General features: G+C 74.5%; 51 protein-coding genes and 1 riboswitch (1 of these 52 running past the window's edge). Of the genes, 27 read left to right on the top strand and 24 right to left on the bottom strand.

Annotated features, from left to right (window positions below):
• The 9 genes from ACFY2K_RS34695 to ACFY2K_RS34655 all read right to left on the bottom strand — a co-directional run.
• Positions 1-897, bottom strand: the beginning of a protein-coding gene (locus ACFY2K_RS34695; protein WP_387716605.1) for a DUF1003 domain-containing protein. Its footprint begins 927 nt before the window's first position; the window shows 897 of its 1,824 coding nt (coding positions 1-897); it begins with the start codon at positions 895-897; its stop codon lies off the left edge, out of view.
• 9 nt (positions 898-906) lie between these two features.
• Positions 907-1,206 (bottom strand): hypothetical protein, encoded by a 300-nt coding sequence (locus tag ACFY2K_RS34690; RefSeq protein ID WP_380533047.1) that lies wholly within the window; start codon positions 1,204-1,206, stop codon positions 907-909.
• A gap of 62 nt (positions 1,207-1,268) precedes the next feature.
• Entirely contained in the window at positions 1,269-1,982 is a 714-nt protein-coding gene (locus ACFY2K_RS34685; protein ID WP_380533044.1) for a hypothetical protein, read from the bottom strand.
• 90 nt (positions 1,983-2,072) lie between these two features.
• A complete protein-coding gene (locus ACFY2K_RS34680; RefSeq protein WP_380592904.1) occupies positions 2,073-2,789 on the bottom strand; it encodes a ribonuclease H in 717 nt (238 codons plus the stop codon).
• Between the two features lie 42 nt (positions 2,790-2,831).
• Positions 2,832-4,985: a trehalase family glycosidase gene (locus ACFY2K_RS34675; RefSeq protein WP_380527227.1), complete on the bottom strand. Its 2,154-nt coding sequence runs from the start codon at positions 4,983-4,985 to the stop codon at positions 2,832-2,834.
• Positions 4,982-7,081, bottom strand: coding sequence for a beta-galactosidase (locus ACFY2K_RS34670; RefSeq protein ID WP_387716602.1), 2,100 nt, complete (start codon positions 7,079-7,081; stop codon positions 4,982-4,984). Before ACFY2K_RS34670 ends, ACFY2K_RS34675 begins: the two co-directional genes overlap by 4 nt.
• 7 nt (positions 7,082-7,088) lie before the next feature.
• On the bottom strand, positions 7,089-7,988 hold the full coding sequence (locus tag ACFY2K_RS34665; RefSeq protein WP_380527229.1) for a carbohydrate ABC transporter permease: 900 nt from the start codon (positions 7,986-7,988) through the stop codon (positions 7,089-7,091).
• Positions 7,985-8,911: a carbohydrate ABC transporter permease gene (locus tag ACFY2K_RS34660; protein WP_387716600.1), complete on the bottom strand. Its 927-nt coding sequence runs from the start codon at positions 8,909-8,911 to the stop codon at positions 7,985-7,987. The genes ACFY2K_RS34665 and ACFY2K_RS34660 overlap by 4 nt, the downstream gene beginning before the upstream one ends.
• A gap of 9 nt (positions 8,912-8,920) precedes the next feature.
• Positions 8,921-10,315, bottom strand: a complete 1,395-nt coding sequence (locus ACFY2K_RS34655; protein ID WP_387716598.1) for an ABC transporter substrate-binding protein — start codon at positions 10,313-10,315, stop codon at positions 8,921-8,923.
• Positions 10,316-10,411: 96 nt separating this feature from the next.
• Between ACFY2K_RS34655 and gcvPA the strand changes: the two genes are divergently transcribed.
• The 6 genes from gcvPA to ACFY2K_RS34625 all read left to right on the top strand — a co-directional run bounded on the left by gcvPA (position 10,412) and on the right by ACFY2K_RS34625 (position 16,872).
• Positions 10,412-11,770, top strand: a complete 1,359-nt coding sequence (gcvPA, locus tag ACFY2K_RS34650) for an aminomethyl-transferring glycine dehydrogenase subunit GcvPA (protein WP_380527235.1) — start codon at positions 10,412-10,414, stop codon at positions 11,768-11,770.
• A gap of 14 nt (positions 11,771-11,784) precedes the next feature.
• A complete protein-coding gene (gene gcvPB, locus ACFY2K_RS34645; protein ID WP_380527236.1) occupies positions 11,785-13,413 on the top strand; it encodes an aminomethyl-transferring glycine dehydrogenase subunit GcvPB in 1,629 nt (542 codons plus the stop codon).
• Positions 13,410-14,531 carry an ATP-NAD kinase family protein gene (locus ACFY2K_RS34640; protein WP_387716595.1) on the top strand — a complete coding sequence of 374 codons (1,122 nt, stop codon included), beginning with the start codon at positions 13,410-13,412 and terminating at the stop codon, positions 14,529-14,531. The genes gcvPB and ACFY2K_RS34640 overlap by 4 nt, the downstream gene beginning before the upstream one ends.
• Positions 14,532-14,594: 63 nt before the next feature.
• Positions 14,595-15,341: an SDR family NAD(P)-dependent oxidoreductase gene (locus ACFY2K_RS34635; RefSeq protein ID WP_387716593.1), complete on the top strand. Its 747-nt coding sequence runs from the start codon at positions 14,595-14,597 to the stop codon at positions 15,339-15,341.
• Positions 15,342-15,417: 76 nt separating this feature from the next.
• Complete coding sequence (locus tag ACFY2K_RS34630) at positions 15,418-16,071, top strand: GntR family transcriptional regulator (RefSeq protein ID WP_380527241.1); 654 nt, start codon at positions 15,418-15,420, stop codon at positions 16,069-16,071.
• A 132-nt stretch (positions 16,072-16,203) separates the two neighbouring features.
• Positions 16,204-16,872, top strand: a complete 669-nt coding sequence (locus tag ACFY2K_RS34625) for a DUF4937 domain-containing protein (RefSeq protein ID WP_387716590.1) — start codon at positions 16,204-16,206, stop codon at positions 16,870-16,872.
• On the opposite strand, the gene ACFY2K_RS34620 is transcribed toward ACFY2K_RS34625, so the two are convergent.
• Positions 16,853-18,046: a barstar family protein gene (locus tag ACFY2K_RS34620; protein ID WP_387716588.1), complete on the bottom strand. Its 1,194-nt coding sequence runs from the start codon at positions 18,044-18,046 to the stop codon at positions 16,853-16,855. The two genes, ACFY2K_RS34625 and ACFY2K_RS34620, sit on opposite strands and share 20 nt — an antisense overlap.
• A 134-nt stretch (positions 18,047-18,180) precedes the next feature.
• The gene (locus ACFY2K_RS34615; protein WP_387716586.1) at positions 18,181-19,236 is read right to left on the bottom strand and encodes an NAD(P)-dependent oxidoreductase; all 1,056 of its coding nucleotides are present in this window, start codon (positions 19,234-19,236) and stop codon (positions 18,181-18,183) included.
• A 195-nt stretch (positions 19,237-19,431) separates the two neighbouring features.
• On the opposite strand from ACFY2K_RS34615, the gene ACFY2K_RS34610 reads away from it, so the two are divergent.
• The 5 genes from ACFY2K_RS34610 (at position 19,432) to ACFY2K_RS34590 (ending at position 24,929) form a co-directional block, all read left to right on the top strand.
• Positions 19,432-20,148: a hypothetical protein gene (locus ACFY2K_RS34610; protein WP_380643936.1), complete on the top strand. Its 717-nt coding sequence runs from the start codon at positions 19,432-19,434 to the stop codon at positions 20,146-20,148.
• 16 nt (positions 20,149-20,164) lie between these two features.
• The gene (locus tag ACFY2K_RS34605; protein ID WP_387716584.1) at positions 20,165-20,734 is read left to right on the top strand and encodes a GNAT family N-acetyltransferase; all 570 of its coding nucleotides are present in this window, start codon (positions 20,165-20,167) and stop codon (positions 20,732-20,734) included.
• Between the two features lie 394 nt (positions 20,735-21,128).
• Positions 21,129-22,298 carry a damage-control phosphatase ARMT1 family protein gene (locus ACFY2K_RS34600; protein ID WP_387716582.1) on the top strand — a complete coding sequence of 390 codons (1,170 nt, stop codon included), beginning with the start codon at positions 21,129-21,131 and terminating at the stop codon, positions 22,296-22,298.
• Positions 22,299-22,463: 165 nt separating this feature from the next.
• Entirely contained in the window at positions 22,464-23,846 is a 1,383-nt protein-coding gene (locus ACFY2K_RS34595; RefSeq protein WP_387716580.1) for an amidase family protein, read from the top strand.
• Between the two features lie 195 nt (positions 23,847-24,041).
• Entirely contained in the window at positions 24,042-24,929 is an 888-nt protein-coding gene (locus ACFY2K_RS34590) for a S1 family peptidase (protein ID WP_387716578.1), read from the top strand.
• Positions 24,930-25,038: 109 nt separating this feature from the next.
• On the opposite strand, the gene ACFY2K_RS34585 is transcribed toward ACFY2K_RS34590, so the two are convergent.
• On the bottom strand, positions 25,039-28,248 hold the full coding sequence (locus ACFY2K_RS34585; RefSeq protein WP_387716624.1) for a bifunctional cytochrome P450/NADPH--P450 reductase: 3,210 nt from the start codon (positions 28,246-28,248) through the stop codon (positions 25,039-25,041).
• Between the two features lie 219 nt (positions 28,249-28,467).
• Between ACFY2K_RS34585 and ACFY2K_RS34580 the strand changes: the two genes are divergently transcribed.
• From ACFY2K_RS34580 to ACFY2K_RS34570, 3 genes are all read left to right on the top strand, one after another.
• Positions 28,468-29,151 (top strand): LuxR C-terminal-related transcriptional regulator, encoded by a 684-nt coding sequence (locus tag ACFY2K_RS34580; protein ID WP_380527261.1) that lies wholly within the window; start codon positions 28,468-28,470, stop codon positions 29,149-29,151.
• A 68-nt stretch (positions 29,152-29,219) separates the two neighbouring features.
• Positions 29,220-29,453: a hypothetical protein gene (locus ACFY2K_RS34575; protein ID WP_380527263.1), complete on the top strand. Its 234-nt coding sequence runs from the start codon at positions 29,220-29,222 to the stop codon at positions 29,451-29,453.
• A gap of 276 nt (positions 29,454-29,729) precedes the next feature.
• Positions 29,730-30,233 carry an LURP-one-related/scramblase family protein gene (locus ACFY2K_RS34570; protein WP_380397811.1) on the top strand — a complete coding sequence of 168 codons (504 nt, stop codon included), beginning with the start codon at positions 29,730-29,732 and terminating at the stop codon, positions 30,231-30,233.
• Between the two features lie 31 nt (positions 30,234-30,264).
• Here ACFY2K_RS34570 and ACFY2K_RS34565 read toward each other — a convergent pair whose 3' ends face one another.
• Complete coding sequence (locus ACFY2K_RS34565) at positions 30,265-31,920, bottom strand: histidine decarboxylase (RefSeq protein WP_387716575.1); 1,656 nt, start codon at positions 31,918-31,920, stop codon at positions 30,265-30,267.
• A gap of 184 nt (positions 31,921-32,104) precedes the next feature.
• Here ACFY2K_RS34565 and ACFY2K_RS34560 point away from each other — a divergent pair, with 184 nt between their 5' ends.
• Both ACFY2K_RS34560 and ACFY2K_RS34555 read left to right on the top strand, forming a co-directional pair.
• Positions 32,105-32,596: an Lrp/AsnC family transcriptional regulator gene (locus ACFY2K_RS34560; protein ID WP_380527266.1), complete on the top strand. Its 492-nt coding sequence runs from the start codon at positions 32,105-32,107 to the stop codon at positions 32,594-32,596.
• A 118-nt stretch (positions 32,597-32,714) separates the two neighbouring features.
• Entirely contained in the window at positions 32,715-33,080 is a 366-nt protein-coding gene (locus tag ACFY2K_RS34555; protein WP_380527268.1) for a VOC family protein, read from the top strand.
• A 42-nt stretch (positions 33,081-33,122) separates the two neighbouring features.
• On the opposite strand, the gene ACFY2K_RS34550 is transcribed toward ACFY2K_RS34555, so the two are convergent.
• Positions 33,123-34,409 (bottom strand): MFS transporter, encoded by a 1,287-nt coding sequence (locus ACFY2K_RS34550; protein ID WP_387716572.1) that lies wholly within the window; start codon positions 34,407-34,409, stop codon positions 33,123-33,125.
• A gap of 82 nt (positions 34,410-34,491) precedes the next feature.
• On the bottom strand, positions 34,492-35,217 hold the full coding sequence (locus ACFY2K_RS34545) for a TetR/AcrR family transcriptional regulator (RefSeq protein WP_380527273.1): 726 nt from the start codon (positions 35,215-35,217) through the stop codon (positions 34,492-34,494).
• Positions 35,218-35,312: 95 nt separating this feature from the next.
• On the opposite strand from ACFY2K_RS34545, the gene ACFY2K_RS34540 reads away from it, so the two are divergent.
• On the top strand, positions 35,313-36,437 hold the full coding sequence (locus ACFY2K_RS34540) for an FAD-dependent oxidoreductase (protein ID WP_387716570.1): 1,125 nt from the start codon (positions 35,313-35,315) through the stop codon (positions 36,435-36,437).
• A 93-nt stretch (positions 36,438-36,530) separates the two neighbouring features.
• Here ACFY2K_RS34540 and ACFY2K_RS34535 read toward each other — a convergent pair whose 3' ends face one another.
• The gene (locus tag ACFY2K_RS34535; protein ID WP_387716568.1) at positions 36,531-37,667 is read right to left on the bottom strand and encodes a hypothetical protein; all 1,137 of its coding nucleotides are present in this window, start codon (positions 37,665-37,667) and stop codon (positions 36,531-36,533) included.
• Positions 37,668-37,778: 111 nt separating this feature from the next.
• Complete coding sequence (locus tag ACFY2K_RS34530) at positions 37,779-38,435, bottom strand: TetR/AcrR family transcriptional regulator (RefSeq protein ID WP_380527278.1); 657 nt, start codon at positions 38,433-38,435, stop codon at positions 37,779-37,781.
• A 92-nt stretch (positions 38,436-38,527) separates the two neighbouring features.
• Here ACFY2K_RS34530 and ACFY2K_RS34525 point away from each other — a divergent pair, with 92 nt between their 5' ends.
• From ACFY2K_RS34525 to lanL, 3 genes are all read left to right on the top strand, one after another.
• Entirely contained in the window at positions 38,528-39,163 is a 636-nt protein-coding gene (locus ACFY2K_RS34525) for an NAD(P)-dependent oxidoreductase (protein ID WP_380592861.1), read from the top strand.
• 188 nt (positions 39,164-39,351) lie between these two features.
• Positions 39,352-39,519 (top strand): SflA family class IV lanthipeptide, encoded by a 168-nt coding sequence (locus ACFY2K_RS34520; RefSeq protein WP_380397793.1) that lies wholly within the window; start codon positions 39,352-39,354, stop codon positions 39,517-39,519.
• 2 nt (positions 39,520-39,521) lie between these two features.
• On the top strand, positions 39,522-42,041 hold the full coding sequence (gene lanL / locus ACFY2K_RS34515; RefSeq protein WP_387716565.1) for a class IV lanthionine synthetase LanL: 2,520 nt from the start codon (positions 39,522-39,524) through the stop codon (positions 42,039-42,041).
• Between the two features lie 36 nt (positions 42,042-42,077).
• Here the strand turns inward: lanL and ACFY2K_RS34510 are convergent, their stop codons facing one another.
• Entirely contained in the window at positions 42,078-42,284 is a 207-nt protein-coding gene (locus tag ACFY2K_RS34510; RefSeq protein WP_387716563.1) for a hypothetical protein, read from the bottom strand.
• A gap of 205 nt (positions 42,285-42,489) precedes the next feature.
• On the bottom strand, positions 42,490-43,392 hold the full coding sequence (locus ACFY2K_RS34505; RefSeq protein WP_387716561.1) for a hypothetical protein: 903 nt from the start codon (positions 43,390-43,392) through the stop codon (positions 42,490-42,492).
• A 423-nt stretch (positions 43,393-43,815) separates the two neighbouring features.
• Between ACFY2K_RS34505 and ACFY2K_RS34500 the strand changes: the two genes are divergently transcribed.
• Positions 43,816-44,154 carry a hypothetical protein gene (locus tag ACFY2K_RS34500; RefSeq protein WP_387716559.1) on the top strand — a complete coding sequence of 113 codons (339 nt, stop codon included), beginning with the start codon at positions 43,816-43,818 and terminating at the stop codon, positions 44,152-44,154.
• 66 nt (positions 44,155-44,220) lie between these two features.
• Here ACFY2K_RS34500 and ACFY2K_RS34495 read toward each other — a convergent pair whose 3' ends face one another.
• From ACFY2K_RS34495 to ACFY2K_RS34475, 5 genes are all read right to left on the bottom strand, one after another.
• Positions 44,221-44,925 carry a DUF4232 domain-containing protein gene (locus ACFY2K_RS34495; RefSeq protein WP_387716557.1) on the bottom strand — a complete coding sequence of 235 codons (705 nt, stop codon included), beginning with the start codon at positions 44,923-44,925 and terminating at the stop codon, positions 44,221-44,223.
• Positions 44,926-45,097: 172 nt separating this feature from the next.
• Positions 45,098-46,825: an ABC transporter ATP-binding protein gene (locus ACFY2K_RS34490; protein WP_380532775.1), complete on the bottom strand. Its 1,728-nt coding sequence runs from the start codon at positions 46,823-46,825 to the stop codon at positions 45,098-45,100.
• Between the two features lie 39 nt (positions 46,826-46,864).
• Positions 46,865-47,125 (bottom strand): lasso peptide biosynthesis PqqD family chaperone, encoded by a 261-nt coding sequence (locus ACFY2K_RS34485; protein ID WP_380532772.1) that lies wholly within the window; start codon positions 47,123-47,125, stop codon positions 46,865-46,867.
• Between the two features lie 81 nt (positions 47,126-47,206).
• Complete coding sequence (locus ACFY2K_RS34480) at positions 47,207-47,641, bottom strand: lasso peptide biosynthesis B2 protein (protein WP_380397781.1); 435 nt, start codon at positions 47,639-47,641, stop codon at positions 47,207-47,209.
• Positions 47,638-49,542, bottom strand: coding sequence for an asparagine synthase-related protein (locus ACFY2K_RS34475; protein WP_380644376.1), 1,905 nt, complete (start codon positions 49,540-49,542; stop codon positions 47,638-47,640). The genes ACFY2K_RS34480 and ACFY2K_RS34475 overlap by 4 nt, the downstream gene beginning before the upstream one ends.
• Positions 49,543-49,942: 400 nt before the next feature.
• Between ACFY2K_RS34475 and ACFY2K_RS34470 the strand changes: the two genes are divergently transcribed.
• From ACFY2K_RS34470 to ACFY2K_RS34445, 6 genes are all read left to right on the top strand, one after another.
• Positions 49,943-50,080, top strand: a complete 138-nt coding sequence (locus ACFY2K_RS34470) for a hypothetical protein (RefSeq protein WP_380397777.1) — start codon at positions 49,943-49,945, stop codon at positions 50,078-50,080.
• Positions 50,081-50,706: 626 nt separating this feature from the next.
• Entirely contained in the window at positions 50,707-51,648 is a 942-nt protein-coding gene (locus ACFY2K_RS34465; RefSeq protein WP_380644374.1) for a hypothetical protein, read from the top strand.
• 105 nt (positions 51,649-51,753) lie between these two features.
• Positions 51,754-51,960: riboswitch (cobalamin riboswitch) on the top strand.
• 157 nt (positions 51,961-52,117) lie between these two features.
• Positions 52,118-53,035, top strand: coding sequence for an ABC transporter substrate-binding protein (locus ACFY2K_RS34460; RefSeq protein WP_387716554.1), 918 nt, complete (start codon positions 52,118-52,120; stop codon positions 53,033-53,035).
• A complete protein-coding gene (locus ACFY2K_RS34455) occupies positions 53,032-54,111 on the top strand; it encodes a FecCD family ABC transporter permease (RefSeq protein ID WP_387716552.1) in 1,080 nt (359 codons plus the stop codon). The genes ACFY2K_RS34460 and ACFY2K_RS34455 overlap by 4 nt, the downstream gene beginning before the upstream one ends.
• Positions 54,108-54,926 carry an ABC transporter ATP-binding protein gene (locus ACFY2K_RS34450; RefSeq protein ID WP_380595376.1) on the top strand — a complete coding sequence of 273 codons (819 nt, stop codon included), beginning with the start codon at positions 54,108-54,110 and terminating at the stop codon, positions 54,924-54,926. Before ACFY2K_RS34455 ends, ACFY2K_RS34450 begins: the two co-directional genes overlap by 4 nt.
• On the top strand, positions 54,923-55,696 hold the full coding sequence (locus ACFY2K_RS34445) for a ferredoxin (RefSeq protein ID WP_387716550.1): 774 nt from the start codon (positions 54,923-54,925) through the stop codon (positions 55,694-55,696). The genes ACFY2K_RS34450 and ACFY2K_RS34445 overlap by 4 nt, the downstream gene beginning before the upstream one ends.
• Positions 55,697-55,862: the final 166 nt, after the last annotated feature.

Genomic DNA, 55,862 nt, shown 5'->3' with positions numbered 1-55,862 from the left:
GTCCTCGACCGCCGCCGCCACCCGGCTGCGGTGGATGGCCCGGGCCAGCTGCCGGGTGACCTGGGCGTCGGTGTAGTCGGCCAGGCTCTCGATCACCCTCCCCTGCGCCTCCAGCCGGGCCTTCATCCGGCCGCACTCGTGCAGCACGGCCTCGGCGTCCAGCAGGGTCTGCTCGGCGCGGCGGTCGCCGGCCTTGCCCAGCACGTCCTGCCCGACCATGATCACGATCATGAAGACCAGCTGGGCCAGGGTGGACAGGAAGCTCATGAAGGCGAACGGGTACGGGTCGAAGGTCTGCACCCCGAGCTGGGACAGGCCGATCCACAGCACCTGGGTCACGGCGGCGAGGTAGAACGCCCACATGCTGCCCAGCCGCCCGGTCAGCCAGGCGGCGATCCGCCCGTTGGTCCCGGCGGCCTGGTCCAGGGCCTGCGGCGGCGGCTGCACCCGGTGCCGCTGGATCCACGGGTGCCCGCTGGTCTCCAGCAGGCTCACCCCGCGCCCGAGCGCCCGGTCGTGCCGGTCCAGGTGCGCCTGGAGGTCGGCGACCTTGGCGAAGATCGCCTCGGCGTTCTCGTAGGTCTGCACCGCCCGGCGGTCGGCGGCCTGGCCCAGCACCCGCTGGCCGACCAGGATCGCCAGGCAGAGCACCAGTTGGACGACGTTGTCCAGGAACAGCAGGAAGCCGAAGGGGTAGGGGTCGATCGAGTGCAGCGGCCCCCAGGTCGCCAGCGCCATCCAGCCGGCGACCAGCACCAGGGTCACGTACAGGGCGGGCATCGAGCCCACGGCCCGGGTCAGCGCGGCCGCGATCGCGCCGTTCAGCCCGACCTGCTCGTCCGCCACCGTCACCGGCTGCTGCCGCGGCTGGTCGATCGCCGTACCGGCTTCCGTCACGCCAGCTCCTCACGGTCGAACTCCGGCGCCCGCCGCCGGTGTCGTGCCCATGATGGCAGCGGCCGGGGCGGCCGGAGGCTTTCCGGGGCAGGATCTTAACGCTCCGTCAACACCCTTCCGGTGCAGGCCGTGCAGCTCGACCCGGCCGTGCCGCAGGTGGTTGCGGTGGCCGTCGGCGAACTCCAGCCGCAGGCTGCGGTCCGCGGGGGTGTCCACCACGACGGCGCTCTCCACCGCGCCGTAGGAGGATTCCCGGTACACCCACACCCGGTCGCCGATGTGGAACTCCGGGGTCTCGGAGACGATCACCGCTCTCACCTGCCTTCGCCGACGTGCCCACCCGGCTGTACGGAGCGCGGTGGGTCGGGTACTCAGCGGGCGCGCAGCTGCTTCGGGGCGGTGGGGGTCGGCAGCGCGGTCGGCTGCCCGGCCCCGTCCACCGCGGTGCCGTCGGTGAAGCGGGAGCACTCGGCGCCCGCGCCGACGGTGAGGGTCCGGGCCACCGGGTCGTAGCGGAGCGAGGCGCCCTCGGCGAGGGCGCCCGGGCCGTCCGCGGGCGGTGCCAGGCTCAGGCTGGGGACGGGCGCGGACTCGTCCGCCGAGACGACCGTCCAGCCCTGGGCGGTCAGGGTCCGCCGGGCGTGCCCCAGGGCCTCCGTCCCCTGGGTGGCGCCGACCCCGGCGAGGGTGAAGCGGGCGGCGAGCACGGCCGTGCGGGGCTGGTCGGCGCCGCCGTCGTTCATGCTCTCCAGGAGGTGCTCCAGGCCGCGGGCGTGGCAGACGCCCTGGACCTTGGCGGAGATCCCGTCGTCGCCGACCGGCACCGGGGCCAGCGCCACACCGGGCGGCAGGGCGAGGGCGTCGTAGACGGCCTGGGTCCGGGCGTCCAGGTGCGCGGCGACGGCGGCCGGGTCGGCCACCGGGTACGGCTCCCCCGACCACACCCGCGGGACCTCCTCCGCGACCGTCACGACGCCGCGGTAGCCGACCGTGCCGAGCACCGCCGCTCCCGCGACCGTCGTCACCAGTGCCACCCGCACCGCCCTGCGGCCGCCCCGGCCGTCCGTCCCCGCGCGCTTCGTCATGATCACCATCGTGCCCGCCGGGCCGGGCCGCCGCCTGAGTACCCGTACTCAGACGGCGGGCCGGAGGTGCTCAGACGTGGCCGGAGGTGCTCAGGCGTGGGCGGCGGCGCACTCCGGGTGGCCCCAGCTGCTGCCGACCTTGGTGATCTTGTCGCCCTTGGCGTACGGGCGGCTGCACGGGCAGGTGCCGGGGAAGCGGGCGTTCAGGGTGCGCGAGCCGCCGCCGGTGCGCTTGGCGGCACCGGCGCCGGTGCCGGAGCCACCGGAGGCGGAGGCGGTGCGCGGCTTCGCGGCCCGGGGCGCCTTGACCGCCGCGGCCGGGTCGGGCACCGGCAGGTCGGCGGCCGTCCCGGCGGCGGCCTGCTGGGTGCGGGCGGCGTCGCTGGCCGCCTTGTCGGCGATGGCGTTCAGCGGGTCGCCGTCCACCTGGTGGGCGGGGACGTAGACGAAGGTGACGTCCCGGCCCTCCAGCAACTCGTCGATCCTCTGGATCAGCTCGCGGTTGGCCACCGGCTTGCCCGCCGCCGTCTTCCAGCCGTTGCGCTTCCAGCCCTTGAGCCACTTGGTGACCGAGTCGCGGGTGTAGGTGCTGTCGAGCCGGACCTCCAGCGGCACGGCCGGGTCGGTGGCGGACAGCAGCTGTTGAAGCGCCGTCAGCTCGCCGATGTTGTTGGTGCTGTGCCCGAGCGGCCCCGCCTCCCAACGCTGGGGCGCCCCGGTGGCGTCCGCGACCACGTAGGCCCAGGCCGCCGGGCCGGGGTTGCCCTTGGCTGCTCCGTCACACGCTGCAATGACTCGTTCGACCATGCCCCGATCATGCCTGGTCAGGCGCCCCGGAGCCAAAGCGGGTCAGCTGCGCAGCAGGGGCAGCAGCAGCGCGGCGGACCAGCTGAAATTGGTGGAGTTGCGGCCGCGGCCGGTCAGCGGGTCGTAGTTCTCCCGGACCGGCCCGTCGCCGCTCAGCCCCTCGGCGGCGGTGAGCAGCCGCTCGACGGCCCGGCGGGCGTCCTGGTCCCAGCCGTACCGGCGCAGCCCCTCGATCGCGAAGTAGCTCTGGTCGAGCCAGGCCAGGCCGCGCCAGTAGCCGGCCGGGTCGAAGGACGGCGAGCTGCGGGCGACGGTCGGGAAGGGCATCGGGGTGCCGAACTCCGCCGGGTCGAGCAGCCGGGCCCGCACGGTGCGGGCCTGGGCCGGGTCGGCGGTGCCGGACCAGAGCGGGATCGCGCCCTCGATGCCGCGGCCGCGGGCGGTGAGCCGGGCGCCGGTGGCGAGGTCGGTGTCGTGGAACCAGCCGGTGGCCGGGTCGTACATGGTGGCGCGGATCGCGGCGTCGATCCGCTCGGCCCGGCCGCGCAGCCGCTCCGCCGTGGGGCGGTCGCCGAGTTCGGCGGCGATCAGGGCCAGGTGGCGGTGGTCGGCGGCCAGGTAGGCGTTGAGGTCGACGGAGCGCTGGGTGAGCGACCAGCCGACCGGCTCGCCCTTCGGACCGTGGTTGGCCACGACGGTGGCGGCGTCGAAGCGCGGGGCGTTGTCCATGCCGGACTCCCAGGCCGCTGCCTGGCGGCAGTCCTCGGGCGCGGCGTTGGCCGGGTCGAGGGTGGCGCCGTACTCGCACAGGCCCTCGCCGAGGTGGTCCCGGGTGCGGTACCACCAGTCCTGGTAGGCGGTGAGCTTGGGCAGCAGCTCGCGCAGGAAGGCCCGGTCGCCGGAGCGGCGGTAGACCTCCCAGACGGCCCAGGCGGCCAGCGGGGGCTTGGAGTTGCGTTCGTTCCAGTTGCCGCCGCCGGTGGACGGGTCGTTGTAGAAGACGCAGTCCGGGACCATCCCGGCGTCCTGCGGGCGGTCCGGCGCGCCGGGCCCGGTCTGGTGGTCGAAGACGGCGCGGATCTGGTCGGCGGCGAGGCCGGGGGCGAACAGCGCGGTGCCGACGGCCTGCTTCCAGGTGTCCCAGGCCCAGACCCCGCTGAACCACTTGTCGGACAGCGAGGGGGTGACGGCGTCGTGCCGGATCCGCCCGGCGGGGCTGCGCCAGTTGGTGACCAGCGTCTGCACGCACTTGACGGCGGTGCGGCGGCGGGCGGCCGGGACGCCGTCGGTGGCGCGGGCGAGGTAGCCGGCCCAGCGGGCCCGTCCGGTGGCGGCGGTCCGCTCGGGTGCGCGCAGCGCGGCCTCGGCCTCCCGGACGGCGCGGGCGCGGTCCTCGGCGGTGAAGGTGTAGCTCTCGGTCCAGTCCAGGGTGCGGCTCGCGCCGGGCGGCAGCCGTACCGGGTCGGCGAGTTCGGTGCGGTGGCGGTCGCCGTCCACGGTGACCCGGACGGGCTGGGCGTGGCGGACGGCGAAGCTCTCGGTGCCGTCGGTGAGGTACTCCCAGGTCCGGCGGACCCTGGCGAAGGCCACCTCGACGCCGCGCTCGGCGGCGAGCAGTCGCGGGGCGTCGTGCTGGGGGCCGTCGGCGGGACGCAGCAGGGTGCCCGTCCAGGCGACGGCCAGGGTGCGTGCGGTGCGTCCGGTGTTGGCCAGACGGGCGCGGAGCAGGGCGGTGCGGTTGCCGGCGAAGCGCAGTTCGAGGGTGAGGGCGAGGCCGTCGGCGAGGGCGTAGCGCTGGCGGAGCAGTCCGGGCAGGGCGGTGAGGGTCGGGGCGCCGCCCGCGGCGAGGTCCAGCGGCCTTCCCTGCTCGGCGAGTTGGAGTCGGGTGAGGCCGTCGCTGAGCCACCAGGGGTACTCCTGGGCGAGGTGCAGCGGGCCGGTGAAGCCGCCGAGCGGGTCGGTCGGGCGGGGCAGGGCGTAGGCGTGCCAGGCGCCGAGGTCGGCGAAGACGGTGATCGGGTTGTTGTCGCCGGGGTAGGCCTGGGCGGGTGTGCCGTGCAGGTCGAGGACGTCGGCGTAGCGCTCGGCGTCGAGCCCCTCGTCCGCGTGGGCGGCCGGGGCCGCCGGGGCGGCCAGGGTGCCGGCCGTGGCGAGCGCGGAGGCGGCCAGGAAGTGGCGGCGGGTCAGCGGGTTCACGGGCGCTCCTCGGGGGCGGGCAGGCGGAGGACGGCGGCGCCCAGCGGCGCGAGGGTGAGGGTGGTGCCGGTGGCGGAGCCGGTGTGCAGATCGGTGCCGGTGAGCAGGTCGGTGCCGGTGAGCAGGTCGGTGCCGGTCAGCAGGTCGGTACCGGGCCGGGCGAGCGGCACCCGGGCCTCGGCGGGGCCGTGGTTGAGCAGGAAGAGGTAGGCGGTGCCGTCGGCGGCGCGGCGGCGGGTGGCCTCCACGCCCTCGGGCAGGCCGGGTAGTTCGGGGCCCGCGCCGGACTCCGTCAGCGCCAGGTCGAGCACGGGGCCGGTGTCCGGGCCGAGGTGGCAGCTCAGGTACCAGGCGCTGCCGGTGCCGTGGCGGTGGCGGGTGACGGCGGGCCGGCCGGCGAGTTCGCCGGAGGTGTAGCGGGCGACGGTCTCGGCGCCCTCGGGTTCGATCCACTCGCTCCAGTGCTCGGCGCGCAGCTCGGGGTGCGGTTCGGCGTCCCGGTCCGTCCCGTCCAGCCGTACGGTGGTGGCCTCGCCGTCCGGGATCGGCCAGTGCTCGTCCACGACCAGGCCGAGCAGTGCGCGCAGCGGGCCGGGGTGGCCGCCGGGGTGGATGTGGTCGTGCCGGTCGGTGATGCCGCTGAACGGGCCGCAGACCAGGTGGCCGCCGCCGTGGACGTAGCCGGTGAGGCGTTCGGCGGTGGCGGTGTCGAGCAGGTACAGGTTGGGGGCGAGCAGCAGCCGGTAGCCCTCGTACCCGGCGGTGGGCGGGAGGAAGTCGACGGTGACACCGCGCTCGTACAGCGCCGCGTACCAGGGGCGGAGCAGGTCGGGCCAGCGCATCCGGGCGGAGGGGTGGTCGTCCAGTTCCAGGGCCCACCAGCTGTCCCAGTCGAGCAGCACGCCGACCTGCCCGCGGATCCGGCTGCCCGCGACCTCGCCGAGCCGGCGCAGTTCGGCGCCGAGGGCGACGGTCCGCTGCCAGCCGCGGCCGGCCGTGCCCCGGTGCGGGAGCATCGCGCTGTGGAACTTCTCGGCCCCGGCCACCGAGGCGCGCCACTGGAAGTGCAGCACCCCGTCGGCGCCGCGGGCCAGCGCCTGGAGCGACCAGAGGCGGTAGAGGTCGGGGCGTTTGGGGACGTTCACCGGGCGCCAGCTGACGGCGGAGGGGGCCTGTTCCATCAGCAGCCAGGGCCGGCCGGCCTTGAGGGAGCGCATCAGGTCGTAGTTCATGGCGGCGTTCACGTGGGCGCGCGGGTCGGCCGGGTCGGGGTAGGCGTCGTCGGAGACGAAGTCCTCGTGCCGGCTCCACTCCCAGTAGTCGAGGGCCTTGAGCATCGACATGAAGTTGGTGGTGACCGGCACCCCGGGCGAGACTTCGTCGAGCACGGCCTTCTCGGCGCGGTGCAGGGCGAGCAGGGCGTCCGAGCAGAACCGGCGCCAGTCCAGCAGCTGGGTCGGGTTGACCGGACCGGGCGCGGTGCGCGGCGGCTCGACCTGGTCGAAGGAGTTGTACCGCTGGGACCAGAAGGCGGTGCCCCAGGAGCGGTTCAACTCCTGGACGGTGCCGTGCCGTTGGCGCAGCCAGCGGCGGAAGTCGGCGGCGGACCCGGCGCAGAAGCACTCCTGGACGTGGTCGCCGTACTCGTTGTGGACGTGCCACAGGGCGAGCGCCGGGTGGCCGTGGTAGCGCTCGGCGAGCCTCCGGGTGAGCCGGACGGCGGCCGCGCGGTAGGCCGGGGAGGACGGGCAGTAGTGCTGGCGCGAGCCGAACTCCAGCCGGACGCCGTCGGCGGTGACGGGCAGCAGGTCGGGGTGGGCGCGCACCAGCCAGGCGGGCGGGGAGGCGGTGGCGGTGGCCAGGTCGACGGCGATGCCGTGCCGGTGGACCAGGTCGAGCAGCCGGTCCAGCCAGCCGAAGTCCCAACGGTGGGCGTCGGGTTGGAGCCGGGCCCAGGAGAACACGCCGACGGTGACCAGGTTGACCCCGGCCTCGGCCATCAGCTCGACGTCCTGGGCCCACACCTCCTCGGGCCACTGCTCGGGGTTCCAGTCCCCGCCGTACAGCAGGCCGGGCACGCGGGTGAGTCGGTCCATCGGCGCGTCATCCTTTCAGGGCTCCGCCGAGCAGTCCGGCCACGAACTGCCGCTGGAAGAGCAGGAAGAGCACCATCAGCGGGAGGGTGGCCAGGAAGGAGCCCAGCATCAGGCCGGAGTAGTCGACGTGGGTCAGCCCGGTCAGGGTGTTGAGCGCGACCGGCACGGTGTACCTGTCCTGGGTGTTGAGCATCAGCAGCGGCCAGATGAAGCTGTTCCACTGGCCCATGAAGGTGAAGATGACGAGTGCCCCCAACTGCGGCCGCACGCACGGCAGGACGACCCGGTAGAAGGTACGCAGCTCGCCGGAGCCGTCGATCCGGGCCGACTCCAGCAGTTCGTCGGGGAAGCCCAGGAAGCTCTGGCGCATCAGCAGGATGCCGAAGGAGTTGGCGAGGAAGGGCAGGACGACGGCCTGGTAGCTGTCGATCCAGCCGAGGCTGGCCATCATCTGGAACAGCGGGACCAGCAGCACCTGGAGCGGGATCATCATGGTGGCCAGCACCAGGCCGAGCAGCAGACCGCGGCCGCGGAAGCGGTACTTGGCCAGGCCGTAGCCGCACATCGCGGACAGCAGCGAGCTGAGCAGGGTGTGGACGACGGCGATGCCGAGGCTGTTGAGCAGGACCCGGCCGAAGCCGATGCTCTGCTGGAGGTGCACCAGGTTGTTCAGCAGCTCGCCGCCGGGCAGGAACGGCGGTGGGGAGTGGAAGAGTTCGGAGCTGCTGTGGGTGGCGGCGATCAGCATCCAGGCGAAGGGCAGCAGGCTGGCGACGGCGCCGAGGCCGAGCAGGGCGAGGACGGCGGCGCGGCCCAGGAGTCCGGCCCTCGTCGGTGTTCCGGCCTTCGACGGCGAGCCGGCTCTCATCGACGGCGTTCCGGCCTCCATCGGCGATCTGGCCTTCATCGGCGGCGTTCCCTTCCGTAGAGCCGGAACTGGAGCAGCGAGACCGCCGCGATGATCAGCACGACCACCCAGGCGATGGCCGCCGCGTAGCCGAAGTCGAGCTGCTGGAAGCCGACCTTGTAGAGGTAGACCACCGGGGTGAGGGTCGCGTCGCCGGGGCCGCCGCGGGTCAGCACGTAGTTCTCGTCGAAGAGTTGGAGGGTGCCGATGGTGGAGGTGATGACGCAGAACAGCACCACCGGCCGCAGCTGCGGCAGCACCACCCCGGTGTAGGTGCGCACGGTGCCGGCGCCGTCGAGGGCGGCGGCCTCGTACTGGTCGCGGCCGATCGCCTGGAGTCCGGCCAGCAGGATGACGGCGTTGTAGCCGGTCCACCGCCAGGTGACCGAGCCGATCAGCGAGATCCGCGCCCAGGTGGGCGAGTTGAGCCAGTCGACCGGTCCGGCACCGAGCGCCTGGAGGGCCTGGTTGGCGAGGCCGCCGTCGGTGCGCAGCAGCACCTGGAAGACCACGGCGTAGGCGACCAGGGTGGTGATCGCGGGCAGGAAGAAGACCGCCCGCCAGCCGGAGCGGAAGCGCAGCCAGGACTGGTTGAGCAGGACGGCGAGCACCAGGGCGAGGCCGATCATCACCGGCACCTGGACGGCGAGGATGAGGCCGGTGTTGACCAGGGAGTGCAGGAAGGCCGGGTCGTCCAGCAGCCGGCGGTACTGGTCGAGCCCGACGAAGACGTCAACGCCGTCGTGGCGGGCGGTGAGGCTCTGGTAGAGGCTGGCGCCCAGCGGGTAGGCGAAGAAGAGGGCGAACAGGACGGCGGTGGGGCCGGCGAACAGCCAGGCGGCGGTGCGCGGGGAGCGTCGTCGGCGGGCCGGGGCGGTGCGGGCGGCGGGCTTGCGCAGGACGGCCGGGAGGCTGCTGGTCATCGCGCCCGCCTACGGGGTGACCGTGGCGCGGCCGGTCGCGGTGGCGATCTGGCGGGCGGCGGAGCGCAGCACGGTGCCCGGGTCGGCGCCGTTGTGCAGCACCTGGTTGACGGCGGTGGTGACGATGTCGCCGGCCTTGGAGTCGTCGGCGGTGCGCTCGACGGTGGGGATGGTGCGGGCCAGGTCGGCGAACAGCTTCATGGCGGGCTGGCCGCCGTAGTAGGGGGAGGGCTGCTGGAAGTACGGGTCGTCCAGGGCGGGGAGGAAGGCCGGGAAGAGGCCCTCGTGCTGCATCATCGAGGCCTGGTTGGCCTTGTCGGCGAGCAGGAAGGAGAGGAACGCCCAGGCCGTCTCGGGGTTCCCGCTCTGCGCGGGGATGCACAGGGTGGAGCCGCCGCTGTTGGAGGTGCGGGGGCCGCCGGCGGTGAAGGCGGGCAGCGGGACGACGCCGAACTTGCCGGACAGGTCGGCCATGTCGGCGGTGAGGGTGCCGTCCCACCAGGCGGCGGTGGGGGTGGTGGCGGCCTTGCCGTCGTGGGTGCCGGAGACCAGGCCGTCCCAGCCGTTCTCGAAGTCGACCAGGTCGCGGTCGACCAGCTGCTTCAGCAGGGTGAGCGCCCGTTCGGCGGCGGGGGTGGCGATGGCGACCTTGCCGTCGACGAACCAGGACTGGCCCTGCTGCTGGAGGAGTTGGGCGAACAGGCTGTCCTGTTTGGAGTCCAGGATGAGCAGCTTCCTGCCCGTGGCGTTCTTGAGGGTCGTCCCGGCGGTGAGGTAGTCGTCCCAGGTGGTGAGGGTGGCGGGGTCGATCCCGGCCTGGTGGAAGTGGTCGCGGCGGTAGAAGAGGGCGCACGGTCCGCTGTCCCAGGGCAGCGCGAGGACCCGGCCCTTGGCGTCCGTCACGGTGCGCCATGCGGCCTCGGCGTACTGGGACTTGAGGCCTTCGGCCCGGCTGCTGAGGTCGACCAGGGCGTTCGGGAAGTTGCCGATGTAGCTGGGGATCCGGCTGCCCTCGACGGTGAGGACGTCGGGCAGTCCGCTGCCGGCGCCGAGCCCGACCGTGATCTTGTCGTAGGCGTTGTCGTAGCCGATGTCGACCACCTCGACGGTGCTGCCGGGGTGGGCCTGTTCGAAGGCCTTGCCGAGCCGTTGCATGGCCTTGGCGGCGACGTCCCAGGACCAGATGGTGACCTTCCCGCCGACGGTGGCACCAGGGCTGCCGGTGAGCTTCCGGGCATCCGGGCCGCCCGCCCCGCCGGTGGCGCAGCCGGTGGCTCCGGCCGCCAGCAGGGCGCCGCCCGCGAGTCCGGCGCCGAGGAACCGGCGGCGGCCCAGGGCGGGGCCGGACTCCCGCTGCTCACAGGCGAGTTGGAGGGGTTTTCTGTGCCGGGTTTCTGCGGACATCTTGCCTCCCGACTGGTGAATGCCGAATGCTGTATACAGAACTCAGCATGCACAGTGCCGTCAAGGCCTGTGACTGAAATCGCGGAAGGTGCCAGGATGACCGCACGCGTTCCCCGGACCCACCCGTACGTCCCCAACTCCGCCCCCGAGGTGCGCGCCGCGATGCTCGCGGAGATCGGCGCCCGGGACGTCGAGGAGTTCTACGCCGACATCCCCGCCGAACTCCGGCTCGGCCGCCCGCTGCGGCTGCCGGCACCGTTCGACTCCGAGGCCCGGCTGGTCGCCCACCTGGAGGAGCTGCTCGCCCGCAACACCCCCGTGCCGCCCGGCCGTTCCTTCCTCGGGGCCGGCTGCTACCGGCACCACGTGCCCGCCGTGGTCGACGAGATCGTCAACCGCAGCGAGTTCCTCACCGCCTACGCCGGGGAGCCCTACGAGGACCACGGGCGCTTCCAGGCGCTCTGGGAGTACCAGTCCCTGATGGCCGAACTGCTGGCCGTCGAGGTGGTCAACGTGCCGACGTACGACGGCTTCCAGGCCGCCGCCACGGCCCTGCGGATGGCCGGCCGGGCCACCGGGCGGCGACGGCTGCTGCTGGTCGGCGACATCGACCCGGACCTGCTGTCCCGGATCCACGACTACGTCCGGGGCGTGCACCCGGTCGAGCCGGTGCCCGCCGAACCGAAGGCCGTCCGGGCCGCGCTCGCGACCGGCGACTGCGCCGCCGTGTTCGCGCAGCTGACCGACTTCTCCGGCCGGGTCGACCCCCGGCTCCCCGAGTACGTCGAACTCGCGCACACGGCAGGCGCGTTGGCCGTGGTGCAGGCCAACCCGATCAGCCTCGGCGTACTCGCCCCGCCCGCCGACCTCGGCGCCGACCTCACCTGCGGCGACCTCCAGCCGCTCGGCATCCACCCGAGCTTCGGCGGCGGCAACGCGGGCTTCATCGGCTCGGCCGACGACCAGCGCCTGGTGGCCGAGTACCCGAGCCGGCTGTTCGGCCTCGCCCCGACCGAGGTGCCCGGCGAGTACGGCTTCGGCGACGTCGCGTACGAGCGCACCTCCTTCGCGCTGCGCGAGGAGGGCAAGGAGTGGGTCGGCACCGCCGCCGCCCTGCACGGCATCGCCGCCGGGGCCTACCTCGCCCTGATGGGCCCGCACGGCATGCGCGAGCTCGGGGAGACCGTCCTCGCCAACACCGCCTACGCCCGGCAGCGCCTCGCCGGGGTGCCCGGGGTGGAGCTCGCCGAGCCGGAGGCGGTGCACTTCGCCGACTTCACCGTGCGCTACACCGGCGGGCCCGGCGCCGCCGCCGTCGCCGACGCGCTGCTCGCCCGCGGCCTGCACGGCGGCACCCCGGCCGGACCGCGCGAGGGCCGGTACTGCGTCACCGAGCTGCACACCCAGGCCGACATCGACCACCTCGCCGACGCGCTCGCGGAGATCACGAAGTGACGGGAGATCGTGAAGTGACCGACCATCGGACTGCCACGGCCGCCGAAGCGCGGATCGCCGCCAAACCCCCGCTGCGCCGCTTCCACCAGGCCCGCTGGGACGAGAAGCTGATCTTCGAGCTCGGCACCCCCGGCGAACGCGGCGTGCTCCCCCCGCTGCCCGAACCCGGCGTCACCGCCGCCGTCGGCGACCCGGCCGCCCGGCTGCCCGCCGCGCTGCGCCGCACCACCCCGGCCGCCCTGCCCGAACTCGGCCAGCAGCAGGTGCTCCGGCACTACCTGCGGCTCTCCCAGGAGAACCTGGGCGCCGACCTCAACGTGGACGTCGGCCAGGGCACCTGCACCATGAAGTACAGCCCCAAGGTCAACGACGGCTTCGTCCGCGACCCCCGGATCGCCGCCCTGCACCCCGCCCAGGACGCCTCCACCGTCCAGGGCGTCCTCGAACTCGCCCACCGCCTGGAGCAGTTGCTCAAGGAGATCTCCGGCATGGACCGGGTCAGCCTGCAACCGGGCGCCGGCAGCGCCGCGATCTGGACCAACGTCTCGGTGATCCGCGCCCACCACGCCGCCCGCGGCGAGGCGCAGCAGCGCGACGAGATCATCACCACCGCCTTCTCCCACCCCTCCAACGCCGCCTGCGCCAAGACCGCCGGCTACCGGGTGATCACCCTGCACCCGGACGCCGACGGCTACCCCGACATCGAGGCGCTGCGCGCCGCCGTCGGCCCGCGCACCGCCGCGCTGCTGATCACCAACCCCGAGGACACCGGCATCTACAACCCGCGGATCGCCGAGTTCGTCCGGATCGTGCACGCGGCCGGCGGCCTGTGCGCCTACGACCAGGCCAATGCCAACGGCATCCTGGGCATCACCCGCGCCCGCGAGGCCGGGTTCGACCTGTGCCACTTCAACCTGCACAAGACCTTCTCCACCCCGCACGCCTGCGGCGGACCGGCGGCCGGCGCCTGCGCGGTCACCGCCGAACTGGCGCCCTACCTGCCCTCCCCCACGGTGGAGTTCGACGGCGAGCGCTACCGGCTGGAGACCGACCGGCCGGAGTCGATCGGCAAGATCCGCCCCTACCTCGGCGTCGTCCCCAACCTGGTGCGCGCCTACGCCTGGATCATGTCGCTCGGCGCCGAGGGCCTGCGCACGGTCGCCGAGACCGCCGTGCTCAACAACAACTACCTGCTGCACCGGGTGAAGCGGATCCGCGGCGTCTCCGTCCCGTACGCCGAGGGCCGGCCGCGGGTCGAGCAGGTCCGGTACAGCTGGCAGCGGCTCAACGAGGACACCGGCCTGCACAGCGAGGACCTCGGCCACCGCGCCGCCGACTTCGGCACCCACTACTGGACCAGCCACCACCCGTACGTCGTCCCCGAGCCGATGACCCTGGAGCCCACCGAGTCCTACTCCCGCGCCGACCTGGACGAGTACGCGGCGATCCTGGCCGAGGTCGCCCGGGAGGCCTACGAGGACCCGGAGACGGTCCGGACCGCGCCACACCACTCCACCGTGCACCGGATCCGGCACGAGCCGCTGGACGACCCGGCGGTCTGGTCGGTCAGCTGGCGCGCCTACCGCCGCAAGGTCCTCGGCGAACAGCCTCCGGGCGAGCAACCGCGGGGCGAACAGCCGTGACGGCACCCCCGGTCGGGCTGGTGGTCAACCCGGTCGCCGGACTCGGCGGCCGGGTCGGCCTCAAGGGCAGCGACGGCCCCGAGGTCCAGCGGCACGCGCTGGCGCTCGGGGCCCGCCCGGAGGCGCTGCGCCGAGCGGAGCTGACGGTCCGCCAACTCACGGGCGTCCGCCTGCTCACCGTCGCGGGAGCGATGGGCGAGGACGCCGTCACCGGCCGCCCGGCCCGCGTGGTGCACCGGCCCGGTCCCGCGCCCACCACCGCCGCGGACACCCGGGCGGCCGTCCGCGCCCTGGTCGCGGCCGGCGCCGGGCTGCTGCTGTTCTGCGGCGGCGACGGCACCGCCCGGGACGTCCTGGACGCGCTCGGGCCGGACGCCGACGGGGTGCCCGCACTCGGCATCCCGGCCGGGGTGAAGATGCACTCCGCCGTCTTCGCCGTCCACCCGCACGCCGCCGCCGAGGTGGTCACCGCCTGGGCCCGCGGCGCCGTCCGCCTGGAAGCCGCCGAGGTGGTGGACCGGGATGAGGCGGCGCTGCGGGCGGGCCTGGTCCGCACCCGGCTGTACGGCCGGCTGACCGTCCCGGTGCTGCCCGCCCGCGTCCAGCAGCGCAAGACCGGCAGCGGCCTCCCCGCCCCGTCCACGATCGGCGGGATCGCCGCCGAGGTCGCCGAACGGGTCGGGCCCGGCGGCCTGCTGGTGCTCGGCCCCGGCACCACCACCCACGCCGTCGCCACCGCCCTCGGCGCCCCCGACACCAGCCTCACCGGCGTCGACCTGCTCCGCCTGCACGCCGACGCACCGCCTGCCGTCCTGCGTCGGGACGCCCGCGCCGACCAGCTGTGCGACCTGCCCGGCGCCCCCTGGATCGCCCTCTCCCCCATCGGCGGCCAGGGCTTCCTGCTCGGCCGCGGCAACCGGCAGCTCACCCCCGACCTGCTGCGCGCGGCCGGCCGGGACCGGCTGCTGGTCCTCGCCACCGAGGCCAAACTGGCGGCCCTGGCCGGCCGCCCGCTGCTGCTGGACACCGGTGAACCGGAGCTGGACCACGCCCTCGCCGGGCACGTCCGGGTGATCACCGGCCACCGCTCCGGCGCCGTCTACCGCCTGTCCGCCTGAACCCCGTCCGCCTGGCGCCCGTCCACCCGTCCACCTTTCCCCCCGCCCGCGAAGGAGTTCCCCATGATCGACCTGCACGGCAAGCGCGCCCTCGTCACCGGCGCCGCCTCCGGCATCGGCCTGGCCACCGCCGCCCTGCTCGCCGAACTCGGCGCGGCCGTCGTCCTCGCCGACCTCGACGCCGACCGCGGCGAGCAGGCGGCCAAGGAGACCGGCGGCACCTTCGTCCGCTGCGACGTCTCCCGGCGCGCGGACTGCGAGCGGGCCGTCCACACCGCCGTCGACCACCACGGCGGCGTGGACGTGCTGTTCAACAACGCGGGCATCATCCGCCGGTCCACCGTCACCGAGATCACGGACGAGGACTGGGACCTGGTGATGGCCGTCAACGTCCGCTCGATCATGCTGCTCAGCGGACTCGTCGTCCCGCTGATGGCCGCGAACGGCGGCGGCAGCATCATCAACACCGGCTCCGGCTGGGGCATCAAGGGCGGCGGCCGGGCCGTCTCCTACTGCGCCTCCAAGGGCGCCGTGGTCAACATGACCCGGGCGATGGCCATCGACCACGGCCCGGACAACATCCGGGTCAACTGCGTCTGCCCCGGCGACACCAACACCGGCATGCTCGCCGAGGAGGCCCGCCAGCTCGGCGAGAGCGCCGCCGCGTTCTACGCCGACGCCGCCGACCGCCCGCTCGGCCGGATCGGCCAGCCCGGGGACATCGCCCGCACCGTCGCCTTCCTGGCCAGCGACGCCGCCGCCTTCGTCAGCGGCGCCGTCATCGCCGTGGACGGCGCCGGAACCGCCTGACCGGCCACGCCGTCCGGCCCGGCGGGGGCCGGACGGCGGCCGGTACTCTACGGGACGAACGAGGAAGGGAAGCCCGATGGCGATCGAGCGGCGTCCGCTGCGCGAGCAGGTGAAGGACGAACTGCTGGAACAGCTCGGCCGCGGCCGGTTCACCCCCGGCGAGTCGATCAACGAGGTCCAGCTCGCCGAGGAACTGGGCGTCAGCCGGACCCCCCTGCGCGAGGCGCTGATCAGCCTGGAGCGCGAGGGCATCATCACCAGCGAGCGCGGCAAGGGCTTCCGCTTCGCACCCACCGGCAAGCAGGAGTTCCTCGACCTCACGGCCATCGTGATCGCCCTGGAGTCGCTCGCCCTGCGCACCTCCGACCCGGCCCACCTGTCCGCGATCGCCCCCAGGCTCCTCGCCGAGGCCCGCGCCTTCTCCGCCCCCCAGGCCCCGCACGGCACCATAGAGCGCCACGACGACGCCTGGCACGCCCTGCTGCTCTCCGGCTGCGCCAACACCCGGCTGCGCGACATGATCGACTCGCTGAAACTGACCCTGCACCGCTACGAGCGGGTCGTGGTCGGCGACGACGAGATCCTCCGCCGCGCCGCCGAGGAGCACGAGCGCATCGCCCAGTGCCTCCTCGACGGCGACCTCGACCAGGCCGTCGTCGCCCTGGAGGCCAACTGGACCAGCGGCATGGCCCGCATCCTCGAACGCCTCCCCCCGGTCGGCGCCCGGTGAGGCATCCCCCCCGCCCGCCGCAGAGATCCCGCTCGACCAGCCCGGCGCCACGCCCTACGCCCCTGGCCCGAGCCCGCCCGCGACCTCCGGCCGATCGCCACTCGTCCCACCCGGCGCAGCATGATGGCGCCCATGTGGGGCAAGTGGATCGACTGCCGGGTCCGGCCCGGCGCACGCGCGGACTTCGCCGCCGGACAGCGCCGCTGGTCGGCGATCGCGGACCAGCCCGGGCTGCTCGGGCAACTGGGCGGCTGGGACGGCACCGGCCACCGGGCCCTGCTGTACGCCCTCTGGGCGGACCGGGCCGGGTACGACCGCTTCCTGCGCGAGCGCCACGACGCGATCGCCACCGAGGCCGCCCAGCAGGGCAGTTGGGAATCGATCCGGGTCGCCGCCGGCCCCGTCGTCCAGGCCTTCCCCGGCACGGCCCCCACCCTCCCGGACGCCCTCCGGCACGCCACCGTGCTGCGCGCCGCCGACTGCCGCCTCCACCCGGGCCGCGCCGAGCACTTCCTCGCCGTCCAACGCGACGTCTGGGCCCCCGGCATGGCCGCGGCCGGCGGCCTCCTCGCGGGCACCGTCACCCGCCTCGCCGCCGACCGCTACCTGGTCACCACCCTCTGGACCTCCCTCGAGGCCCACACCGCCTACACCACCCACGCCTTCCCCGCCCTGCGCGCCCGCGCGGACGTCCCCGTCGACGTCGCCACCCTGACCGGCCACGTCGTACCGCTGGAACCCACCTGGCACGTCGGGTGGGCGGGATCGTCCGTCGGCTCCCTCACCGGAGTTCGACGGTGACGCCGTACTCGCGCAGGAGGTTCACGGTCAGCTCGAAGTAGGACAGACCGCCGCAATGGTGCAGGACGTGTCCGGCGGGGGCGTCGCGGGCGATGTCGGCGTGGTGCCAGACGAGGGTGAACGGGGGCACGACGGAGAACCCGCCGGCCAGGCAGTCCGTCATCGCGTCCAGGTCCCTGCCGTAGTTGGCGCCGGGGCCGAGCAGGGCTTCGCCGAGCGCCAGGAGCAAGCCGGCCCGGTCGGTGACGTGCTGTCCGTCCAGGTGGTACGTCCCGCCGGAGAGGCCCTCCGGCCCGTACGGGCCTCCGTGGGTGAGGTCCAGCCACGCGGACCGGCCCTCGGCGTCGAACCGCGCCCACTGGCCGGGCCGCGTGGGAACACCGTCGGACCAGACCTCCCGGACCGCGCGGGCGGCCAGGGTGGGGCGGTCGTCGCCGGGGTCGGTGACGGTGACGTCGATCAGGGCTCCGCCGAGAACGGACGGGCGTGCCTCGACACTATCCAGGTCGAGGCGGTGCCTGGTCATCGTCCGGCCGTGGCGGTCGAGGCACCGGAGCGTGATCGGGTCGCCCTGCTGCGGAAGGGGACGGCGCAGCAGGGCCAGGAGCGGTGCGGCGGGTTCGCAGCCGATCAGGTGCACGGGCCGGGTGGGTCGCCGCGGGCGCGGGGTGAGCAGGCCGTCGATGGAACGGCAACCGCCCGACGGGCTGTCCCCCCGGATCGAGGGGAACCACAGGTCGAACCGCGGACTCGAAGGCAGCCGCCTGCCGCCCCAGAAGTCGTCCTCCCTGACGCCGGTGCCCACGAGGATGTCCACGCACCCGGGATCGCCCGGCGTGGGCCACTGGGCCAGGACGGCCGTGCCCTCCAAGTCCCAGAAGCGGGCCGGCCCGTCGCTCGAGGGGTCCTCAGGCTCGATCGAGAGCATTCCGTCCCCCAGCAGCCGCACCGGTTCGGCGCCGGCCGCCACGGCCTGGACCAGCAGGCTCCCGCGCGGGCAGCCGCACAGCGTCAGGACCTCTCGCGGCAGCGGCAGCGGGTCCGTGAACAGGCCCTCCGCCTCCGCGCACCGCCCCCACAGCACGCCCTCCCCCTCACCGTCGATGTCCTCCCGCACCAGGAGGTACCGGACCGGGAAGTCCCGCTCCCACCCCGCGTGTTCCTCGGACCGCACGCTTCTCCCCCGCTACCCGGCCGTCTCGGCGCGCCAACCCTACGGCTCGCCGACGCCGACGCCCGCCGAATATCGCGCGCCCGGAACAACCCTCCCCGCCGGTCCTGCCGTAACCGGACCGACGACCCCATGGCTCAGCTCACCACCGGCACACCCTCCGGCCGGCCCGCGAGCAGCGCGGCGACGTGGTCGGCGCAGCGCAGTGCGGCCTCCGCCATGGCGCTCCTGGTCATCCCGGCGACGTGCGGGGTGAGCAGGGCGTTGGGCAGCCCGGAGAGCGGTGAGGCGAAGGCGGCGTGCTCGTGGGCGAAGGTGTCCACGGCGGCCGCCGCCAGTGGGTGGGCCGGGTCGCGGAGGGCGTCGGCGAGGGCCTGCTCGTCGACGATGCCGCCGCGGGCGGTGTTGAGCAGGATCGAACCGGGCCGCATGCGGGCCAGTTCGGCGCGGCCGATCAGCCCCCGGGTGTCCGGGGTGAGCGGCACGTGCAGGGAGACCACGTCGCTGGTGGCGAGCAGGGCGTCCAGGCCCGCTACCGACCGCACGGTGGCGAGGGCCGGGTGCCGGGTGAGGGCCTGGACGTTCAGGCCCAGCGCCGTGGCCCGCTCGGCCAGGACCCGTCCGATCCGGCCCAGCCCGACGATGCCCAGGGTCAGCTCCGACAGCCCGACCGCGGGCGCGCCGGGCGAGGTCCAACGGCCCTGCTGTGCGGCCTCGTTGTACGGCACCAGGTTCCTGGTCAGGGCGAGCAGCTGGGCCAGCGCGAACTCGGCGACGGCGTTCGCGTTCGAGCCGGGCGTATGGGTGACCGTGACCCCGAACCGGGCGGCGGCGGCCAGGTCGACGTGGTCCGTGCCCGCCCCCGCCCGTCCGACCACCCGCAGCCGGTGCGCCACCCCGGTCTGCGTCGCCGCCGCGAGGAGCGCGGAGCCCAGCGGCACGCCCGCCCGGGACTTGAGCGCGTGGAAGCCCAGCCCACCGCGCGTCAGCTCGGCGCGCAGCGCCGCCTCGTCGAACAGGTCGACGTCGGTGAACTCCACCCGCCCCGCCCACCGGGCCGTGACCCACGCAGGATCCGCCACCCGCCGCAGGTTCAACGTGACGGCCAGACCGTGCCCGACCAGGCGCTCCAGCTCCCGGTCGAGCAACTCCCCCGGCGCCGCGTCCAGCACCAGCAGCCGCTTCGGCCCCACGGCCACCACCCCCTCACGCCCCTGTCTGCCAGCAGTGTGCGGCCGCCCCCGATCGTGCCAGGTGCCACTGACACCCCCGCGCCTCCCCGAGTTCCACAGCTCTCCCGCCACCGACCTCCACATGCGGCCCGCCCCGGTAAAGAGCTCTCCCCCGGCACCGCCCGCCCACTGTCTGAGCTGGCAGGATCTGCCGCCATGACGCACCACGAGACGCCCGCGCCGGCCGCCGGCCACTCGCACCGGCGGGGTGGCCGGGCCGGCGGTCGCCGGACTCCGCGCGGGAAGAACGACGTGCCGTGGCCCCGGCGGCCGGTGCTGACGGCGTTGTGGATCCCGGCCGCCGCCGCGCTGCTCCCCGTCGGCGGGGCGCTCGGCGCGTTCGGGCCGTGGTTCATCCTGCCCTCGCTGGCCCTGGCCCTGACCGGTGGGGCGGGCCTGGTCTACGCCGTGCTGTCCCTGGGGCAGTCCGCGGTGGTGCGGGGCCCGGCGCTGGCGCTGCTGCTCGCCCCGCTGATCGCCGTCCCGCTGATGAGCCTGAACACCACCCAGGCCACCGTGCTCTCCCTGCGGGGCACCGCGCACCCGGGCACCGTCACGGGCGTCACGGTGCACCACGGCAAGGGCACCAGCTACTCCTGCACCGTGCGCTACGACGACGCCCCGGCGCGCAGCCGGTCCGTGTCCTGCGGGTCGTTCGACGCGGCGGGCGAGCGGGTGAGCGTCACCGAGGATCCGGACGGCCTGGTGGACCCGGAGTTCACCGCGGCCGCCGAGAACCCCCGGTTCGACTTCGCCATGGTGGGCGTCGCCGATCTGTCCCTGCTGCTCATCGCCGGTGTCGCGGCCGGCCTGGGTGCGCTGGTCCACCTGCTGCGGGGGAGCCGAAATCCCGTTGCGCCGGCGGCGGGGTGACGACCATGATCCGTGAATGGAGCTGACGGAGCAGACGGATCTGACGGAGACGGCCGAGCCGGAGATCGACCTGGGCGAGGTGCTGCTGCGCCGTTTCCGCGGCGAGGCGGACTTCCCCGAGCTCTTCCGGGTCATCGAGGAGTCGCTGGAGCACCTGCGGCCCTGGATGCCGTGGGTCGCGGAGCACAGCGAGGCCAAGACCGCCGAGTTCCTGGCCGAGCGGCCGGGGAAGTGGGAGAGCGGCCAGGACTTCACCTACGCGATCCTGCTGGACGGCGCGATCGTCGGCGCCTGCGGGCTCTTCCGGCGCGCGGACACGGCCGACCACGGCCGGGAGATCGGCTACTGGCTGCACCCGTCCGCCACCGGCCGCGGCATCGCCACCCGTACCGCCCGGGCGCTGGCCGACCAGGCCTTCCGGCTCCCCGGCGTGGACTTCGTCGAGATCGTGCACGACCCGGCCAACCTCGCCAGCGGCGCCGTCCCGGCCCGCCTCGGCTTCACCGAGCACGCCCGCCGCCCGGCGAAGGCGATCGCCCCCGCCGAGACCGGCGAGGAGCAGATCTGGCGGCTCCACCGCAGCTGACCGACCCGGCCCTGCGGCCGGCGAGGGCCCGGCGGCCGCAGCCGTGGGGGAATGCGTGCGGACCGCCGGGCGGCGCCGGTCGGACGGGACGATCCGGCCGGGCGCCGTGGGAACGAACGCGACCGGAGACTCACGCCTCCGTGCGGAGCGCCCCATTTCGAACCCCGCAGACCGGCCGCATACCCTCTGCTGCGACCTTGCGCGTTCGTTCCCACGCCCAGGAGAGTCGGCGTCGGCGCGACGGATAACACTTTTCTCCCCGGCCCCTCCGGCGCCCTTGATCGTCTACCCTCGGCTCCGACCCCCGACCCCCGACCCCCGACCGCCGGGCCCCGCACCCCCGCCCCCGTACCCCCGCCCCTCGGCGGCGACGACGAGAAAGCCGAGCCCCACCGTGCCGAACGCCCCCGTGATCCGCAGCGACGCCCCCGGCTCCTTCGCCTGGGGCGTCTTCCACGAGCGCCACCCCGAGCTGGTCCGCCGGGTCCTCGGCGCCCTGCCGTACGGCCCGGACCAGCGGGCGGCCGTGGAGCGGCTGCTCACCGAGAGCACCAGCGGCGTCCTGGAGCCGCCGTCCATGGACGGCCCGGACGCCGCCCGCTGGCTGGCGTGGGGCGAGGGGCTGTGGGGCAGGCCGTGGGGCGAGGCGCCGTTCCTGTGGGCGGAGAGCTGGTTCTACCACCGGCTGCTCGACGCCACCGGGTACTTCGGGCCCGGTGCCTGGCAGGGCGTCGACCCGTTCGCCCCGTTCAAGGACGCCGAACTGGCCGGACCGGCCGTCGACGAGGAACTGGCCGCGCTCGACGGGCTCGACGCCCTGCCGGAGCCGCGCCGGACGGACGCGCTGCTGCGGTCCGCGCTGTGGGGCAACCGCGCCGACCTGAGTTTCCAGCTCACCGCCGAGCCGGGCAGCGGCCCGGCCGACGCCGACCTGCTCGCCGACGACAGCGCGCTGCTGCGGGCCGAGTTGCAGCGGGCCGGCGGCGGGCGGGTCTGCGTCATCGCGGACAACGCGGGCCGGGAACTGCTGCCGGACCTCGTCCTGATCGACCACCTGCTGAGCACCGGCCCGGTCGCCGAGGTCGTCCTCCACGTGAAGCCGCAGCCGTACTTCGTCTCGGACGCGACCACGGCCGACGCCCTCGCCGCGGTCGAGCGCCTGCGCACCGCGCCGTCACCGGCGGCCGGGGCCGTCGGCCGCCGCCTGTGGCGGGCGTTGGAGAGCGGCGCGCTCACGATCCGCACCCACCCGTTCTTCTGCGCCCCGCTCCCGTACCACGACCTGCCGGACGACCTGCGGTCCGAACTCGCGGGCGCCGCGCTGACGATCCTCAAGGGCGACCTCAACTACCGCCGCCTGGTGGGCGACCGCGACTGGCCGCCGACCACCCCGTTCCGCACGGCGGCCGAGCACTTCCCCTCGCCCGTCGCCGCCCTGCGCACCTTGAAGTCGGACGTGGTCGTCGGCCTCGCCCCCACCACCGTCGCCCAGCTCGACGCCGCCGACGCCCCGTGGCGCACCACCGGCCGCCACGCCGTCATCCAGGTCCGCACGCACCGGTAGCCGGGGCTCCCACACCGGCGCGGCACCGGTTCCGGGCCCGGGTCTTCGCCCCGGTACGGTGTGACCGACCGTCACCCGAGCCCGTCAGCACGTCAGCCCGTCCGTACGCCAACACATCAGTACGTCCGTACGTCCGTACGTCAGCACCGAAGGAGCCGACCCCCCATGGCCGAGCAGCACACCACCGCCGGCCGGGGCCGCGCCCACGACCTGGTGTCGGCCGCGCTGGAGCGCGCCGCCGCCGTCGGGCACCTCAACGCCTTCATCACGCTCGACGCCGAGGGGGCGCTCGCGCAGGCCGCCCGCAGCGACGAACGCCGTGCCGCCCGGGTCGGCGGCCCGGCTCCGTGGTCCCTGGTCGTCAAGGACAACACCCACGTCGCCGGCCTGCCCAACACCGCGGGCACCCCGGCGCTCACCGGCTTCGTGCCCGCCGCCGACGCGCCCGTGGTGGCGGCGCTGCGGTCGGCCGGGGCGATCGTGCTGGGCAAGACGAACATGCACGAGCTCTCCCTGGGCGCCACCTCGTGCAACCACACCTTCGGCGCGGTCGGCAACGCCACCGACCCGGCCCTGTTCGCGGGCGGCAGCAGCGGCGGTACGGCCGTCGCGGTGGCGGCGGGCGTGGCGGAGGCCGGGCTCGGCACCGACACCGGCGGGTCGGTCACCATCCCGGCCGCGCTCAACGGCGTCTACGGCCTGCGGCCCAGCGCCGGGCGCTACTCCTCGGCGGGGGTCACCCCGCTGTCCACCACCCGGGACACCCCCGGCCTGATGGCCCGTACCCTGGAGCGCCTCACCACGCTGGACGCCCTGGTCACCGGAGCCCCCGCAAGTCCCCCCGCCACCCCCGCCCCCGCCGACCCGGTGCGCCCGCTGCGGCTCGGCCTGCCGAGGCAGGTGTTCACCGAGGACCTGGAGGACCCGGTCCGTACGGCCTGGGAGCAGGCCGTCGACCGCCTCACCGCCGCGCGGACCGAGTGGGTGCCGGTGGACACGGCGCACCTGGTCGAGTACGACGACCGGATCGGATTCCCGCTGGTCTTCGGCGAGTTCGCCACCGCCCTGGGCCGCTACTTGGCGGAGCACGGCGCGGGGCTCGGCCCGGCCGAACTGATCGCCGCGGTCGGCGACCCGGACATGGCGGCGCTGCTCGGGGCCGCCGCCCTGCCCGGTTCTCCCGGGTACCCGGGAGAGGCCGGTCTGCGCGGTGCGCTCGCCACCCGCCGCACCCTCCAGGAGGCCTACGCCGAGCTGTTCACCGCGCACGGCCTGGACGCGCTGCTGAGCCCGACCGTCCCGGTGTGCGCCCGGCCGCTGCGCCGGTACGAGGACAGCCTCCCGCTCAACGGCCGGGACGCGCCCACCTTCCAGACCCTGATCCGCAACACCTCCCCGGCGGCCACCGCGGGCCTGCCCTCGGTGACGATCCCGCTCCCGGTCAGCGGCTCCGCCCCGGTCGGCGTCCAGCTCATCGGGCCCCGGCTGGCCGACCGTGAGCTGCTCGCCACGGCCGCCCGGGTCGACGCCGTCCTCCGGTGCCGGTGAGCACGGCGCGCTGAGCCGAACCGCGTCGCACGACGGGGTTCGCACGCCGGGTCCGTACCTCCGACGCCGTCTCAGGACGTCTGTACCGGAACCGTCCGCGGTCCGCATACTTCCGGTCAGCGCCTGTCAGGAGCAGCTCGTCCCGTGCCGCTCCCGGAGGCGCCACCCCCAGGGCCCGCCCCCAGGAGGAAGACCATGCGCAGGACCGCCGCCCGCATCCCCGGGACCACCGCACTGCTCGCCCTGCTGACCGCCACCGCCCTCACCGCCCCCTCCCCCGGCGCCGCCGCCGCGACCGCGACCGCGACAGCGCTCACCCGCACCGCCGCCGGGACCGAGCGGCTCGCCGCGGTCAGCGAGGCCGTCCTGAACGCCGAGGTGGACGGGACGGCCTGGTACGTCGACCGGGCCGGCGGCCGGGTCGTGGTGACCGCCGACAGCACCGTCTCCCCGGCCGCGCTCGCCGAACTCGTGCACGCCGTCGGCCCCGACGCGCCCGCCCTGACCGTCCAGCGCGTCCCCGGACGGTTCACCCCGCTGCTGGCCGCCGGCGACGCCGTCTACGGCGGCCGCTACCGCTGCTCGCTCGGCTTCAACGTGGCCGACGGCGGCGCCCACTACTTCCTCACCGCCGGGCACTGCGGGAACGTCGCCGCCACCTGGTACGCGGACGGCGCCCACCGCACCGCGATCGGCCCGACCCTCGCCTCCACCTTCCCCGGCCACGACTACGCGCTGGTCCGCTACGACAACGAAGCGCTCGACCACCCCGGCGGGTTCACCTCCGCCCCCGACGCGTACGTGGGCGAGGCGGTCACCCGCACCGGGTCGACCTCCGGCACCCACACCGGCACGGTCACCGGCCTCGACGCCACCGTCCGCTACACCGGCGGCGGGACGGTCCGCGGCCTGATCCAGACCGACGTCTGCGCCGAGCCGGGTGACTCCGGCGGCCCGCTGTACGAGGGCGACAAGGCGCTCGGTCTGACCTCCGGCGGCAGCGGGGACTGCACCACCGGCGGGACGACCTTCTTCCAGCCGGTGAACGCGGCCCTCACCGCGTACGACGTCAGCGTCTACTGACGCCGGTGCATTGAACCTTCCACCGACGCGTTCCACCGACACACCGGCCGTCCGGCCGCTGCTCGGTTCCGAGCAGCGGCCGGACGGCCGTCCCGCGCCGAACTTGCCCTCAGCCCGCGTACACGTCCTCGACGAAGCGGCCTGCCTCGACCAGGCCCTGCAGCCAGTCCTGCGCCTGCCGCTCGTCCGCCCCCGGCGTGCGCTCCCGGTAGAGCGCCCGGAAGGCCTCCCGCACGCCGGGCGCCATCCGGGCGCCGTCGCCGCACACGTACACCTCGGCCCCGGCGGCGAGCAGCTCCCAGACCTCCGACGCCTCGGCCGCGATGCGGTCCTGGACGAAGCGCCGCCCGTCCTGCGGCCGCTCGCTGAACGCGGGCCGCATCGAGACGGCGCCGGCCCGCTCGGCCTCCTCCAGCTCGGCCCGGTGCAGGTAGTCCGCGTCCGGGGCGTCGCAGCCGAAGTACAGCAGCGCCGGGGCCAGTTCGGCCCCCGTCCCGAGCAGCGCGCGGCGGTCGGCGACGGCGCCGCGGAAGGGCGCCAGGCCGGTGCCGGCCGCGATCATGATCACGGGGGTGCGGTGGCCGATCCGGAACGCCTCCCGGCAGGGCCGGACCCGGGCCAGCACGGTGTCGCCGACGGCCAGCCGGGCGAGGTGGCCGGAGCCTGTGCCCCGGAAGGTGCCCCGGCCCGAGCGGGCGGGCGCGTCGAGCACCGAGACCATCAGGTCGACCTCGTCCCCGTCGACCGACGGCGAGGAGGAGATCGAGTAGTGCCGCGGCCGGATCGCCGGCAGCAGGTCCAGCAGCACCGGCCAGCTCAGCGCCTCCCGCAGGGCCGGGTGGTCCTCGACCAGGTCGAGCAGCGTGCGCGGGTCGTCCGCGGGCAGCGCCCGCAGCGCGGCCTGCTCGGGCGGGCAGGGGTTGAGCCCGGCCAGCACCGCGCGCTGTTCGGCGGTGGGGCGGTCCTGGAGCTCGACGTGGTGGGTGAGCAGTTCCCGTACGGTCAGCGGGCGGTCGACGGCGGGGCCGGTGCGCCGGTGGGCGACGATCCCGAGCACGGTGTCGAGCTCGGCGCCGAACAGCGCGGCGGCGCGTTCGACCAGGGCGGGGTCGTTGGCCGGGAGCACGGTCAGGTGGTCGGCGGTCCGGTAGTCGGTGCCGTCCGGCAGGGCGAGCCGGACCAGTCGCTTGACCCGGTGGTAGCCGGGGTCGGTCAGGCTGTCGACGGCGGTGACGGTCAGCTCGCTCATGCCGTGCCGGGTGGCGAGCGCGTGCAGCGGGCCGCCGACCAGCTCGGTCACGGTGAACCCGGCCTCCTCCCGGGGCGGGGCCACCGCCCCGGCGTCGCCGTGGCGGGCCAGCAGCAGCTCGACGAGTGCCTCGGTGAACTCCCCGACCGTCCCGGCCAGGTCACCGGAGGCGTCGGCCTCGGCACGGGCGAGCAGCCGGGTGCCGCCGAGGGCGCCGAGGCGCTCGTCGATCAGGGTGGGGACGCGCTGGTAGGTGGCGGCGTAGGTCCGGTCGCCGATGCCGAGCACCGCGTACTCGACGCCCTCGGCCGCGCCGTCCGGGGCCTCGCCCAGTCGGCGGACGAACTCGGCGGCGTCGTCGGTGGGTTGGCCGTTGTAGGAGGCGGCGGTGATCACCACCGGCCGGTCGGTGGGCAGCCCGTCGGCGTAGGCGTCGAGCGGCGCGACCACGGTGTCGCAGCCGAGTTCGGCCGCCGTGTCGGCGAGTTGGCGGCTGAACTCGCGACTGGCACCGTAGTTGGAGCCGTGCAGGAACAGCAGGCCGGTGCCCTGGCGGACCCGCGCGGCGCGTTCCGCCGCGGGCGCGGAGCCGACCGGCCTGGCCGCCTGCGCCGCCCGGGCCGCTCCCGCGGTGGCGGCGACACCGACGAGCGGCGCGGGGGTGCGCGGGGCGAGGGCGAGGGTGAAGTCGTCGGGCTTGATGGTGAGCGTCTGCTTGAGGGTCAGCCGGTAGTCGGCGTGGTCGATCAGCCGGTAGCGGTGGACCAGCATGCCCAACAGCATGGTCGCCTCGTGCAGCGCGAACTGCCGCCCGATGCAGGCGCGTTCGCCGGTGCCGAAGGGCTTGAAGGCGTGCGGCGAACGGGCCGCTTCGCGCTCCGGGTCGAAGCGGGAGGGGTCGAACAGCTCCGGGTTGTCGCCCCAGGCCGGGTCGCGGTGCAGCATCGGGGTCAGCACGAAGATCGGCGTCCCCGGGCGGACCGGGATCCGCCCGCCGAGCAGGGTCTCCGCGCGCGCCTCCCGGCTGAACTGGGGCGCCGTGGGCCACAGTCGGAGCGCCTCGTTGAGAACCTGCCGGGTGTACCGCAGCCGGCCGACGTCCTCGTACGAGGGCTCCGGGTCGGCGAGGTCGCCCCAGAGCGCGTCCACCTCCTCCTGGACCAGCCGGAGTTCGGACGGGTGCTTGGCCAGGTAGTGCAGCGCGAAGGAGAGCGCTCCCGAGGTGGTCTCGTGCCCGGCGATCAGGAAGGTGATCACCTGGTTGCGGATGTTCTCCATGTCCAGCTTGGTGCCGTCGGCGGGGTGGACGGCCCCGAGCATCAGACCGAGCAGGTCCTGCGCCGGACCGGCCTCGGCACCGCTCCCGGCCCGGGCGGCGATCACCTCGTCCACCACGCCGGCCAGGTAGTCGGCGTCCCGCCGGAACGCGGCGTCGCGCTCGCGGTGGTCGAGATCCGGGTCCCGGGTGAGCTTGGTCATCGCCCACTCCAGGCAGCGCACCATCGCCTCCACGAACGGGTGGGGCTCGTCCCGCTCGAAGGAGCCGAAGTCGAAGCCGAACCCGGCCAGTCCGATGGTGTCCAGGGTCATCCGGGTCATGTCGCCGGGCACGTCCACGGTCAGCCCGGCGGCCGCGCGGCGGTCCCAGGCCCCGATCACCCGGCGGGCCACCTCCAGCATCACCGGGTGGTAGGTGCGCATCGAGCCCAGGGCGAAGGCGGGCATCAGGATGTCGTGCGCCCTGGCCCAGTTCGGCTCGTCGTTGTAGGCGGTGAACAGGCCGTCCCCGGTGAACTCCCGGACGTTCTCCAGCGCCGGGCCGACGGCCTTGGTGAAGCGCTCCTCGTCGGCCAGTTCCTCCACCAGCTCCAGGCTGCTGACGACCAGGATCTCCCGGCCGTGCAGGCGCTGGAGGAACGCGGGACCGTGGGTTCTGGCGAGTTCCATGGTGCGCAGCACGGGGACGCTGACCGGCGGCAGGTCGGAGATGTCCACCAACGGGACGCCCGGGGCGCCATCGTCGGCGCCGGTGTGCCCGTAGGCGTCGGCGCCGGCCCGGAAGGCGGGCATGGCCTCGGCGGTCGGTGTCGCCGGCACGGCCTCGGTCGTGGTGTCGGTCATCGGTAGGTCCCTCCCACGGCAGGAAAGTTCTCGGTATCTCCACTCTCCGCCCTCGTCAGGAGCGCCGGACCTCGATCACTACATGATTGTGTAGTACCGACGGCTGCACGAGACTTGCCCACGGCCTGTCAGATCTGGCGTGGGCGGCGGCCGCGGGGAGGAGAAACGATGATCCGACCGACCGACGGCTGCGGTCCGGCGCCGGGCACCCGCCTGGACGCCGCAGTGGTCTGGCGCAACCGGGCGCTGCGTCTGCTGGACCACAACCCGGTGCCCATCGCGGTCTGCGAGTGGGGCGGCCGGATCATGATCGTCAACCGCGCGATGGCCGCCGAGTTCGGCGGGCTGCCCGGGCAGTTGCGCAACCGCCGGATCCTGGAGTACTTCACCCTGCGGGACGACACCTCGCTGCAGACCCTCGCCGAGGCGATCCGGCTGCACCGCCGCTCGCAGTACTCCGTCGGGGTGTCCTGGACGCCCGCCGGCGGCACCGAGCGGCAGGGCGAGATGACCGTCGACCTGGTCAGCGACACCCCGGAACAGACCCCGAACATGCTGCTCTCGCTCCGCGCCCTGGCCGAACCGGCCGCCCGCCCGGAGCTCCCGGCGCCGCCCCCGCACCCGGAGGCCAGCCCGATCGAGGCCCGCATCCTGGCCGCCGCGGCCCGGGGCGCCACCACCGCCCGGATCGCCAAGGAGATCGGCCTCACCGCGGACGGCGTCAACTACCACCTCACCCGCCTCGCCCGCCGCTGGCAGCTCCCCAACCGCACGGCCCTGGTCGCCCGCGCCTACGGCCTCGGCGTCCTCGACCCGGACTCCTGGCCCCCGGAACCGGCGCGGCCGCACTGACGGGCCGGGGCCCGCGAACGGGCGTACCTGACTGGCCGTCACCCCCGGCGCGTGCTCTCGTGAGGCACATGTCCACTTCATCCCCGGCCCGCCTGGCCGCCCCGCTCCTCGCCGTCCCGCTCCTCGCCGCTGTGCTCGCCCTCGCGGGCGCGGCGCCCGCCACCGCCGCCGTGCTCCCCGCCGACGTCACCGCCGAGCAGTGCCAGGACGCCGGCGGCACCGTGCAGGGCGGGGGCTACTGCGTGGGCGCCGTCGGCGAGGACCAGTGGGGGGCGGACATCGACGGGCAGGGCATCGCCTGACCCCCAACGCCCGTCACCGCCGCCCGGCGCCGACGCCCGCCACACGCCCACCGCCCGGCGCCGACGCCCGCCACACGCCCGCCGCCCCCATCCGCCGACGCCCGGCGCACGGCCCGGTGTCACCGCCGGGTCACCGCGGTGTCGGCGGATCGTCGCAGCCCGGTAGCGGACCGGTAAAGCCTCCACCCCCCGCCCCTCCCCCGCGCTGACCAGGCGCTACGCTCTGGGCCGCGCCGCGCCATGGGGGCCGGCGGCACCACCACGGGGGGACCCACAGTGCGCTACCTGGTCCGCGACCGCATGTTCGCCTTCCACGAAGAGGCCTGGATAGAGACCGAGCACCGGGAGAAGCTCTACCGGGTGAACCGGAAGTTCTTCCGGCTGCGCCGCACCTTCGCCCTGGAGGACACCCGCGGCGAGCACGTCGCGAGCATCGTCCGCAAGGCCTTCACCATCCACCACACCCTGCTGATCAAGCAGAACGGCGAGCTGACCGCCAAGATCAGCAAGAAGATGTTCACGCTCTTCGGCGACCGCTTCAAGGTCCGCCTCGGCGACGGCCGCCGGCTGCGGATCAACGGCAACCTGTGGGACCGCGAGTTCGACATCCAGCACGAGGGCACCACCCTGGCGCACGTCTCCCGGCGCTGGTTCACCATCCGCGACGCCTACGCCGTCGACGTCCTGGAGCAGCAGGACGCCCTGCTGCTGGTCGTCCTCGCGGTCTGCGTCGACCACGTGCTCCAGGACGCCAAGGGCGACCGGCTGACCAACCTCTGACGACCGGCCGCCCGCCCCGGCCTGCCGGTCGTCAGGAGGCGCCCAGGACCACCGGGTCCTCGGCGAGATCGGCGAGCAGGGCGTCCAGCTTGGCCCGGTCCACCGAGGGCATCACGAAGACGTGCACGTAGCTGCGCCGGGTGGTCTCGTCGCCCGGGACCATCACCACGTCCTGGGAGGACAGCGACCACTTGGCCACCAGCTCCGGGCTCGGCTTGCGGAACCGCACGGTGACCGCGCCCGGGGTGCGGGCCGGCCAGAGCTCGACGCCGAGCTCCCGCTCCATCGCGGTCAGGCGCCGCTCCAGGTAGGCGGCGAGCTCCTGGGCCTCGCGGATCCGGCCGACCTGGTCGCGGTAGGAGTACCGGGACAGGTGGTCCCAGAGGATCAGCGGGGAGAACCCGTTGCGGGAGCCGGCGAAGGTGGTGTCCGGCGCGCCGATGTAGTCGGGCTGGGACGGCGGCGAGATCTGGTACTTCACCTTGGTCATGTAGATGCCGCACGGCCACGGCGCGCCGGCCCACTTGTGGCCGCTCATCGCGATCGAGGAGACCATGTCGACCTCGCCGTGCCCGGCGGTGGGCAGCCGCAGCCCGAAGTCGAACTCGGGCAGCTCCGCCTCGGGCGTCCAGCCGTACGCCTCCGGATCCTGGGCGGCCAGCCGCAGGAACGGCGCGTAGCCTGCGCCGAGTGCGCCGTCCACGTGGATCCAGAAGCCGCGGCGCACGTCGACCAGTGGACGGCCGGTCCGCGGGCAGCTGCCGTAGACGACCTCGCGGCGCACCAGCCCGTGCCGCTCGAAGATCGGCAGCAGCCGCTCGCAGACCGCGCGGACGTCGTCGTGGGCGCCCTTGAAGGTGCTGCCGAGGTTGAGGTTGACGAAGACCGGGTGACCCTTGGCGGCGAAGAACTCGACCAGGACGGCGAGCGCGTCGACGTCTATCTCCCCGGTGCCGTCCCAGGACAGGCCGGACGGGCCCGGGCGGGACGGCACCTCGGTGGGCCAGTCGCGGCGGCCGGTCACCGGGTCGACCAGCGGGCACTCGTTCGGGTACTTCTCCAGGCCGACGGCGTGGAAGGTCTCCACGCCCAGCACGGCGACGGCCTTGGCGAAGGAGTAGTGGGTGTCCTCGGAGTAGAACGCCACCGGGTGGTGGGCGTTCGGGTTCCGCCGGTCGGGGTCGGCCTTGACGTAGCGCACGGCGTCCAGGGGCTCGGTCGGCGGCTGGATCAGCGCCTTGCCGCTCAGGTAGTCCCGGGCGTTCCACAGGGCGTACATGTTGCCCTCGGTGGAACCCATGGACAGCATGTAGCCCCAGTAGGACTCCGGGTCGGCCGGGTCGTGCGGGCGCTCGGCGTGCCAGAGCTTGGCGTAGTAGTCGAGCACGGCCCGCTCGACGACCTTGGTGTTGGGCTTGTAGCCGCCGCTCTGGAACGGGTCCCCGAGGTTGTTGATGTTGTTCGGCAGGAACCGGGCGAGGTCCAGCGCGGTGCCCTGCATGTCCTGGGTGGCCTGGTAGCCGACCAGGTGCTTGCGCTTGCGGGTCAGGTACTCGTCCACCGCGTCGAGCGCGCGCAGCCGCCCGGCCTCGTCCAGACCGCCCTCGGGGAGGGCGAAGTCGCCGCCGTCCAGCTCCGGACCGGGGTCGACGGCGGTCGCGGCGGAGGGGAAGGCGGTCGGGCTCATGGGCGGGGCGCTCCGGAGGTGCGGGGACGACGGCGGGAGGTCGCCACCGTCACCCTGGGTGCCGGGGAGGACCGTCGGTAAGGATGGAACTTTCGGGCGCCCGGGGGAAGCCCTTCCGAAGAACATTCGGTTCCGGGTCGATCAGGTTTGCGAATCTGCGGAACGGGCTGGGATCCTGGCAGGCATGCCGAACAATCCGCAGGTCAGGCGCTCACCCCTCGACGACGTCGACCGGGCGATCGTCCGCGCCCTGGCCGACGACGCCCGCCTCCCGAACAACGCCCTCGCGGCCGCCGTCGGCATCGCCCCCTCCACCTGCCTGGCCCGGGTCCGCGCCCTCCGGGACCGCGGCATCATCCGCGGCTTCCGCGCCGAACTCGACCCGGCCGCGATCGGCCTGCCGCTCCAGGCAATGATCTCGGTGCGGCTGCGCGCCCACACCCGGGAGCAGAACGAGAGCTTCCGCAGCACCGCCCCCGACCTGCCCGGCGTCCTCGCCGTCTTCCACATGGCCGGCTCGGACGACTACCTGCTGCACGTCGGCGTCGCGGGCCCCGAGTCGCTGCGCGACTTCGTCGTCGACCACCTCACCACCCACCCCGCGGTGGCCCAGACCCGCACCAACCTGATCTTCGAACAGATACCGGGCCGCCGCTACCTCGCCCCCGGCCCCTGACGGCCGGCCCGCCCGCCACTCCGACGAACCGTCAGGTCCGGTCGACCGCAACCTATCCCGCCCCCGCTGCGTGGTACGACCCGACGTCCCGATGACCAGTCACCCAGGAAGGCGGAGCATGCCCATCTCGCTGAACCACACCATCGTCCCGGCCGTCGACAACGAGGCGGCGGCGCGCTTCTTCGCCTCCGTCATGGGCCTGGACTACCCCGGCCCCGACCGGCACTTCGCGCCGGTGCGGGTGAACGACTCGCTGACGCTGGACTTCCTGACGACGGCGGACCCGTCCGGCCACCACCTGGCCTTCGACGTGGACCCGGACACCTTCGACGGGATCCTCGACCGGCTGCGGGCCGCCGGGGTGCCCTACGGCGACGACCCCCGTGAGCCCGGCAACGGGCGGACCCACCACCCGCTGTGCGCCCGCGGGCTGTACTTCACCGATGACGCCGGGAACCTGTACGAGGTCATGTCGCCTGCCTAGTGGTGCGTTCCGGAGCGAGGGGGCGCCGGGTCCGGGGGCGGCTCAGGCGGCGGTGTCCGCCAACTCCCGGCTGCGGCCCGCCCACCGGACCACGTGGGGCATGGCGAGGCCGGCCGCGACGAACACGCCGCCCATCACGAGCCAGCCGGGCACCCCCCAGGTCACGCAGAGCAGGCCCAGCAGGCTCGGTGCGACGGTGTAGCACAGGCCCATGCCCATGCCGAACACTCCGGAGTACTGGCCCTGGGCGTGTGCGGGAGCCAGCCGGAACCGCAGTTCCAGCGACCCGGCCGCATGCCACAGCGAGCCCACCGTGTGAACGGCGACGCCCACCGTCATGACGGCCACGGCGGCCCAGCCGGGTACTCCGGAGGCCGTCGCGATGACCGCCATGCCGACCATGAACGCCAGCCCGGCGCGGCGGACGGCCCGGCCGGCGACCGTGCCGCCCCTGACCCCGCGACCGGTCCGGATCTGCAGCAACACCACCATCACGGTGTTGACGGCGATCGCCGGACCGACGAACCACCGCGGTGCGTCGGTGTGCAGGACCACCCACAGCGGCAGCGCGAACGACAGCACCTCGCTCTGGATCCACAGGATGCCGTCGAGCACGACGAACGCCAGGTACGGCTTGTCCTTGAGCGCGATCCACCGGCCCTCCTCGCGCGGGGGCGCCAAGGGGGCGAGCCTGGGCAGCCCGACCAGGACGGCGGCACTGCCGGTGAACGTCAGCGCGTTGCCGAGGATGAGGACGCGGTAGGCGAGGTCGCTGTCGATCTGCACCACCGCTCCGGCCGCCATCGCGCCGAAGGTCCCGGCGAGCATGGCCACCGAGCGAAGGTAGGAGCGGAACCTCGGCACCTCGTCACCGCCGAAGCGGCGGATCAACGGGCCGCGGGCCGCACCGCCGGACGCGCCGGCGAGGTCCGTCACGGCCACGGCCAGCGTGAACGCCAGGAACGAGTGGGCGAACAGCAGCGACAGCATGGACAGCGCCTGGATCAGCAGAGTGACCACGAAGATGTCCCGCGGGCCGCGGCGGTCGGCCAGCTGTCCCACCGGGATCCCGGCGACCAGACCGACCACTCCCGCGAGGCCGAGAGCGAGGCCGACCTGCCCGACGGACAGCTGGATCACCTGATGGGCGTACAGCGGCACGGTCGCCAGGAAGGCCGCGGTGCCGAGCTGGTTGACGAAGCCGGCCAGGGCCAGCTTCCGCTGGGGACCGGACTCCGGCAGCAGCCCGCGCCGCACCGGCCAGGACGGGCGTGCGTCGCCGACTCCCCCGGGAACGCCGGCGGTTGACGTGGTGGGGGCTTGACTCACCCGGTACTCCGTTGTCTGTCGATCGTGTCGTGCCGGGATCACGGGTGTGCGGGTGAAGGCGGCGTGCCCCCCACGCCGCAGGTCAACCGGTCGCGGGCCGCAGGTTGTTCATGAGCTGGCCGAGGGCGAACTCGAAGCGGTCGGGTCCGGTGCCGGAGATCAGCTCCGCGGCATGGCGTCGGGTCTGCGGGAACCGCTCGGCGGGCAGTGCGGTGAAGCGGTCCAGCAACTCCTCCCGGCTGAGCACCCATTCCTGATCCGGGTGCCCGCGCCGTCGCCGGACCAGCGACTGCTCCAGCGCGTAGGCGCTGACGTAGAGGGACATCGCGTCACGGGCCCAGCCGGCCGCCCTCGGCTCGATGCCGCCCGCGAGCAGGATCGCCAGGATTCCTTCGCCGACCCGCAGCGTCTCCAGGTTGGTCGACACCGTGGCCAGCGCGGCGCGCGAGACTCCGGGGTACTCCAGGTACAGATCGCGGATCTGCGTGTACACCCCGAGCAGTTGATCGCGCCAGGCGGCCGGATCCGGCTCCGGGAGTACGACCTCGGCGTAGAGCCGGCCGATCAGCAGGTCGTCGATGTCGTCCTTGTTGACGATGTGCGCGTACAGCGACGACGGACCGGTGCCGAGCACGGCGGCGACCCGGCGGATGGTCAGCGCGTCGTACCCCTCGGCGGCGACGACCTCCAGGGCGGCGTCGGTGATCCGTTCGACGGTGATCGGCTTCTTGCGTGGCGTCGGTGCGGCGGCCTCCGCCGCGGGTTGGGCGTGGCGGGCTGCGCGTCGCTGGCGGGGATCGGCGGGCATGTCGACCACTCTACCTTGACACGATCAATGTTCGTTGCGTAGAACTTAGATCGCCAGGACGAACAAAGTTCGTCCCGCTCTCCTGGAGGTGTGTGATGCGCGTTTCCGTCGTCGGAGCCGGCCTCGGAGGTCTGGCCCTCGCGCAGGGTCTGCGCGGAGCCGGGATCGAGGCCGAGGTGTTCGAGCGCGACCCGGGGATCGCCGCCCGGTTCCAGGGCTACCGGCTCGTGCTCGACCCGGTCGGATTCCAGGCGGTGCGCGACTGCCTGCCGACGCGCTGGCATCCGCTGCTGGACGAGATCGTCATGGACGCCTCCGCCGAACAGCTGGTCCTGGACCCGCAGTTGAAGGAGATCGGCAGGCTCGGCGCGAGCCGGACCGGCATCGTGGTCGACCGGCAGGTGCTGCGACAGCTGTTGCTGACCGGCCTCACCGTGCACACCGATGCCGCCCTGACCGGCTACGACGTGCTGGCCGACGGCCAGGTCCGGGCCCGGTTCGCCCGCCGCGACCCGGCCACCGCCGACCTGCTCGTCGGCGCGGACGGCGTCACCTCCGCGGTCCGCGGGGTGCTCTCACCGCGGACCGCCCCGACCGACACCGGCGTCCGGTTCGTCATCGGCCGCACCCCGCTGACCGACGAGTTCGCCGACCTGTCCAAGGCCTACGGCTCGAAGATCACCGGCGACGGCGTCAGCCTGCTGCTCGGCGCGATGCGCTTCCGCACCCCGCCGCGGAAGGCCGCCGAGCGACTGGCCCCCGAGGTCACGCTGCCCGACATCGGCGACTACGTGCGCTGGGCCATGATCCTGCCGCCGAACGGGTCGCTGGAGGACCTGACCGCGCAGGACGCCGTGCTGTCCAGGATGGCAGGCTGGCACCCCCAGCTGCGCGCGCTGATCGAGCAGGCCGACCCCGACAACAGCACGCTGCTCTCCATCCGGGTGGTCGAGCCCGGCGAGCGCTGGGCCTGCGGCCCGGTCACGCTGCTCGGCGACGCGATCCACGCCACCTCCCCGACCGGCGGCAACGGCGCGAACACCGCGCTGCGCGACGCCGACCTCCTGCGCCGCCGCCTGATCGATGCGGACGAAGGCCGCCGTGACCTGCTCGGCGCGGTCGACGCCTACGAGCGGCAGATGTTCGAGTACGGCAGCGAGGCCGTGCGCAGCAGTCTCCAGAAGCTGCCCGCCTTCGCCCCCGGAGCGAAGCTCTCCTGAGGCCGAAGCCACCGGACCGCTCCGCCCCGGACCGCTCCGCCCCGGACCGCTCCGCCCCGGGCCGGACGGGCTCCGGCCCGAGGGCGCCCGCCGTCAGTGCAGGACGTCGAGGACGTTGTCCGCGTCGTTGACGAAGTAGACCGCTTCGTGGTCGAGGTTCAAGTCGAGGCCGAAGAGCGCGCCCGCGCCGGGCGGAGTGCCCTCGTTGTTGATCGTCTTGACCGCCACCTGGCGGCCCGCCCGGTCGGTCTCGACGATGTTGCCGTCCCCGCCGTTGACGGTGAGGATGTCACCCCGCGGCGTGATCGCCATGCCCAGCGGGGCGTTGAGGTTGCCGCCCGAGGTGACGACCCGGCCGGTGCCGGCGCTGCTCTTGCGGGTGAGCGCGTCGGGGATGGCGGTGATCCGGCTGAGCGCGGTGTCCGCGACGTAGAGCGTGCCGTCGTGCAGGCCCACCCCGGTGGGGCCGACCACGAGGGCGGCCGGGTCGGTCCGCTCGGCGAAGCCGGAGCCGATCACGGTGGTGGCCGTGCGGGTCGGTGGCCGGTCGCCCTCGGTGGTCAGGGTGATCCGCAGGACGGTGCCCTCGTCGACCTGCGCGGCGCCGCCGGCGACCGTGTCGTTGAGCACGTTGGTGACGAACAGCTCGCTCCGCCCGCCGGTGCTGACGGCCGTCATGTCCCACGGGCCGTTGATGCCGTCCCCGGCGATGGTCTCCCGGACGGTGCCGTGCTTGTCGAGCACCAGCAGGCAGCCGGCCTGGGCGGTGGCGGATGTGCCGTCCGAGGTGGGGAGGCTGCCGACCACCACCCAGCCGCCGGGCAGCACGGTCAGCGCCGTGGTGAGGCCGACCCCGCCGGGGCACGGTCCCGGCAGGTTGTTCGGGTCGATCGTGGCGAACGTGGTCCTGGTGCCGTCCGGGGCGACCTGGACCAGCGTGGTGCCGGTGCCCTGCTCGCCGGCCGGCGGGTTCGCCGAGTTGTTGAAGTTGCTGATCAGGACGTCGCCCCGGTGCAGGTCGCCGACGCTCTCCCGGACCGTGAACACGCCGTACGGGTTCACGTCGCCGTTCTCCGGGACGGTGGACGCGACGAGGGACACGGTGTCCAGCCGGTCGAGGAACGGCCGCGGCTCGGCGGCCCCGGCCGGCGTCGCCGCTGCGGCGGTCAGGCCGACGGTCAGGACGACGCTCACGGCGGTGCTCAGCGGCGCGCTCGAACGAACTCTCATGGGTACTGCCTCCTGGGGCGCGGGCCGGGCCCGCGGAAGTCTCGGATCCCCCCAGGAGGTCACGCTAGGCATCGGGCCGGTCACCCCGCGCGACATCCTCGGCCGAATGCCTCAGGCCCCCGGGGCTTCGATCCCGCCGACCAGGGCCCGGACCGTCGCCGCCGCGAACTCCTCCGGATCCGCGGGCACCAGCGCCTCGGTCGGGGCCTCCCCGGCGTAGAAGACCTCCAGGAAGGCCCGGTGGAAGCAGGCGCCGATCAGCAGCATCGCGGCGGCGTGCGGGTCGACGTCGGCGGCGACCCGGCCGAGCCGCTGTTCGGCGCGCAGGTACTCGGCCAGGTGGGAGCTGACGTGGTGCGGACCGGCGTCGTCGAGCTTGCGGCGGTGGGCGGCGAGCAGCTCGGGACTGGCGAGCAGGCCGCCGGCCATCGGGAAGGACTGCCGGTAGAACGGCACGGCGATCAGCACGACCGCCTCCAGGTGCTCGCGCACCGAGCCCTGCCCGGCCCGGTCGGGGAGTTCGGCGACGGCCGCGGCCAGGCGCGGGGCGCGTTCGCGCAGGACGCGGACGAAGATGTCCTCCTTGTCCCGGAAGTGCTTGTACAGCGCCGCCTCCGAGCAGCCGGCCTCCCGCGCGATCTGCTTCGTGGTGGCGCGGACCAGTCCGACCGTGCCGATCAGCCGGGCGGCGGCATCCAGCACCCGGGCCCTGGTCAGCGCCCCACCGGTGAGCGGCCGGCCGTCCTCGCGGTTCCCCTCGTTCGTCATGGGCACCAGCCTACCTTGACAGGTGGGTGAGCACTCACCCACCATGAGGAGGACAGCAGAAGTGAGCACTCACCCACCCCACGGGAGGGGCCATGAAACTCACCGTCCTGGGCGCCACCGGCGGCATCGGCCGCCAGCTGGTCACCCTCGCCCTCGCCGACGGACACCTGGTCACGGCCGCCGTCCGCGACCCGGCCCGACTCCCCCTCCGGCACGACCGGCTAACCGTGGTCAAGGCCGACGCCCTCGACGCCGCCTCGCTGGAGCCGGTGGTCGCGGGCGCCGACGCCGTCCTCTCGGCCATCGGCCAGGCCGGCCGGCGCGATCCACTCAAACCCGCCTCCAACTCCGCCCGCGCGGCGGCCGCGGCCATGACGGCCACCGGGGTGCGCCGCCTCCTGGTGGTCAGCGCCGCCCCGCTCAACCGCTCCGGGGCCGGGCAGCCGCTGCTCGCCGCGAAGGCCTTCGGCCCGCTGCTCTGGGCGGTGCTCCGGGACGTGTACACCGACCTGGAGGCGATGGAAGGCATGCTGCGCGCGAGCGACCTGGACTGGACGGCCGTCCGGCCGCCGCGACTGACCGACCGGCCGGGACGGGGCCGCTACCGGCACGCCGTCGAGTCCGGACCCGCCGGGTCCACCGTGCCGCGCGCCGACGTCGCCCGGGCCATGCTGGACCTGGTCACCGACCCGACGAGCTTCCGGCACGCGGTCGGCGTCAGCTCCTGAGCCCCGCGGGCGGTGTTTACCGTTCCTCCACGGATGTGTCCGGGAAGTGGAGTTGGTGCGTCCTGACCCCTTGTCAGGCGGAACGTTCCTCCCTACCTTCGTGCTTCGGGATCCCGGCCCGCTCGGTCAGCCGCAGGGGCCGCGGCCCGCACCATCACCGGAGGCACGACAAGATCTGGAGGTTTCCCATGCCCGGAACCATGATCGAGGAGATCCGCGACGCGGGCCCGCTGCTGGTCGATGACGAGACCATCGCGTTCGAGGACGACGACCGCGGCGACCGCGAGGCCACGGCATGTCTCGCCGACCCGTGGGTGACCGCCACCACCCGCTTCGCCTGCGACTTCAACTCCTGACGGTGACCGGTTCCACCGCCGGACGCGGCGACCGGTCCGACGAGACCTGGTCGTACCTGAACGACCCGCGGATGCCGGCGGTGGAGCACGGTTGGAAGCTGCACGTCTCGGCCCGCCCCGGCGGGCTCGACACCCTGCTCGCCCTCGCCCTGCCCGTGCTGGCCCGGCACGTCTGCCACGCCAAGTGGGCGCGCGGCCCGGAGGTGCTGCGGGAGCTCAACTCCGGTGCGCGGAGCGCCGCTTCGGTCGGCAAGGCGCTCACCGTCTACCCGGCGCCGGGCACCGCCGTCGCACTGGCCGCGGAACTGGTCGCGGCGCTGCACGGGCAGCAGGGACCGCAGGTCGTGAGCGACCGGCGGGTCGACCCCGACGCCCCCGTCTACTACCGGTACGGGCCCTTCACCGGCGACTACCGCACCGGGCGCGGCGGCCGCCTGGAGTCCGTCATGGTCGGCCCCGACGGCCGGGCCTTCGACGGGCTGGCGGCGGGCTCCTACCGGTGCCCGCCCTGGGCCGAGGACCCGTTCCCGCACAACGCGGTGCCCACCCAGGACTCCCCCGGACTCGGCGGCGGCCGCTACCGGATCACCGGCGGCATCGCCCGCAAACCCCAGGGCAACGTCTACCGGGCGGTGGACCTGACCACCGGACGGCCCGTGGTCGTCAAGCAGGCCCGGGCCTTCGTCGCCGAGGACGAGTCCGGCGCCGACGCCCGCGACCGACTGCGCAACGAACGGGCGGTGCTCACCGCACTCGACGGCCTCCCCGGCGTGCCCCGGGCCCTCGACGCGTTCCGGCACCGCTCGGACGAGTACCTGGTGATGACCAACTGCGGCGACCGGGACCTGCGCCGGGACGTCCAGGAGCACGGCCCGTACGGGGCCGCCCGGCTCGCCGACCTGGCCCGCCGACTGCTGCGCCTGCTGGACGGCATCCACCGCCGGGGCGTGGTCGTCCGCGACCTCAAACCCGACAACGTCGCACTGGACGCCGAAGGCCGCTGCCACCTGGTCGACTTCGGCATCAGCGCGCTGGACGGCACCGGCCCGGACGGCTCGACCCCCGGCTACAGCGACCCGGTACGCCGCCCGCCCGGGCAACCCGCGCGGCCCGCCGACGACTTCCACGCCCTGGGCGCGACCCTCGGCTTCGCCGCCACCGGGCTGGACCCGGTGATCGTCGACGGCGACGCCGCCGTCAACCGGGAGCGCACCCTGGCCGGGCTGGCCTGGGCCCTGCCCGGCGAGGAGCACCGTCAACTCCGCTCACTGATCGCCGAGTTGACCAGCCCCGACCCGGCTGTCCGCACCACCGGCGCGGACCGGCTCCGCGGTGGCAAGGCCGTCCGGACACCACCCCCGCCGCTGCCACGCCGCTACCGGCTCGACCCCGACCGGCTCCGCGAGGTCGTCGAGCACACCACCGCGTACTGCGTCGCCGAGGCGCACCGGATCGCCGACCCGGTGCTCGCCGCCCGAGCGGCCGTCCCGACGCCGATCGACGTCTACGGCGGCAGCGCGGGACTCGGCCTGGAACTCCTCCACCACCTCCACCGGCCCGGCGTGCCGGAGGCCGTGGCGGCGCTGGCCGAGTGGACGGCGGGGCAGTCCCGGCGGCTGTCCCCGGGGTTCTACTCGGGCCGCACCGGGGTCGACCTGTTCCTTGCCCGGGCCGGGTCGCCCATCGGCGGAGGCGAGGACCTGCCCGCCCACGGCCCGGACGGCGGACCGCCCGAGGCCGACCTGATCGAGGGCGTCGCCGGAATCGGCATCGGCCGGCTGCTGCTCGCCCGGGCCCATCCCGCCGGGCGGGAGCGGCACCTCGCCGTCGCCGCCGAGTGCGCCCGGCTGCTGGCCACCGGCCGGGCCCGCCTGTCACCCGCCGGGGCGGACACGCCGGGCAGTGCCGCACTGCGCGAAGGCCTGGCACACGGCACCGCGGGCGTCGCCTACTTCCTGCTGGAGTACGGGAGCACCGGCGGCGACCGGGCCGACCGGCACCGGGCCGAGCAGGCCTGCGCCCGACTCGCCGCCGACATCCCGGCGCTGATCGCCCGGGCCACCGCGCCGGGGGCGACCCGCCGCTACGGCTCCTGGTGCCGGGGCCTGGCCGGGGTCGGATCGGTGCTGGTCCGGGCCGCTGACCGGCTGGCCGAACCCGGGTACCTGGACCTCGCCCGGCAGACCGCCCGCACCTGCGCCGCGCTCGCGCCCCGGATGCCGCTGGTCGCCCAGTGCTGCGGGCTGGCCGGGGTCGGTGAGCTGCTGGTGGACGTCGCCGTCGCGTCCGGCCCGGGCACCGGCCCGGGCGGCGGTACCGGAGCCGAGGAGTTCTGGGACGCCGCCGACACCGTCGCGGCGATCCTCCTGAGCCGCAGCGGCGGCCCGCCGTCCCGTCCGGTGTTCCCGGACACCGGCCTCGCCCGGCCCAGCGCCACCTGGGCCGGCGGCTCCGCCGGGGTGCTCGGCTTCCTCCGCCGGCTGCACGAGCGGGGCGGGCCGCGCCTCGGCCTCCTCGACTGACGCCACACTTCGCCTCGGGCCTGCATCGGGGCCCGGTCAGCCCCGGAAGACCTGCCACTGCGTCGACGAGGCGTCCGTACGGGTCGCCCAGTGGCCGAGCGGCAGGGCCGGCAGCTCGGCCAGGGACGGATCACCGTCCAGCAGGTGCGCGGCATGGACCAGCTTCGGGCCGCCCTTCCACCACCGCGGCTCGGTGGCCGAGAACGCCTGCCAGTCCCCGTCCCGGTCGAGGAACACGCTCACCACGGGCTCCCCGCGGTGCACGCGCTTCGACACGAACACCGGCGCGTCCGGGTCAAGGGAATGCACCGGACCGCAGTCCGCATGCGACTCCGCGGTCACAACACCCTCCTCAGCTGGTCAGGACCCCATCCCAGCACAGCCCCCGCCACCCCGTCGCACCGGGTCCGAGCGGTCATGGGGTCCAGAGGGTCAGGGGTCCAGGGGGTCAGGGCACGATCTCGCCCTCGACCGCCGGCCCGGCCGCCGCCCAGTACCCGCGGTCCGTCGGCGGACGCGACCGCAGGTCGTCGCGGACCTGCCCGGCCAGCCGTCGGGTGTCCCGCCGGTTGACCGTCGCGCCGATGCCCGCGCCCAGCAGCAGCGGGGTCACGGACGGCAGCCGGCGCATCCAGCTGCGGGTGAGCCGGCGCCGCACCTGCTGGCGCACCTCCGCCCCCAGGGCCAGCGCCGCGAAGCCCGCCGGGCGGGTCAGCAGCATGGCGTCGATCCCCCGGCGGTTCGCCCAGGCCCCCAGGTAGGCCCCGGCCCGCTGGGTGGCACTGCCCTGCGCCGGGACGCCGTAGACCTCGTGCAGCTCGGCGATCAGCTTCACCTCCACGGCCGCGACCGCCAGCGTCTCGGCCGCGATCTCCAGCGGCATCGCGGGCGGCACCGGCAGCATGGCCGCCGCCCCGACGCCCGCGCCGAGGGCGGCGGAGGCCCGGGTGGCACCGGCCACCAGAAGGTCGGCCAGCCGCTCGGGGTCGGCCGCGTCCGGGTGCTGGGAGCGCAGGGTCGCGAGGTCGCGGACCGGGATCCGCGGCGCCGTACCCACCAGCTGCTCGGTCAGCGCCTTGCCGCCGAGCGCCGCGCCCCGGGCCGCTGCCCGCCCCCCGCTGCCCAGCCGCCCGGCCACGCCCGCCACCAGCGCCCGCCCCCGCCCGCGCTCCGCGTGGTACTCGGCGACCTGCCAGGCCCCGGTGGGCTGCTCGGCCCCCTCCACCAGCTCGGCGAGGCCCTCGGCCAGACCCCCCTCCGGACCGGACTCCCCCCGGGGAACGGGCCCGGGACGCACCGGACCGGAACGGTCCGGCCGCTTGAAGCGCCCCGGCTTTCGGAAGACTGCCATGCACTTCCGGTACCCCGTCCGCCCGCCCGACACGCCCTGCTCACCCATCTCCACACCACCCGGCACCTCTCGGTGACGAAGAGCAGCGGGCACCTGGCGGTGTTCATCGCCGCGTCGTTCCTCGGCCACCTCGCCTCCGGGTGGCTCTCCGACCGGACCGGCCGGCGTCCCCGGCGGACCGGGCGCGCAGTTCGCCGCGGCCCCGGGCGGCGCTCCGGCCCGCCTCGCCCGCACGGCGGGACCCGGCCGCGGCTGAGCGCCCCGCCCGGGACGGCAGCGCGCGCCGGGGGCGAGCTCGCCGGTGATCGTGACGGCGGTAGGGTCGGTGCCGAGAAGCGCGGCGGGACGCACCGGGGGAGAAGTCCGTTGAAGACCTTTTCGTGGGGCCGGCGGAGACCCCGCCAGGAGCCCGCGGAGCGACCGGTGGCCCGGCGCGACTACCTGCCCGGCGAGCAGGAGGCCCTGCTCATCGGCATCCTGCTCGGCACGGCGGCCGGTGTCAGGACGGACGAACGGTACGACGCGGCCTCGCAGTTGGAGGACTTCCCGTCCGACCAGGTGGTCGCGGCGCTGGCCGGGGTCGCCGGTGATCCGGCCCAGCCGGACGACACCCTGGTGGACCTGTGCGCCGAGTCGCTCGCCGGGATCTGGATCCACCGCGGCGCCGTCGACCACCACCTGCTCGCCCGGCTGGGCCCGCGCGGCCGGCGCGAGGCGGAGCGCACGGTGGCCCACCGCGCGCCGGAGCTGCTCGCCCGCTGAGCGCGAACCGGACGACCGTGGGCCCGGCGGCAGCTGCCACCGGGCCCACGAACGCACAGGAGAGGCTTAGTTGGGAGCGGAGGCCACGGAGGCGACGGCCTCGGCCAAGGTGGCCCGGTACATGCCCATCGAGGGGTTCAGGACCTTGGCGTCGGCCCCGAGCGGGAAGTTCTGGATGCTCGCCAGCGGCATGTTGCCGTCCTCGTCGTCGGCCAGCACGTTGACCTCGTTGATGCTGGGGGTGGTCCCGGCGGTGGCACCGCTCGGGTCGAGGTCGAGCACCACGTAGGCGGTCTTGCCCGCCGCGACGGTGTACCGCATGGTCCCGGCGGCGAGGATCGGCTTGAGGTTCTTGCTCTGGTCGCGGGTCGCGGAGTTGCCCAGGTCCACACCCGGCGTGGCGCTCAGGGTGCACGCGCCGCCGCCCTTGTTCTGCACCTCGATCACCCGCTGGCTGGGCGCGCCGGAGCGGGCCGACAGGTGGATCGAGAGGTTCTGGACGTCGCACGGGCCACCGGCCGCGCCCCCGGAGCCGGACTTGGTGCTGCCGCCGGACGGCGCGTGCGTGGTGGGCCGCGCGCCCGTGCCCGTGGTGGGCGCGCCCGCCGGGGCCGGACCGCCCACCGTCGGCTTCGCGGCCACCGTGTTGCTCGCGGAGGGCGCCGGCCCGGCGGCCGTGTCGGTGTTGTCGGGCCCGCAGGCGGTCAGCGCCAGCCCCGCGCCGGCGAGAACGGTGGCGACGAGCAGCGGACGACGGTGGCGGACGGACATGGTGGCTCCCCGATGACGGTGTGTGCTGACTGCTTGGAACACTCCACAAGACGTCGGCCCACCGGATTCGGTGGCACCTCCGGCGTCACAATCACCAGGACATGACAGGGACGGGACTGTGACACGCGTTCGGGGGCGGGCCGGTTGACAACCCCCTCCCGGTGATGATCAGTCAGCCTGGCCGGTGGTGGCCCGCGAGCTGCCGGAAGTCCGGGTGGCCGTGGAAGAGTTCGGGGTAGGTGCCGGTGGCGGTGGCGGTGCCGTCGGAGAGCATGACGACGGTGTCGGCCGCCTCGATGGTGGACATCCGGTGGGCGATGACGAGGATGGCGCACTCCTCCCGGAGGGCGTGCAGGTTGAGCGTCAGGGCGGCCTCGTTGGCCGGGTCGAGGTGGGCGGTGGGTTCGTCCATCAGCAGCAGCCGGGGGCGGGCCAGGAGGGCGCGGGCGATGGCGACGCGTTGCCGTTCGCCGCTGGAGAGGCGTACGCCGCGTTCGCCGACCTCGCTGTCGAGCCCGTCCGGCAGGCGGTTCACCTTCCGGGTGAGGTTGACCAGGTCGAGGACCTGCCGGAGCCGCTCGTCGGTGGCGTCCGGCGCGGCGTAGCGGAGGTTGTCGCGCAGGGTTCCGTGCAGGATCGGGCAGTCCTGTTCGACCCAGCCGAGGTGGGAGCGCCACTGGGCGAGGCCGAGGTCGGCGGCGGGCTGCCCGTCGATCCGCAGGCTGCCGCTCCAGGGTTCGTAGAAGCGGTTGATCAGGGCGAAGGTGGTCGACTTCCCGGCCCCCGACGGTCCCACCAGGGCGACCAGCGCGTGCTGCGGCACGGTGAGGGAGAGCCCTTGGAGGACGGGGGCGTCCGGGCTGTAGCCGAACCGCAGGTCGCGCAGTTCCAGCGCGGGCGCCGGACCGCGGCCGGCGGGGCGCGGCGGGGTGGCACGGCCGGGCCGGGCCGGGGTGTCCTCCTCGACGGGGAGCGCGTACACCTCCTGGACGCGTTCCACGGACCCCTTGGCCCGGTTCACCGAGGCGATGCCCTCCATCAGTTCGGTGACGGGGCCGGTGAGTTGGGAGGCGTAGAGCAGCATCGCCACCAGGGCGCCGAGCGACAGGGCGCCCTGGTCGACCCGGGCCGTGCCGAACAGCAGCACCAGGATGAAGGCGGCGTTGATGGCGAGTTGGGCGGTGGGGGCGACCACGGCGGTGAGCCGGGCGCTGCGCACCGCGGCGTCGTAGGCGCGGTGCGCGAGGGCGTCGAGGTGGTCGATCTCCCGCTGCTCGGCACGGTTGGCCCGGACGGTGCGCAGCGCGGACAGGGCGCGCTCCAGTCCGGCGGAGATCGCGCCCACCGCGGTCTGCAGCGCCGTGGAGGTGCGGCCGATCTCGGCCGACAGCCGGTTGATCACCAGGCCGCAGCCGAGCAGCACCCCCAGGATGAGCAGCATCAGCAGCGGGTCCAGCACGAACATGGCGACGACGCTGCCCAGCGCGACGCACAGGTTGGTGGCGATCTGGACCGAGACGTGGGTCAGCGCCTCGCGCAGCACGACCACGTCCGTCGAGGCGCGCGCCATCAGGTCGCCGACCCGCTGGCGGTCGAAGGCGTCCATCCGGACCCGCAGCAGGTGCGCGGTCAGACCGGTGCGCAGGCCCAGCACGAAGCGCTCGCCGGTGCGTTCCAGCAGAAAGGTGGCGCAGGCCCCGATCAGTGCCTGGGTGAGCAGCAGCAGGACGAGGACGGCGCACGGCAGCAGCAGCGGTCGGTGCGAGGTGACGGCGTCGACCACGCCCTTGGCCGCCAGCGGCTGCGCGACGCCGACTCCGGCGGCGGTCAGGGTGAGCAGCAGGGCGGCGCCCAGGGCGCGTCGCCGGCCCCTGGTGAGGGTCCACAGCTGGCGGAGCATCGTACGCACGTCTCCCTTCGTGGGGCGTCGGGTGCTCGGTCAGCCGGTCTCGACGAGGCCGGAGGTGCGCAGCCGTTCGGTCATGGCGGTCAGGTCCTGGCGCGCCTGGGTCGGCGCGATGGCGAAGTGGTCGGCGAACTCCTCGGCGACCTGGTCCAGGGTGCTGCCGTCCAGCAGCCGTTGGAGCGCGTAGGCGCCGGTCTGGTTGAGCTGCCAGTAGTGCCCGGTGCGCCGGCTGAGCAGCACGGCGCCGTCGTCGGTGTCGGTGGACACGGTGTGGTCGGTCAGGCGGAGCGTCATGGTCGGGGCCTTCTCCGGATGCGTCGGGGTGGCGGGCGGGTCGGGGCCGGTGCGGGCCGGGACGGCGGGCGGGTCGGGCCGTCAGGCCGTGCGCGCCGGCTGCTTGGGGGCGACGGTGACCAGCGGCCGGAAGTAGCCGTCGGGGTAGGGCTCGTCGATGACCCGGCCCTCCGCCTCGACCCAGGCGTGGGCGGCGAAGGGCGTGGTGCGCACGCCGGCCTGCCAGGTGGGCCAGGCGCCCCTGAACCGGCAGAGCAGGGCGGTGGCGATGGAGCGTTGGAGGCAGTTGTGCACGGCGCAGCGCAGGCTGACGGCGACGACGGCGGCCCGGGCCTCGGAGGCCTGGGCGGCGGTGCCCGGGCGGGCGCCGGTACTGAGGACGCCGAGGACGGCCTGGAGGCGGTCGGGCCGCAGCGTGGACAGCGGCCGGGCGACGGCCACGGCGGCCAGCGGCAGCAGGCGCCGGTGCAGGGGCAGCCGGGTGCGGGCCCGGAGGGCGTAGGGCGGGCTGGTCACGGATTCTCCTCGGGGTGGGGTGCGCGGCCGGGGCGGCCGGTGCCGCTGAGGGTCCGCTCGGTCGATGCGGCGGGCGCGCCGGGGCGGGCGGCGAACGCGCCGGGCCGGGCGGCGATCTCCCGCAACCACAGCTCGGCGCCGATCGTGGCCTCCAGTTGGGCGGACCAGACGTCCTCGGTGCGCGGGGGTGTGATCAGGGTGGTCCGGAGCCGGTCCGGGTCGATCAGGCCCAGGTGCGCCAGCCGGGAGTCCTCGAACAGGTCGAGCAGGTCGGGGACGTGTTCCTGGAGGGCGCGGTCGACGGGCTCCTCGCAGTCGCCCTTGGTGGTCCGGTCGAGGATCGTCCCGGGCACCAGCCCGCGCATCGCGGTCGCCAGCACGGGCTTGAACTGCCAGGGGCTGTACCGCTCGTGGGGCCGGACGGCCAGCACGGCCTCGACCACCCGGTCGTCCAGGTACGGCAGTTCCAGCGGGAGCCCGGAGGCGGTGTACTCGCGGCAGACCAGGCGCAGCACCGGGCCGGCGCTGCGCAGCGCGGTGAGGGCCTCGTGCTGTCCCCGGTCCCGGGCCAGCGGGACGATCCGGTCGGCGACCTCGTGGAAGACCCGCTGGGTGGTGCGCACCGCGTCGCCGGTGGCCCAGGGTGTGGCCGGGAGCCGCTCCCCCCAGCCGAGGGCGGGCCCCCGGGACGGCGGGGCGGTGCGGGCCAGGTCGTCGGCGCACTGCCGCCACCAGGTGCCGAGGTCTCCGCCGCGCAGCAGCCCGGCGAGGCTGGGCAGCAGCGGCCAGCTGTTCAGGGCGCGGTGGGCGCCGAGCTGGCGCCAGGCGGTCACCGGCCGGTGGCGGAAGAGCGTGCGCAGGTAGGCGGCCCCGCCGGTGAACAGTTCGTCGGCGCCGTGGCCGGCCAGGTGCCGGGTGGCGCCGTGGTCGACGAGGTGGCGGATCCCGTACCGGATGGCGTTCATGCCGCGGGTCGCGGCGCGCGGGGCCTCGGTGTCGACCGCCCAGTACGGCGGGGAGAACACCGGCGGGGCGTCGGTGTCCGGCACGCTCAGGTGCTGGGCGCCCGGCAGCAGGCGGGCGGCGTGGGCGGCGTACACCGGGTCGTCGTTGATGGCGCTGCCGCCGGTCCAGCAGAAGGTCAGCAGGTCGGGGTGGTGTTCGGCGGCGAGGAAGCACAGCGAGGTGGAGTCCATGCCGCCGGAGAGGTCGGCCGACAGCCGCCCGTCGGGCCGGCGCAGGGCGACCGCCTCGCGCAGCCGCTCGCGCACTCCGGCGGCCCCGGGGTCCAGCGGGAGGTCGGGCTCCGGGGGCTGCCACCAGCGGACGTCCCGGGCGGGGCCGGCGGTGGGCAGCAGCAGGCAGGAGTCGGGGGCGACCTGCCGGACGCCGCGCCACCAACTGCGTTCGCCCAGCGGGGCGAAGAGCATGCCGTACGTCACGCTCGCGGCGATCAGGTCCTCGTCCGGTTCGGCGCCGGTGAGCCCGGCGAGCACGTCGGCCCGGTCCGCGGCGATCGGCACGCCGTCCACGAGGGCGGTGTACACCGCCCTGGTGCCGGTGACGGTGCCCTGGAAGCGCACCCAGCCGTGGGCCGAGGCGATCACATGGGTGTTGCCGGGGAGGCTGCGGGCGAGCGCGTCCAGGTCGGACAGTTCGCGCACCGTGCGGGTGAGGGCGTCGAGGCGGTCCTGCCCGACCGGGCTCAGCCCGTGGACCGCGACCCGGACGGGGCCGGCCTCGGACACCACCAGGTCCTCCGGCGACCACGACCCGGCCAGCCAGGGCCGTCCGGACGCGTGGGCGACGGACCGTGGTGCCGTGTCGCCGAGTCGGCGATGGACCCGGGCGCCGTCCGGGGAGTCCGGAAGGACCACCAGGTGGTCGTTGAGCGACTGCACGAGCCCACCCCCAGGTGTCACGGCGGCGTGGGTGCCGCCGGTTCTCCGGAACCGTGCACCACCGGGGGAAGGCGACACAACCGGGCAAGGTCCACTTCCCCCATGGATCACGCCATTCACCCACCGAAAGAAGCAGGATGATTGTCGTTCCATCACATTCGAACGTCGTCAAGAAAGCGTTTGGCATGGACACTCCTGTTGCCACAGTTCACTTCTGTGTCCCAACTACTGTTCCGGCCGATCCGGCCGAAAGACGTTCCGTCCGCGATCCACCTGCGGAAACGTGAATTTCCCCGTCATTGGCCGGATCTGACGATGCGACTGGACACTCCCGGCGGCCAGCGGTCCCAATGGAGTCACGCCATCCACAGGCTTCGGCCTCGATGCAGAGGAGAGAACCATGGCCAAGAACATCCAGCTGCCCAAGCGCTACACCCCGCCCACGGCCGCCAAGGTCGGCGACTTCAGCAAGGACACGGACGGCACCATCTACACCAAGAAGGACGCCACGACCCTGGGTTTCAAGAAGCCGCGCTGACCTCGGCCTAGGGCCTGTCCGGCGGATCTTGGCAGATCAGCGCGCGGCGTTGGGCGCCCGGCTGGGCGTGCGCCCGAGTCGGCCTCGTACTGGACGTACTTGGGCGATTCGGGCGTGCGTCCAGGCGGGATGCCCGGCGTCGCGCGCCTGGCAAGATCCGCCGGACAGGCCCTAGCTGACCCGGACTCGATCGCCACAGCCCGCCGGCCCCGCCGGCGGGCTGTTCCGCGTCCACGGACGCCAGTGCACGCGGGCGTTCGCATCCCAACACACCGGGAATTGAACCACCGAAGGCCGTCCGCACGTTGGAATAGCGGAACTCCCGGTGAATCCCGGGAGAATGGCCGAAGTTCCCGACCGTAATCCGGTCCGGGACTTCGACGTGTACCGACCTACGGTCGCACCGCCCCCACCGTCGCCGCCGGTCCCGCTCCCGCCCCCACCCCGCCCCTGGCGGCGCGACAAGGCCTTGGTATGAGCACGGCAAAGGGTTCCCCGCCCCGCGTCCACCATCTGGACGGACGGACGGCCGAGTTGATGTGGTGTCCGGGCTCAACCCGCGGGCCGGCCGGTCCGCAGGCCTGTACGGACGAACCTCCCACACCCTCACACCCGGGAGCAGACACATGCGCACCCCCCTCAAGGCCGCCGCCCACACCCTCACGGCGCTGGCCCTGGCCGCCTTCGGCACCACCGCCCTGGCCGCCGGCGCCGAGGCCCAACCCGCCCCGGCCGCCGCCCACTTCGGGGCCAAGCCGCTCCACCCCGGCACCACCGCCAAGAGCCCGACCGCGACCTCCGGCAACACCCTGTCGGTCCGCTCCGCCGCGACCCAGGGCGTGGTCTCCCCCACTCCCAAGGTGTACCTGGTGTTCTGGGGCTCGCAGTGGTCCTCCGACCCAGCCGGGGTCGCCCCCGACATGCAGAACATGTTCAAGGGCCTCTACGGCAGCCAGGACACCTGGGGCACCATCCTCAGCCAGTACTGCGAGGGCGTCGCCAGGGGCACCACCACCTGCGGCACCAAGGGCACCCACGTCCAGCACCCGGCGTCCTCCCCGCTGGCCGGCGTCTGGTTCGACAACGCCGCCGCCACCCCGGCCAACGCCACCGCCGCCCAGATCGCCGCCGAGGCGGGCAAGGCCGCCGCCCACTTCGGCAACACCACCCAGGCGCCCAACCTCAACGCCCAGTACGTGGTGGTCTCCCCCACCGGCACCCACCCGGACGGCTTCCCCAACTCCGGCTTCTGCGCCTGGCACGACAAGACCAGCAGCTCCTACGGCACCCTGGCCTACACCAACCTGCCGTACATCCCGGACAACGGGGCGGGCGCCTGCACCACCTTCACCGACGGGCGGCTGCTCTCCGGCATCGAGTCCACCGAGACCCACGAGTACGCGGAGACGGTCACCGACTTCTGGCCCAGCATCGGCTGGAACGGCGGCGGCGGTGAGATCGGCGACGAGTGCGAGAACCTCGACGCCTACGTCACCCTGAGCACCGGCACCTTCGACCTCCAGGGCCTGTGGTCCAACAGCACCAACAAGTGCGTGACGCACGGCTGACGACCGCCCGCTCCGAGGAACCCGGCCCGCCGCGCCCCCCGCGCGGCGGGCCGTCGCTGTCGGGCCGTCACCCTGAGCCGGACTCCGCCGCCCTGACCACGCCTGATACCGTGCGATCGCCGTGGTGTTCGGGAAACCGGTCTGAGTCCGGTGCGGCCCTCGCCACTGTTGCCGCGGAGTTCCGCGGCCCTCGCTGACCGGCTCGCCCAGCGGTCAGGGCCACTGGGCGGGCTCGAAGGAGCCGCCCGGGAAGGTCGGCCGCGGCACGTCGATGCGGAAGCCAGGAGACCGGCCACGGCACGACATGTTCCACGAGGGTTTTGGAGAACACGTGCCCAGCGGTCAGCCGCGTCCGTTCCGATCCATTTGCTCCGTACATCCCATACGTCCCACAGGTCCGATACGTGTCGGCCGGGCGGTCGCCGCCGTCCTGTTCCTCGGCACGCTCGGCGCCTGCACGGGCGCCCCCGTGCCCGCCGCGCCCGGCGGGACGTCCGCAGGTGCCGCGCCGGTCAGCGTGGAGAACTGCGGGACCACCGTGACGGTCGGCACGCCGCCCGAACGGCTGGTGACGCTCAACGAGGGGGCCACCGAGGTGGCTCTGGCCCTCGGCCTGGAGTCCCGCATGGCCGGTACCGCCTACCTCGACGATGCCGTCCCGGAGAAGTGGAAGGCGGCCTACGACTCCGTCCCGGTGCTCTCCGCGAAGTACCCGACGAAGGAGAAGCTCCTCACCGCCCGCCCCGACTTCCTGTACGCCTCCTACGCCAGCGCGTTCACCGACAAGGTCGCGGGCACCCGGGAGGACCTGCGCGGCCAGGGCGTAGCGTCGTACCTGTCCCCGTTCGGCTGCTCGGACAAGAGCCAGGTGCCGCCGACGACGTGGCAGGCCGCGTGGGGCGAACTGCACGACGTCGCCCAGGTCTTCGGCGTACCGGAGCGGGCCGCCGCGATCCAGCACCAGCAGGAGCAGCAGCTCGCCGGGTTCACGACGACGGCCGCGGGCAAGGACCTGAAGGTCCTGTGGTACGACTCGGACACCAAGTCGCCCTTCGTCGGCGCCGGCCACGGCGGCCCCCAGCTGGTGCTCGACGCCGTGGGCGCCCGCAACGTCTTCGCGGACCTGCCCGGCGGCTGGCAGAACGTGAGCTGGGAGAAGGTCGTCGCGGCCGACCCGGACGCCATCGTGCTCGCGGACGCCGGCTGGGACACCGCCCAGTCCAAGATCGACTACCTGGAGCACGACCCGGTGCTGAGCAAGCTCGGCGCCGTGCGGCGCAAGGCCTTCGTGGTGGTGCCGTTCTCGGAGTCGACTCCCGGCGTGCGGCTCGCCGACGGGGCCGCCCGGGTCTCGGCGGGGCTGAGCGCGCTGCGCCCGGCTTCATGACCACGGCACCCCACCCCGTCGCGCGGCCCGCCGGTCCGGGCCGCGCGACGGCGGCCCTGGCCGTCGGTGCGGCCCTGCTGCTGGCCACCGTGCTCCTCGGCCTGGCCGTCGGCTCACACCACGAGCCGCTCCCGACCGTGATCGAGGTCGTGGCGCGCCGACTCGGACTCGCCGACCCGCAGGTCACCCTGCTGGACGACCGGATCGTCTGGCAGCTGCGGCTGCCCCGGGTCCTGGGAGCGGCCGCCACCGGCGCCGGACTCGCGGTCTGCGGCGCGGTGCTGCAGACCCTGACCGGCAACGACCTGGCCGATCCCTTCCTGCTCGGGATCTCGGACGGAGCCGCCGCCGGCGCGGTGACCGTGATCGTCCTCGGCGTCGGCGTGACCGGCGCCGTGGGCACCGGCGCGGTGGCGACGGCGGCCTTCGCCGGCGCCCTGCTCACCGCCGTCGTCGTCCTGGTGCTGGCCGGCGCGCGCACCCGGTCGCTGCCGACCGCCCGGACGGTGCTCGCCGGCATCGCGGTGGGCCAACTGTGCGGGGCGTACACCTCGTTCGTCGTGCTGGTCCTCGGGGACCGCGACGCGGCGCGCGGTGTCATGGAGTGGACGCTGGGCTCGGTCGCCGGCGTACGGTGGCCCACCGCCGTCTTCCTGGCCGCGGTCGCCCTGATCGGCGTCATGGTGCTGGCCTCCTCGGCCCGCGACCTGGACGCCTTCGCCTTCGGCGAGACCTCCGCCCGCTCCCTCGGCGTCCACGTCGAGCGCACCCGGTGGGTCCTCATCGCCACCGCCGCGCTGGTGACGGCCTGCCTGGTCGCCAACACCGGGGTCATCGGGTTCCTCGGCCTGGTCGTCCCGCACGTGGTCCGCCTCGTCTGCGGCCCGCGCCACGCCCTCCTGCTGCCCGTATCGGCACTGGTGGGCGCGTCCCTCCTGGTGGGCAGCGACGTCCTGGCCCGCTCGGTCCTCCCCGACCGGGAGATCCCGGTCGGCGTCGTCACGGCCGGGCTCGGAGCGCCCTTCTTCGCCTGGCTGCTGTGGCGCCAGGGCCGGGCCGACGGGGGAACGCTGTGACCGCGCCGCCCGCCGCCGAGCTGCGCGCGGAGGGACTCGGCGTGCGCGCCGGCGGCGCGACCCTGCTCGACGCGGTCTCGCTCGCGTTCGCCCCCGGCCGGGTCACCGGCCTGCTCGGACCCAACGGCGCCGGGAAGACCACCCTGCTGCGCGCGGTCGCCGGACTCACCCGGCCGTCCGCGGGGCGCGTCCTCCTGGACGGGGCGGATCTCCACACGCTCACGGCCCGCCGCCGGGCCCAGCGGGTGGCCTTCATGGAACAGCAGGCGGACACCCGGCTGGCCCTGCCGGTCCGCCAGGTCATCGAGCTCGGGCGCACGCCCCACCGGGGCCGCTGGCCCGTGCCGGGGAACTCCGCCGCCGACGCCCACGAGCGGACCGTGGTCGCCGAGGCCGTCGCCGCGGCCGACGTCGGCCACCTGCTCGACCGGGCCTGGCCGACGCTGTCCGGCGGCGAACGGCAACGGGTCCAGCTCGCGCGGGCCCTGGCGCAGGAGCCCGGCGTGCTCCTGCTCGACGAGCCCACCAACCACCTCGACCTGCGCCACCAACTCGGCTTCCTCGCCGCCGTACGCGGGCTGGGCATCACCACGGTGGCCGCACTGCACGACCTCGAACTCGCCGCCGCCTACTGCGACGAGGTCGCCGTCCTGCTCGACGGGCGGCTGGTCGCCCACGGGCCCGGCGCCGAGGTGCTCACCTCGGCCACGATCGGGCACGTCTACGGCGTCGACGTCACCGTCGAACGGCACCCCCGGCACGACCGGCCGCACATCCGGTGGAACGGACTGCTCCACGAAAGGACTTCGCCATGACCTCCCCCACCCCGGATGCCCCCGCCTTGGACGCCCCCGCTTTGGACGCCCCCGCCCGCCGCACCGCCACGGTCCTGGTCGGCATGTCGATCGGGGAGGCCGTCCGTCGCGACGAACTGCTCCGGACGGCGGCGGCGCAGCAGGCCTCGATCGCGTTCCTGCAGCAGGCGGACCCCTCCCTGTCGGCCGAGCTGACCAGGCTGGCCGACGCCGGCGCCGGGACCGTGGTCCTGATCGGCGTCCGCCTCGCGGCCACCGGCCCGGCCCAGTCCTGGCTGCGGCGGATCGCGGCGCACTGGTGGCGCGAGCGCACGGGCCACCGGCCGGAGATCCTCGTCGCGACCCGCCTCGCCGACTCACCGGACGCGGTCGCCGCGGCCGCCGCGGCGACGAGGCCCGTCACCGGCGGCGAACCCGGCCTCACCTCCGCGGCCTGGGAGGACGTCACCGGCCACCGGCACCAGGTGCTGGTCTGCCGCGGCCCGCGGTGCACGGCCCTGGGGGCGGAGGAGGCACTGCGCGCCCTGGTGCGGCAGCTGGCCGAGCACGGCCTCGGCGACGACGACGTGCTCGTCACCCAGACCGGGTGCCAGTTCCCCTGCAACCAGGCCCCGGTCGTCAGCGTGCAGCCGGACGACGTCTGGTACGGGGGGATCGACCCGGCGGCCGCCGGCCGCATCGTCACCGAGCACCTGGCCCGCGGACGCCCGGTCGAGTCCCACCGGCTCCCCCGCCACCGGAGTGAACCGGCCGGCCGACCCGACAGCTGACCCCGGCCACCGCGGCCACCGGGGCCGCCTGGTTCCCGGCCGGTCGGGGGGCCCCCCCCCCCCCGGGGGGGGGGGCGCGGGGGCGCCCCCCCCCCCCCGGCGCCCCCCGCCGCCCCCCCCCACGCCCCCCGCCCGCCCCCCGGGGCGCCAGCGCCCCCGGGGGGCC

Origin of the sequence: Kitasatospora sp. NPDC001309 (assembly GCF_042896295.1) — a bacterium.
Taxonomy (GTDB): domain Bacteria; phylum Actinomycetota; class Actinomycetes; order Streptomycetales; family Streptomycetaceae; genus Kitasatospora.
The sequence above is the reverse complement of the archived record's forward strand: the minus strand, read 5'-3'. Positions and strand labels throughout refer to the sequence as shown.

Bases quoted from the DNA above. Each gene is read 5' to 3' on its own strand.
- ACFY2K_RS34685 (WP_380533044.1), bottom strand. From the start codon at position 1,982: ATGACGAAGCGCGCGGGGACGGACGGCCGGGGCGGCCGCAGGGCGGTG.
- ACFY2K_RS34680 (WP_380592904.1), bottom strand. From the start codon at position 2,789: ATGGTCGAACGAGTCATTGCAGCGTGTGACGGAGCAGCCAAGGGCAAC.
- ACFY2K_RS34670 (WP_387716602.1), bottom strand. From the start codon at position 7,081: ATGGACCGACTCACCCGCGTGCCCGGCCTGCTGTACGGCGGGGACTGG.
- ACFY2K_RS34665 (WP_380527229.1), bottom strand. From the start codon at position 7,988: ATGAAGGCCAGATCGCCGATGGAGGCCGGAACGCCGTCGATGAGAGCC.
- ACFY2K_RS34660 (WP_387716600.1), bottom strand. From the start codon at position 8,911: ATGACCAGCAGCCTCCCGGCCGTCCTGCGCAAGCCCGCCGCCCGCACC.
- ACFY2K_RS34655 (WP_387716598.1), bottom strand. From the start codon at position 10,315: ATGTCCGCAGAAACCCGGCACAGAAAACCCCTCCAACTCGCCTGTGAG.
- gcvPA (WP_380527235.1), top strand. From the start codon at position 10,412: ATGACCGCACGCGTTCCCCGGACCCACCCGTACGTCCCCAACTCCGCC.
- ACFY2K_RS34635 (WP_387716593.1), top strand. From the start codon at position 14,595: ATGATCGACCTGCACGGCAAGCGCGCCCTCGTCACCGGCGCCGCCTCC.
- ACFY2K_RS34630 (WP_380527241.1), top strand. From the start codon at position 15,418: ATGGCGATCGAGCGGCGTCCGCTGCGCGAGCAGGTGAAGGACGAACTG.
- ACFY2K_RS34625 (WP_387716590.1), top strand. From the start codon at position 16,204: ATGTGGGGCAAGTGGATCGACTGCCGGGTCCGGCCCGGCGCACGCGCG.
- ACFY2K_RS34610 (WP_380643936.1), top strand. From the start codon at position 19,432: ATGACGCACCACGAGACGCCCGCGCCGGCCGCCGGCCACTCGCACCGG.
- ACFY2K_RS34605 (WP_387716584.1), top strand. From the start codon at position 20,165: ATGGAGCTGACGGAGCAGACGGATCTGACGGAGACGGCCGAGCCGGAG.
- ACFY2K_RS34595 (WP_387716580.1), top strand. From the start codon at position 22,464: ATGGCCGAGCAGCACACCACCGCCGGCCGGGGCCGCGCCCACGACCTG.
- ACFY2K_RS34590 (WP_387716578.1), top strand. From the start codon at position 24,042: ATGCGCAGGACCGCCGCCCGCATCCCCGGGACCACCGCACTGCTCGCC.
- ACFY2K_RS34585 (WP_387716624.1), bottom strand. From the start codon at position 28,248: ATGCCCGCCTTCCGGGCCGGCGCCGACGCCTACGGGCACACCGGCGCC.
- ACFY2K_RS34580 (WP_380527261.1), top strand. From the start codon at position 28,468: ATGATCCGACCGACCGACGGCTGCGGTCCGGCGCCGGGCACCCGCCTG.
- ACFY2K_RS34575 (WP_380527263.1), top strand. From the start codon at position 29,220: ATGTCCACTTCATCCCCGGCCCGCCTGGCCGCCCCGCTCCTCGCCGTC.
- ACFY2K_RS34565 (WP_387716575.1), bottom strand. From the start codon at position 31,920: ATGAGCCCGACCGCCTTCCCCTCCGCCGCGACCGCCGTCGACCCCGGT.
- ACFY2K_RS34560 (WP_380527266.1), top strand. From the start codon at position 32,105: ATGCCGAACAATCCGCAGGTCAGGCGCTCACCCCTCGACGACGTCGAC.
- ACFY2K_RS34555 (WP_380527268.1), top strand. From the start codon at position 32,715: ATGCCCATCTCGCTGAACCACACCATCGTCCCGGCCGTCGACAACGAG.
- ACFY2K_RS34545 (WP_380527273.1), bottom strand. From the start codon at position 35,217: ATGCCCGCCGATCCCCGCCAGCGACGCGCAGCCCGCCACGCCCAACCC.
- ACFY2K_RS34540 (WP_387716570.1), top strand. From the start codon at position 35,313: ATGCGCGTTTCCGTCGTCGGAGCCGGCCTCGGAGGTCTGGCCCTCGCG.
- ACFY2K_RS34535 (WP_387716568.1), bottom strand. From the start codon at position 37,667: ATGAGAGTTCGTTCGAGCGCGCCGCTGAGCACCGCCGTGAGCGTCGTC.
- ACFY2K_RS34530 (WP_380527278.1), bottom strand. From the start codon at position 38,435: ATGACGAACGAGGGGAACCGCGAGGACGGCCGGCCGCTCACCGGTGGG.
- ACFY2K_RS34525 (WP_380592861.1), top strand. From the start codon at position 38,528: ATGAAACTCACCGTCCTGGGCGCCACCGGCGGCATCGGCCGCCAGCTG.
- ACFY2K_RS34520 (WP_380397793.1), top strand. From the start codon at position 39,352: ATGCCCGGAACCATGATCGAGGAGATCCGCGACGCGGGCCCGCTGCTG.
- ACFY2K_RS34505 (WP_387716561.1), bottom strand. From the start codon at position 43,392: ATGGCAGTCTTCCGAAAGCCGGGGCGCTTCAAGCGGCCGGACCGTTCC.
- ACFY2K_RS34495 (WP_387716557.1), bottom strand. From the start codon at position 44,925: ATGTCCGTCCGCCACCGTCGTCCGCTGCTCGTCGCCACCGTTCTCGCC.
- ACFY2K_RS34490 (WP_380532775.1), bottom strand. From the start codon at position 46,825: ATGCTCCGCCAGCTGTGGACCCTCACCAGGGGCCGGCGACGCGCCCTG.
- ACFY2K_RS34485 (WP_380532772.1), bottom strand. From the start codon at position 47,125: ATGACGCTCCGCCTGACCGACCACACCGTGTCCACCGACACCGACGAC.
- ACFY2K_RS34470 (WP_380397777.1), top strand. From the start codon at position 49,943: ATGGCCAAGAACATCCAGCTGCCCAAGCGCTACACCCCGCCCACGGCC.
- ACFY2K_RS34465 (WP_380644374.1), top strand. From the start codon at position 50,707: ATGCGCACCCCCCTCAAGGCCGCCGCCCACACCCTCACGGCGCTGGCC.
- ACFY2K_RS34455 (WP_387716552.1), top strand. From the start codon at position 53,032: ATGACCACGGCACCCCACCCCGTCGCGCGGCCCGCCGGTCCGGGCCGC.
- ACFY2K_RS34445 (WP_387716550.1), top strand. From the start codon at position 54,923: ATGACCTCCCCCACCCCGGATGCCCCCGCCTTGGACGCCCCCGCTTTG.